General features: G+C 58.4%; 53 protein-coding genes, 1 tRNA gene and 8 pseudogenes (1 of these 62 cut by a window edge). 14 read left to right on the top strand and 48 right to left on the bottom strand.

The window, feature by feature from the left end:
* The 3 genes and pseudogenes from ACZRN6_RS05035 to ACZRN6_RS05045 all read left to right on the top strand — a co-directional run.
* Positions 1 to 190 (top strand): hypothetical protein (locus ACZRN6_RS05035; protein ID WP_464007341.1); only part of this gene is annotated, 190 nt, incomplete at its 5' end.
* A 653-nt stretch (positions 191 to 843) separates the two neighbouring features.
* Positions 844 to 1,122, top strand: coding sequence for a hypothetical protein (locus tag ACZRN6_RS05040; RefSeq protein ID WP_464007342.1), 279 nt, complete (start codon positions 844 to 846; stop codon positions 1,120 to 1,122).
* A gap of 460 nt (positions 1,123 to 1,582) precedes the next feature.
* Positions 1,583 to 2,443 (top strand): annotated as a pseudogene (locus ACZRN6_RS05045) (NAD(P)/FAD-dependent oxidoreductase); the annotation flags it as partial.
* Between the two features lie 109 nt (positions 2,444 to 2,552).
* On the opposite strand, the gene ACZRN6_RS05050 reads toward ACZRN6_RS05045, so the two are convergent.
* From ACZRN6_RS05050 to ACZRN6_RS05080, 7 genes and pseudogenes are all read right to left on the bottom strand, one after another.
* Positions 2,553 to 3,533: an IS5 family transposase gene (locus ACZRN6_RS05050; RefSeq protein WP_464007343.1), complete on the bottom strand. Its 981-nt coding sequence runs from the start codon at positions 3,531 to 3,533 to the stop codon at positions 2,553 to 2,555.
* A 12-nt stretch (positions 3,534 to 3,545) separates the two neighbouring features.
* Positions 3,546 to 3,890 carry an Hsp20/alpha crystallin family protein gene (locus tag ACZRN6_RS05055; RefSeq protein ID WP_464007344.1) on the bottom strand — a complete coding sequence of 115 codons (345 nt, stop codon included), beginning with the start codon at positions 3,888 to 3,890 and terminating at the stop codon, positions 3,546 to 3,548.
* A 27-nt stretch (positions 3,891 to 3,917) separates the two neighbouring features.
* On the bottom strand, positions 3,918 to 4,289 hold the full coding sequence (locus tag ACZRN6_RS05060) for an Hsp20/alpha crystallin family protein (RefSeq protein WP_200657277.1): 372 nt from the start codon (positions 4,287 to 4,289) through the stop codon (positions 3,918 to 3,920).
* A gap of 27 nt (positions 4,290 to 4,316) precedes the next feature.
* A complete protein-coding gene (locus ACZRN6_RS05065) occupies positions 4,317 to 4,604 on the bottom strand; it encodes an Hsp20/alpha crystallin family protein (protein WP_234451294.1) in 288 nt (95 codons plus the stop codon).
* Between the two features lie 17 nt (positions 4,605 to 4,621).
* Entirely contained in the window at positions 4,622 to 4,765 is a 144-nt protein-coding gene (locus tag ACZRN6_RS05070; protein WP_464007345.1) for a hypothetical protein, read from the bottom strand.
* Positions 4,766 to 5,010: 245 nt separating this feature from the next.
* A pseudogene (locus ACZRN6_RS05075) lies at positions 5,011 to 5,555 on the bottom strand (molybdopterin cofactor-binding domain-containing protein); the annotation flags it as partial.
* A 73-nt stretch (positions 5,556 to 5,628) separates the two neighbouring features.
* Positions 5,629 to 6,525 carry a LysR family transcriptional regulator gene (locus tag ACZRN6_RS05080; RefSeq protein WP_179055911.1) on the bottom strand — a complete coding sequence of 299 codons (897 nt, stop codon included), beginning with the start codon at positions 6,523 to 6,525 and terminating at the stop codon, positions 5,629 to 5,631.
* 218 nt (positions 6,526 to 6,743) lie between these two features.
* Between ACZRN6_RS05080 and gloA the strand changes: the two genes are divergently transcribed.
* Positions 6,744 to 7,139 (top strand): lactoylglutathione lyase, encoded by a 396-nt coding sequence (gloA, locus tag ACZRN6_RS05085; protein ID WP_084321250.1) that lies wholly within the window; start codon positions 6,744 to 6,746, stop codon positions 7,137 to 7,139.
* A gap of 602 nt (positions 7,140 to 7,741) precedes the next feature.
* Here gloA and ACZRN6_RS05090 read toward each other — a convergent pair.
* Positions 7,742 to 8,032, bottom strand: a pseudogene (locus ACZRN6_RS05090) (integrase core domain-containing protein); the annotation flags it as partial.
* A gap of 4 nt (positions 8,033 to 8,036) precedes the next feature.
* Positions 8,037 to 9,413, bottom strand: coding sequence for an IS30 family transposase (locus ACZRN6_RS05095; protein ID WP_464007525.1), 1,377 nt, complete (start codon positions 9,411 to 9,413; stop codon positions 8,037 to 8,039).
* Positions 9,414 to 9,478: 65 nt separating this feature from the next.
* Here ACZRN6_RS05095 and ACZRN6_RS05100 point away from each other — a divergent pair.
* A pseudogene (locus ACZRN6_RS05100) lies at positions 9,479 to 9,673 on the top strand (IS110 family transposase); the annotation flags it as partial.
* A 260-nt stretch (positions 9,674 to 9,933) separates the two neighbouring features.
* Here the strand turns inward: ACZRN6_RS05100 and ACZRN6_RS05105 are convergent.
* The 9 genes and pseudogenes from ACZRN6_RS05105 to ACZRN6_RS05145 form a co-directional block, all read right to left on the bottom strand.
* Positions 9,934 to 10,193: pseudogene (locus tag ACZRN6_RS05105) on the bottom strand (transposase); the annotation flags it as partial.
* Positions 10,162 to 10,620: a hypothetical protein gene (locus ACZRN6_RS05110; RefSeq protein ID WP_464007346.1), complete on the bottom strand. Its 459-nt coding sequence runs from the start codon at positions 10,618 to 10,620 to the stop codon at positions 10,162 to 10,164. The pseudogene ACZRN6_RS05105 and the gene ACZRN6_RS05110, both read right to left, overlap by 32 nt.
* Before the next feature lie 114 nt (positions 10,621 to 10,734).
* Positions 10,735 to 11,007 (bottom strand): hypothetical protein, encoded by a 273-nt coding sequence (locus tag ACZRN6_RS05115; protein ID WP_138763869.1) that lies wholly within the window; start codon positions 11,005 to 11,007, stop codon positions 10,735 to 10,737.
* Positions 11,008 to 11,049: 42 nt separating this feature from the next.
* Complete coding sequence (gene acuI, locus ACZRN6_RS05120; protein WP_464007347.1) at positions 11,050 to 12,039, bottom strand: acrylyl-CoA reductase (NADPH); 990 nt, start codon at positions 12,037 to 12,039, stop codon at positions 11,050 to 11,052.
* 44 nt (positions 12,040 to 12,083) lie between these two features.
* Positions 12,084 to 13,052 (bottom strand): LLM class oxidoreductase, encoded by a 969-nt coding sequence (locus tag ACZRN6_RS05125; protein WP_044275553.1) that lies wholly within the window; start codon positions 13,050 to 13,052, stop codon positions 12,084 to 12,086.
* A gap of 64 nt (positions 13,053 to 13,116) precedes the next feature.
* Entirely contained in the window at positions 13,117 to 13,422 is a 306-nt protein-coding gene (locus ACZRN6_RS05130; protein WP_464007348.1) for an ArsR/SmtB family transcription factor, read from the bottom strand.
* A 106-nt stretch (positions 13,423 to 13,528) separates the two neighbouring features.
* Complete coding sequence (locus ACZRN6_RS05135; RefSeq protein WP_464007349.1) at positions 13,529 to 14,653, bottom strand: alkene reductase; 1,125 nt, start codon at positions 14,651 to 14,653, stop codon at positions 13,529 to 13,531.
* A gap of 166 nt (positions 14,654 to 14,819) precedes the next feature.
* A complete protein-coding gene (locus tag ACZRN6_RS05140; protein ID WP_032902063.1) occupies positions 14,820 to 15,122 on the bottom strand; it encodes a putative quinol monooxygenase in 303 nt (100 codons plus the stop codon).
* 181 nt (positions 15,123 to 15,303) lie between these two features.
* Positions 15,304 to 16,299, bottom strand: coding sequence for a zinc-dependent alcohol dehydrogenase family protein (locus tag ACZRN6_RS05145; protein ID WP_464007350.1), 996 nt, complete (start codon positions 16,297 to 16,299; stop codon positions 15,304 to 15,306).
* 289 nt (positions 16,300 to 16,588) lie between these two features.
* Here ACZRN6_RS05145 and ACZRN6_RS05150 point away from each other — a divergent pair.
* Both ACZRN6_RS05150 and ACZRN6_RS05155 read left to right on the top strand, forming a co-directional pair.
* A pseudogene (locus ACZRN6_RS05150) lies at positions 16,589 to 16,717 on the top strand (Na+/H+ antiporter NhaA); the annotation flags it as partial.
* A 97-nt stretch (positions 16,718 to 16,814) separates the two neighbouring features.
* A complete protein-coding gene (locus ACZRN6_RS05155) occupies positions 16,815 to 17,090 on the top strand; it encodes a hypothetical protein (protein ID WP_464007534.1) in 276 nt (91 codons plus the stop codon).
* Positions 17,091 to 17,367: 277 nt separating this feature from the next.
* Here the strand turns inward: ACZRN6_RS05155 and ACZRN6_RS05160 are convergent, their stop codons facing one another.
* From ACZRN6_RS05160 to ACZRN6_RS05170, 3 genes and pseudogenes are all read right to left on the bottom strand, one after another.
* Entirely contained in the window at positions 17,368 to 17,688 is a 321-nt protein-coding gene (locus ACZRN6_RS05160; protein WP_017737775.1) for a hypothetical protein, read from the bottom strand.
* A 76-nt stretch (positions 17,689 to 17,764) separates the two neighbouring features.
* Positions 17,765 to 18,256 (bottom strand): annotated as a pseudogene (locus ACZRN6_RS05165) (LysR family transcriptional regulator); the annotation flags it as partial.
* A 67-nt stretch (positions 18,257 to 18,323) separates the two neighbouring features.
* Positions 18,324 to 19,067 carry an SDR family oxidoreductase gene (locus ACZRN6_RS05170; RefSeq protein ID WP_017737776.1) on the bottom strand — a complete coding sequence of 248 codons (744 nt, stop codon included), beginning with the start codon at positions 19,065 to 19,067 and terminating at the stop codon, positions 18,324 to 18,326.
* Between the two features lie 122 nt (positions 19,068 to 19,189).
* Here ACZRN6_RS05170 and ACZRN6_RS05175 point away from each other — a divergent pair, with 122 nt between their 5' ends.
* Entirely contained in the window at positions 19,190 to 20,098 is a 909-nt protein-coding gene (locus tag ACZRN6_RS05175; RefSeq protein ID WP_103406109.1) for a LysR family transcriptional regulator, read from the top strand.
* Between the two features lie 30 nt (positions 20,099 to 20,128).
* Here ACZRN6_RS05175 and ACZRN6_RS05180 read toward each other — a convergent pair whose 3' ends face one another.
* Positions 20,129 to 20,443: an ArsR/SmtB family transcription factor gene (locus ACZRN6_RS05180; protein WP_017737778.1), complete on the bottom strand. Its 315-nt coding sequence runs from the start codon at positions 20,441 to 20,443 to the stop codon at positions 20,129 to 20,131.
* 84 nt (positions 20,444 to 20,527) lie between these two features.
* Between ACZRN6_RS05180 and ACZRN6_RS05185 the strand changes: the two genes are divergently transcribed.
* The 3 genes from ACZRN6_RS05185 to ACZRN6_RS05195 all read left to right on the top strand — a co-directional run bounded on the left by ACZRN6_RS05185 (position 20,528) and on the right by ACZRN6_RS05195 (position 23,131).
* The gene (locus tag ACZRN6_RS05185) at positions 20,528 to 21,619 is read left to right on the top strand and encodes an NADH:flavin oxidoreductase/NADH oxidase (protein WP_464007351.1); all 1,092 of its coding nucleotides are present in this window, start codon (positions 20,528 to 20,530) and stop codon (positions 21,617 to 21,619) included.
* A 188-nt stretch (positions 21,620 to 21,807) separates the two neighbouring features.
* Positions 21,808 to 22,101: a putative quinol monooxygenase gene (locus ACZRN6_RS05190; RefSeq protein ID WP_103406111.1), complete on the top strand. Its 294-nt coding sequence runs from the start codon at positions 21,808 to 21,810 to the stop codon at positions 22,099 to 22,101.
* A gap of 10 nt (positions 22,102 to 22,111) precedes the next feature.
* Positions 22,112 to 23,131 (top strand): zinc-binding alcohol dehydrogenase family protein, encoded by a 1,020-nt coding sequence (locus ACZRN6_RS05195; protein WP_103406112.1) that lies wholly within the window; start codon positions 22,112 to 22,114, stop codon positions 23,129 to 23,131.
* 152 nt (positions 23,132 to 23,283) lie between these two features.
* Here the strand turns inward: ACZRN6_RS05195 and ACZRN6_RS05200 are convergent, their stop codons facing one another.
* The 5 genes and pseudogenes from ACZRN6_RS05200 to ACZRN6_RS05220 form a co-directional block, all read right to left on the bottom strand.
* Positions 23,284 to 24,591: an OprD family porin gene (locus ACZRN6_RS05200; protein WP_103406113.1), complete on the bottom strand. Its 1,308-nt coding sequence runs from the start codon at positions 24,589 to 24,591 to the stop codon at positions 23,284 to 23,286.
* 234 nt (positions 24,592 to 24,825) lie between these two features.
* The gene (locus tag ACZRN6_RS05205; RefSeq protein WP_008374339.1) at positions 24,826 to 25,803 is read right to left on the bottom strand and encodes an IS5 family transposase; all 978 of its coding nucleotides are present in this window, start codon (positions 25,801 to 25,803) and stop codon (positions 24,826 to 24,828) included.
* Between the two features lie 77 nt (positions 25,804 to 25,880).
* Positions 25,881 to 26,309: pseudogene (locus ACZRN6_RS05210) on the bottom strand (ATP-binding cassette domain-containing protein); the annotation flags it as partial.
* A gap of 347 nt (positions 26,310 to 26,656) precedes the next feature.
* Positions 26,657 to 27,511 carry a helix-turn-helix transcriptional regulator gene (locus ACZRN6_RS05215; protein ID WP_464007352.1) on the bottom strand — a complete coding sequence of 285 codons (855 nt, stop codon included), beginning with the start codon at positions 27,509 to 27,511 and terminating at the stop codon, positions 26,657 to 26,659.
* Positions 27,512 to 27,697: 186 nt separating this feature from the next.
* Positions 27,698 to 28,669, bottom strand: coding sequence for an XdhC family protein (locus ACZRN6_RS05220; RefSeq protein ID WP_128874137.1), 972 nt, complete (start codon positions 28,667 to 28,669; stop codon positions 27,698 to 27,700).
* Positions 28,670 to 28,757: 88 nt separating this feature from the next.
* On the opposite strand from ACZRN6_RS05220, the gene ACZRN6_RS05225 reads away from it, so the two are divergent.
* Positions 28,758 to 29,537 (top strand): alpha/beta fold hydrolase, encoded by a 780-nt coding sequence (locus tag ACZRN6_RS05225; protein ID WP_464007353.1) that lies wholly within the window; start codon positions 28,758 to 28,760, stop codon positions 29,535 to 29,537.
* A 16-nt stretch (positions 29,538 to 29,553) separates the two neighbouring features.
* Here ACZRN6_RS05225 and ACZRN6_RS05230 read toward each other — a convergent pair whose 3' ends face one another.
* The 19 genes from ACZRN6_RS05230 to ACZRN6_RS05320 form a co-directional block, all read right to left on the bottom strand.
* Positions 29,554 to 30,177, bottom strand: a complete 624-nt coding sequence (locus ACZRN6_RS05230) for a UbiX family flavin prenyltransferase (protein WP_103406131.1) — start codon at positions 30,175 to 30,177, stop codon at positions 29,554 to 29,556.
* A complete protein-coding gene (locus tag ACZRN6_RS05235) occupies positions 30,161 to 31,114 on the bottom strand; it encodes a LysR family transcriptional regulator (protein WP_064676954.1) in 954 nt (317 codons plus the stop codon). The genes ACZRN6_RS05230 and ACZRN6_RS05235 overlap by 17 nt, the downstream gene beginning before the upstream one ends.
* A 20-nt stretch (positions 31,115 to 31,134) precedes the next feature.
* Positions 31,135 to 32,577, bottom strand: coding sequence for an aldehyde dehydrogenase family protein (locus tag ACZRN6_RS05240; RefSeq protein ID WP_464007354.1), 1,443 nt, complete (start codon positions 32,575 to 32,577; stop codon positions 31,135 to 31,137).
* 14 nt (positions 32,578 to 32,591) lie between these two features.
* Positions 32,592 to 33,350, bottom strand: a complete 759-nt coding sequence (locus tag ACZRN6_RS05245) for an SDR family NAD(P)-dependent oxidoreductase (protein WP_421527404.1) — start codon at positions 33,348 to 33,350, stop codon at positions 32,592 to 32,594.
* An 11-nt stretch (positions 33,351 to 33,361) separates the two neighbouring features.
* Positions 33,362 to 34,714, bottom strand: a complete 1,353-nt coding sequence (locus tag ACZRN6_RS05250; RefSeq protein WP_464007355.1) for an MFS transporter — start codon at positions 34,712 to 34,714, stop codon at positions 33,362 to 33,364.
* A 78-nt stretch (positions 34,715 to 34,792) separates the two neighbouring features.
* Complete coding sequence (locus tag ACZRN6_RS05255; protein ID WP_248679429.1) at positions 34,793 to 36,226, bottom strand: UbiD family decarboxylase; 1,434 nt, start codon at positions 36,224 to 36,226, stop codon at positions 34,793 to 34,795.
* A gap of 74 nt (positions 36,227 to 36,300) precedes the next feature.
* The gene (locus ACZRN6_RS05260; protein WP_464007356.1) at positions 36,301 to 37,719 is read right to left on the bottom strand and encodes a sodium:solute symporter family protein; all 1,419 of its coding nucleotides are present in this window, start codon (positions 37,717 to 37,719) and stop codon (positions 36,301 to 36,303) included.
* 195 nt (positions 37,720 to 37,914) lie between these two features.
* A complete protein-coding gene (locus ACZRN6_RS05265; protein WP_020800292.1) occupies positions 37,915 to 38,718 on the bottom strand; it encodes an enoyl-CoA hydratase/isomerase family protein in 804 nt (267 codons plus the stop codon).
* A 19-nt stretch (positions 38,719 to 38,737) separates the two neighbouring features.
* The gene (locus ACZRN6_RS05270) at positions 38,738 to 40,276 is read right to left on the bottom strand and encodes an AMP-binding protein (RefSeq protein WP_464007357.1); all 1,539 of its coding nucleotides are present in this window, start codon (positions 40,274 to 40,276) and stop codon (positions 38,738 to 38,740) included.
* Positions 40,277 to 40,281: 5 nt separating this feature from the next.
* A complete protein-coding gene (locus tag ACZRN6_RS05275) occupies positions 40,282 to 40,782 on the bottom strand; it encodes a (2Fe-2S)-binding protein (protein ID WP_464007358.1) in 501 nt (166 codons plus the stop codon).
* Positions 40,783 to 40,784: 2 nt separating this feature from the next.
* Complete coding sequence (locus tag ACZRN6_RS05280; protein ID WP_464007359.1) at positions 40,785 to 41,591, bottom strand: FAD binding domain-containing protein; 807 nt, start codon at positions 41,589 to 41,591, stop codon at positions 40,785 to 40,787.
* Complete coding sequence (locus tag ACZRN6_RS05285) at positions 41,588 to 44,587, bottom strand: xanthine dehydrogenase family protein molybdopterin-binding subunit (RefSeq protein WP_253402589.1); 3,000 nt, start codon at positions 44,585 to 44,587, stop codon at positions 41,588 to 41,590. Before ACZRN6_RS05285 ends, ACZRN6_RS05280 begins: the two co-directional genes overlap by 4 nt.
* A gap of 163 nt (positions 44,588 to 44,750) precedes the next feature.
* Positions 44,751 to 46,961 carry a putative bifunctional diguanylate cyclase/phosphodiesterase gene (locus ACZRN6_RS05290; protein WP_253402587.1) on the bottom strand — a complete coding sequence of 737 codons (2,211 nt, stop codon included), beginning with the start codon at positions 46,959 to 46,961 and terminating at the stop codon, positions 44,751 to 44,753.
* Positions 46,962 to 47,433: 472 nt separating this feature from the next.
* The gene (locus ACZRN6_RS05295; protein WP_200656413.1) at positions 47,434 to 49,254 is read right to left on the bottom strand and encodes a tyrosine-type recombinase/integrase; all 1,821 of its coding nucleotides are present in this window, start codon (positions 49,252 to 49,254) and stop codon (positions 47,434 to 47,436) included.
* 228 nt (positions 49,255 to 49,482) lie between these two features.
* Positions 49,483 to 49,558: transfer RNA gene (locus tag ACZRN6_RS05300), tRNA-Gly, on the bottom strand.
* 63 nt (positions 49,559 to 49,621) lie between these two features.
* Positions 49,622 to 50,182 (bottom strand): CDP-diacylglycerol--glycerol-3-phosphate 3-phosphatidyltransferase, encoded by a 561-nt coding sequence (pgsA, locus tag ACZRN6_RS05305; protein WP_322144570.1) that lies wholly within the window; start codon positions 50,180 to 50,182, stop codon positions 49,622 to 49,624.
* A 32-nt stretch (positions 50,183 to 50,214) separates the two neighbouring features.
* Positions 50,215 to 52,053, bottom strand: a complete 1,839-nt coding sequence (gene uvrC, locus ACZRN6_RS05310) for an excinuclease ABC subunit UvrC (protein WP_464007360.1) — start codon at positions 52,051 to 52,053, stop codon at positions 50,215 to 50,217.
* 1 nt (position 52,054) lies between these two features.
* Positions 52,055 to 52,696, bottom strand: coding sequence for a response regulator transcription factor GacA (gene gacA / locus ACZRN6_RS05315; RefSeq protein ID WP_008436066.1), 642 nt, complete (start codon positions 52,694 to 52,696; stop codon positions 52,055 to 52,057).
* 151 nt (positions 52,697 to 52,847) lie between these two features.
* Positions 52,848 to 53,213 carry a helix-turn-helix domain-containing protein gene (locus tag ACZRN6_RS05320; protein WP_322144569.1) on the bottom strand — a complete coding sequence of 122 codons (366 nt, stop codon included), beginning with the start codon at positions 53,211 to 53,213 and terminating at the stop codon, positions 52,848 to 52,850.
* An 81-nt stretch (positions 53,214 to 53,294) separates the two neighbouring features.
* On the opposite strand from ACZRN6_RS05320, the gene ACZRN6_RS05325 reads away from it, so the two are divergent.
* Positions 53,295 to 53,534, top strand: coding sequence for a DNA-binding protein (locus tag ACZRN6_RS05325; protein ID WP_322144568.1), 240 nt, complete (start codon positions 53,295 to 53,297; stop codon positions 53,532 to 53,534).
* A gap of 62 nt (positions 53,535 to 53,596) precedes the next feature.
* Here ACZRN6_RS05325 and ACZRN6_RS05330 read toward each other — a convergent pair whose 3' ends face one another.
* On the bottom strand, positions 53,597 to 54,031 hold the full coding sequence (locus ACZRN6_RS05330) for a GNAT family N-acetyltransferase (protein ID WP_464007361.1): 435 nt from the start codon (positions 54,029 to 54,031) through the stop codon (positions 53,597 to 53,599).
* 13 nt (positions 54,032 to 54,044) lie between these two features.
* Positions 54,045 to 54,797: a carbon-nitrogen hydrolase family protein gene (locus tag ACZRN6_RS05335; RefSeq protein WP_322144566.1), complete on the bottom strand. Its 753-nt coding sequence runs from the start codon at positions 54,795 to 54,797 to the stop codon at positions 54,045 to 54,047.
* Between the two features lie 618 nt (positions 54,798 to 55,415).
* Between ACZRN6_RS05335 and ACZRN6_RS05340 the strand changes: the two genes are divergently transcribed.
* A protein-coding gene (locus ACZRN6_RS05340) for a 3-deoxy-7-phosphoheptulonate synthase (RefSeq protein ID WP_322144565.1) crosses the window boundary here: on the top strand, positions 55,416 to 55,705 show its beginning. It continues 787 nt past the right edge of the window; 290 of the gene's 1,077 nt are visible here — the first part of the coding sequence; it begins with the start codon at positions 55,416 to 55,418; its stop codon lies beyond the right edge, outside the window.

Raw genomic sequence — 55,705 nt, forward strand, 5'->3', positions numbered from 1 at the left:
GTGTGTAGAGGACTTTCACCTCCAAGTCACCAGCGTGGCCACCACAGCCAAGCTGGTTGCGCTTGCGCGCAACGCGCCATGCCTGGCGCACATAAAAAAGCCCGCTGGGGGGGCGGGCCTAAAGGGATCAAAAGGAGTGCTGACAGACTGCTCAAAACGTAGTGAAAATTTTGTGAAATTTGGTCTATAACTAATTCTCATTTATGGAATCGGATGACCGGTGTGGCAGATAAATGGGGGAAATCTCTGCAACACCACCTGCCCAGCGCCCTGTTGACGGTAATTTTGATGCTAAATGTGGGCCGTTTTACTCGCTTGAAACCCTGATAGCGAGATCATGAAACATTCTGCAACGAACCGCTCCGTACCCCAGATGGCGCGGGTCGAGGTTTACGCTCAATACGTAGCTCATGTAGGAGTGATTAGGGATGAAGGTGTTGAAGATGGCTTTGACAATTCCACGCACACGCCGCGAATGGGAGCAACGATGGTGCTTCGAAGGCAGCTTCATTACCTGTCGGGCGTGTGATGTGCCTCAGCACCAGACTCGTATGGATGATCCTTTTCTGCACTGTATCCACTGTACATCGCACCAAGAAGCCTCTGAATATCCATGGAGAGATTTGGAATGATCGAGCGAGCTGAGCAGCAAGCAATTGGCTCGGGCTAATCGATACCATTCATATCGGAATACTCGCCCAGATGCAGCTAGTGCTCGAGGAATTACCTACCGCCTCCGCTTTGTTTCCGATTACGCCAAACTGACTTTGGTAGTCAGTGTCTTCTGCTGACTTTCTGAGCAGGAGAAATGTGATCACAATTTTGGCTGGAGGGGGCGGATTCATGAGTTTGCAAGCGTTGACCCGTTTGGTGGGGTTACCACTTTTTTTAACGCTCGCTCCAACGGTGATCGTAGCTGTCTTATTTTATTTCTCTGCTTTTGGTGATTACAGAGAGATTGCGATGGGGGATCGGTTGTATTTGTTGCTGCGATGGCCGTTAGGAGCTGTGTATCTGTGGGCAATCGCCTGGGCTGCGTTTAACCTTTGGCGATTTCGACGCTTGAGGAACGGATCGCTGACGCGGGATTTCAAGACTGAAGGGGCAACAACTCGGCATTAAAGTGCTAATGACACGCACCGGAGGTTCTGATTTGTGGGCTCATCGTAAAGGCCGCAATGTGCGTTTTCTGCGGGATGACATCTCTCACAATTCTCTCACAGCCTAGATAGCAATTGCCCAGTCCTGGCGTGGCGCTACTGATCGGTTTCAATCTGATCTGACCGTCTGCATTGGGTCGATTCTGTTGAAAAAGTCGGTTTTCTCAAACTGCCAAAAAAACGACCGGTGAAAGTGCCATTTAGCGCGCTGCTACGTGAAATCTCAGTCCGGATACGTTTGCGAAAATTCTGGATGTCAATCTCAGGCGCTTACTTTTTTGCCGGGAAGGCTAAGGGCGACTTTTTCAACACAATCGGTCGAGTCCAGCCAGTCATGGATATCATGTGCACTGGTCACGTCCGATGCAAACGCCTGGTCAAGTCGAATGCAAATGGGTGGTCAAGTCCATGCAATTACTCAAATGAAACACAACGTCGTAATTGTTGGTGGAGGTGCCGGTGGACTAGAGCTTGCCACCAAACTGGGCAAGCGCTTTGGCAAATCGGGAAAAGCCAGCATCACTCTGGTGGATGCCAATCTTACCCACCTTTGGAAGCCTCTATTGCATGAAGTGGCTGCGGGCTCACTCAACGCTTCGGCTGAAGAGCTCAATTACCATGCGCAGGCCAAATGGAATTATTTCACGTTTGAGCTCGGCAGGATGGAGGGGCTCGACAGGGCCAAAAAGTCCATCTCTCTGCAAGCTGTGATCGACGATGCAGGCATGGAGCTTATGCCTGCGCGGCGGCTCGACTACGACACGCTGATTATCGCGGTGGGGAGTACTTCCAATGATTTTGGAATTCAAGGCGCCAGTGAGCATACGGTGTTCCTCGATACCCGCCAGCAAGCTGACCTATTTCATCGCAAGCTGCTGAACGCCTACCTGCACAGCCGCGCCTACCCTGATCAGAATCGCAGCATTTGCGTCGCGATTGTGGGTGCGGGCGCTACTGGCGTAGAGCTCGCCGCGGAATTACGCCACGCGGCCCAGGAGCTATCCAATTACGGCATGGGACAGATCGCACCGCAGAACCTGAAGATTACATTGATCGAGGCGGGTCCACGAATCCTGCCTGCGCTGCCTGAACGCATCAGCACCCCGGTGTTACACACCCTGAAGAAGCTCGGTGTCGAGGTCATGGTTGACTCGGCGGTCGCCAGTATTGACGAGACCAGTCTGACGACTCGCGACGGCCTGCGGATAGAATCCGGGCTCAAGGTCTGGGCCGCGGGCATCAGAGCACCCTCGTTCCTCAAGGATCTAGGGATGCTCCGATCAACTTGCCGCGCAGCGATGACATGCCGTAATTCGCCCGGCACTCAGCGCTATTCCCTGAAAACGGCCTAACGCAGTGTGCGGCAGAGCGTTTTCCGCCCGGTTCTCCGTGTTAAGCGCGCAACTCACCCAAACCCATCAGTCGTTTTCGAGCCATCCACAGGTTCGACAGGGCGAACAGCGTGGTCAGTTGGGCCGTGTTTTTCATCAGCCCACGAAAGCGTACTTTCACGTAACCAAACTGGCGCTTGATGACCCGAAACGGATGCTCGACCTTGGCGCGTGTCTGCGCTTTGCAGTACTCGATCTTGCGCTTGGCTTTGTACAACAGGCTGCGTTTGTTCAGCTTGGAATACGTGCTGCGCCGAGCCGCGATTTGCCAGATCACGTCACGATTTTCGTGCTCTTCACGCTTCTCGACACCGGTGTAACCTGCGTCCGCATAGACCGCGTTTTCGTCCCCGTGGAGCAGTTCAGCGACTTGGGTGACATCGGCCACATTGGCAGCGGTGCCATGGACGTGATGAACCAGTCCAGACTCAACGTCAGCGCCGATGTGGGCCTTCATACCGAAGAAATACTGGTTACCCTTCTTGGTCTGATGCATCTCGGGATCGCGCTCGCCGTCTTTGTTCTTGGTCGAGCTTGGGGCATGAATAATGGTTGCGTCGACGATCGTGCCCTGGCGCAACGATAGGCCTTTTTCCTGCAAATAACCGTTGATGACCGCGAGGATTGCAGGCGCCAATTGAGGCTTCTCCAGCAAGTGCCGGAAGTTCATGATCGTGGTGTCTTCAGGGATCGGCGCGCTCAGTGTCAGATGCGCGAACTGACGCATGGGCGTGATTTCGTAGAGCGCTTCTTCCATGGCCGGATCGCTGAGGGAAAACCAATTTTGCAGCAGGTGAATGCGCAACATGGTCTCCAGTGGGTAAGGTTTTCGACCGCCACCGGCCTTGGGGTAGAAAGGTTCGATCAGCCCCAACAGCCCTGTCCAGGGCACGATCTGATCCATCTCGGCAAGGAAGCGCTCGCGACGGGTTTGCTTGCGCTTGCCGGCGTACTCGAAGTCGGAAAAGCTCATCTGGCTCATGGGAGGCTCGGATCAGGTGGTCAGGCGATTTTCGCATACCCGGGACTTGTTCGGAGAATCCCTAATGATCAGGGCATCTCCTCGCACTTCCAGATTCAGATCCTCCTTCACCATTCCCGGCACATCAAGGCGAACGACGATCTGGTCGCCATCCTCGTAAAGATCACCGGCCAGCAATCCCCAGTTCGAGGCAAGTGCCGGTGACGAGGAAGGAACCTCCGACGAGCTCCTGCTCCGGTTGACGGGCGTGAAGCGCGTCAGCGCCTCGCTGGTACGATCACGAAGCTGACGCCAGCCCTCGCCCAGCGAATACCAAGTTTCCACCAGGCCATGCTTGAGTTCAGCTAGTTTGTCCATGGGGTCGACCTCCGCACACTCAAGGCCCTACTCGCCTTTCACGACAATCTTGCCAGGCTGGGCATGCGCATGTTTGGGAACGCGCAAGCTCAGCACGCCGTCCCGTAACTCAGCGTCGATCCGGGTCGTATCCAGCTCAAAGCTCAAGGTAAAGGCTCGCCTGAATCGTGACAGCTGGACCTCGGCGTAGACGGCCTCCAGGTGTTGGGACATCTGCGGCATGATCTCCCCTTCCAGCAAAAGCGTGTCACCTTCCACATTGACCACGAGACGTTCCTTGGGCACGCCCGGAAGGTCGGCAAACAATTGGATTCCGTTGTCATCTTCGAAGACATCGACACGCGGCAGCAGTGTTTGGGTTTCAGTCTCACTGCGCACGACTGTTTGCTTGTCGTTCATGGTGATTCCTCCTTCAAACCGATGCTGTTACTGAATGGCTATGCGCCTGGGCTGCGCCACCTCACGCCGAGGTAGCAAGATGCGCAGAACACCGTCGCAACAGTGAGCTTCTACCTTGTCGGTATCGACCTCATCGTTGAGGCTCACAGTACGCTTGAAGCGTCCGGAAAAACGCTCGTTGGCATACACGGAGCAATTGCCCTCATCTGCACTGCGCACCGGCCGGCGCTCGCCAGAAATCGATAGCAACCCTCGGTAAATCTGCAGATCGAGGTCGTTCGGATCGACGCCCGGAACGACGGCGAAGATCTGCATGCTGGACGGCGTGCTTCCTACGTTGACGGCAGGAAAAGCGTCACTGGCCAAGGCGCGAATACTGCCCGGGCGCCCGAGACCAGGACTTGTTGAAGTTCGCGCTGCAGCCTCTCGAACTCGGCAATGGGATCGCTCGACAGATTAAGAAGGGACTCGTACATGACAATCCTCCTTCCATCTGACTGACATGATCTCGAACAGGAGACACGGAACACCCGGCTCCGGCCCCTGACGACGGGAAATATGTAAGCGATTTCGACGTTTTTCAAGTCATGGCTTAAACGAATATGGAATTAGATACTCCTACCCTTTTGCACGTTGAATCTTTTCCCTGGTCCCACTGAATGAAGCCAAGAAAAGGCTCTAGTCCAGGCCTCCCGAGCTCGATCAGGTTCGAAGATGCAGTCAAACTGTATGACTTGCCTGACGACCCTCCGAGCGCCGTGGGGTCGAGTTTTTCACCCTGCTTGCCCGCGATGGCCTCGGCGGCCCCTTCAGTGGCACTGATCGCTTCGATTGCCAGCGGCCAGCCGTCGTTATCCAGCGCACCACGGAAATTCACTGCGGCCACAGGACGGAGCACGTCCTGCAGGAACTCTTCCTCGCGACTCCAAATTAGTTTCACCGTTAGCCCCACGGCCTTGGCCAATTTGATGGCCTGCAGGTACCGGCTGGCGGAATCGTACAGAAAATGCCGCCCGAAGAATCCACCCAGCAGCGGCGAATGCAATGTGATGCGGGAAAGCTCCAGACCAGTGCGTTTGACTATGTCCGCACGAAACATGTCCGGCGCCTGATTCGGCAGCCAGACCTCCAGCGAACCGCCCGGATTAAATTGGCCAGCGCAGAAGGCGGTTCCAACTGCCCGTGGTTCAGGTATTGGTTGCGGTAAGTGGCGTCGACCCCGGGTCTTGGCATTGACAAAAATCGCAGTCCCCCTTCATTTTCGTCAGGAAGGTATTCGCTGGTTTCTGCTTAACAACGTATCTTTTACGTGCGGGGTACCCTTTACCGTCCACCATGATCAGCACCAGCGCGGCTTTTTTGGACTCGGTAACGACCAATTGCTCTGAATATCAATTATCTCGATGAAGTTTTTTATTAAGGGCGACTGCTGACTTTTTCGCCAGACGAAATAGATATCGCTCGAGTCCAGGCCAGGCACATGATCGGCCTGAAATGTATCCGCTTGGCTAGCGTAAAGGTCGACATAACTTTCCGGAACACAGGCGAAGCCTAACCCTTCTGCTATACATGCAAAAATACTCGGATACGACTCGATTTCCAAAATCGCCCGAGGCTGGATGCCGTTGCTTTCAAGCCAGTTGTCAACCTGGTATCTGTAGTGACAGGTGCGACCAAATACATACAGTTCAAGTCCAGCCAAGCTTCCGGGGGTGGGCGAGGAGAAAGCCTTCGGTACCACTCTCAGTAAGCGCTCACGAAAGGCTAAGCGGCTTTCAAGCAACGGATGCTCGATTGGGCCATCAGTGAGGATCAGATCAAGCTCGCCATCGATCAATAGTCGCTCCAAGTGTAGCGAGTGCTCCGGACGGATGTGGAGATCTACCCCCGGCGCCTCCAGACGGTACCGTACGAGACGCTGGGGCAGATGATTAGCCAGCGCCACATCCAGCGCCCCGACTCGAAGCACACCATTAATGGAATCGGTCGAAAAAAGCGAGCGTGTTTCAGCCGCCAGATCGACGAGCAACTTTGCGTTGCGGTAGACCAGCCTACCTTCGGGTGTAACCAGCAACCGGTTTTTTTCTCGGTTGAACAGGACGACACCCAGCTGGTCTTCAAGCTCTCGTAGCCTTGCTGTGATGTTCGAAGGTACGCAATGCAGCTGTACGGCGGCGGCGGCTATTGTGCCGTGCTCTACGACGGCGCAAAAAAAACCGAGCTGTGAAAGCTTCAAGACATTTTCCTTTTGTGATGGCACTGCTCACTTTTTGTCACTTTTTGTGAATCCAGTGTAAGCTTAACATCGGCCTCGCAAAGGCATCCAATCACCTTAATCTTCTGGCCTCAAAGGCTCGCGATAGATAGGGCGTGGACGCACGGCTTTCGTCTCTGTTAGAGAAAGCCTTCTAAGAGATGTCGGCCTTGCGGGCCGACGCTGCAGCGGAGAAACTAATGCGCATTTTACATACCATGCTACGCGTAGTAGATCTGGATAAAACCATTCACTTCTACACCAAAGTGCTCGGCATGAGCCTTTTGAGACGGAAAGACTATCCGGAGGGCAAATTCACCCTTGCTTTCCTCGGGTATGGCCCGGAGACAGAATCTGCCGTCTTGGAACTGACGCGAAATTGGGGACAGGATAGCTATGAACTTGGCGATGCTTACGGGCATGTCGCTATCGAGGTTGAGGATGCAGAAGCGGTGTGCAATCGCGCAGCAATTCTGGGTTATCGCGTTCCTCGGCCAGCAGGTGTCATGAAACATGGACGCACGATAATCGCTTTCATTGAAGATCCCAACGGGTACAAAGTCGAGCTGATTCAAAAAGGCACACAATTCGACTAACCGGGTTTTGGCATGCCGGTTCGGTTCTAAATCGCTCCTTTTGGATCAAGATTTCACAACGCATCGAAGACGAGGGTGCAGCGTAACCGTCCGGCGAAGTCACCTACCCGACTTCAGCGCTAAGGGCGATGTTCTCCACTTATAAAGTACGTGGACACCATCGCCCTTATCTCCGGATTTCCATGCGCCAAAGAACCTCTTATCCCAAACCGTTTAAAGTCGAAGTCGTCCAGGAATGCCTGACACCAGGAGTATCGATGGCCAGCGCTACTTAGCGCCACGGGATCAACGCCAACCTGGTTCGAAAATGGATTCCTGTTTATAGCGATGGTCAGCCGCCGGCGCCGCCCGCTTTTGTTCCGATGAAACTTGAGTCGTTAAATCAGCCGGTTCAGCAAGGGCCTGTCAGCATCAAGATCCCTTTCGGTCAGCAAAAACTCACGGTGAAATGGCCATCTTGAGGGTTGGCCGGGATTCGCGCCAAACTCGCCAAAATGCAATTAAGCTTATGATTTAAAAGCTAAAACTGAATTTTGTAGTCAATCGGTTTGATCTTCCGATCGAGGTCCAGGGTGTAGTCGCCAAAACGATTGATGTAGTGGTCAACTAATCCCGGACACGACGTTAAGTTTTTCTTCGGCGCGAGCTGGCGCCAGCCCGCCGTTGAATTGATGGGGTCGAACCCAGTTGTACCGATGCATCAAGAAGTGGCTGATATCGGGCTGGGCTTCTTGAGCCGTTCTGTAGCCCGTGGTCGGTATCCATTCCGTTTTCAAGCTGCGGAACACGCGCTCCATTGGCGCGTTGTCCCAGCAATTCCCCCGGCGACTCATGCTCTGGCGCATGCGATAACGCCACAATCGCTGACGAAATAAACGACTTGCATACTGGGCGAATTCAACCGGTCGTCGCAACACTGCATTGTTGGACAGATTTTAGATACTCATTCAGTGCTTCGGCAGGTGTTTTCCAGCCGAGTGTTTTTCGGGGTCTCGTGTTCAGAGCGTGGGCTACTGCTTGGATCTCTTGGGCACTCCAACGAGACAGGTCGGTACCTTTCGGAAAGTATTGCCGTAGAAGACCGTTTGTATTTTCATTCGTGCCGCGCTGCCATGGACTATGGGGGTCAGCAAAGAAAACCTTCACTCCGGATTCGATGGTAAATCGAGCGTGATCAGATAGCTCCTTCCCACGATCCCAAGTCAAAGATCGCCACAGTTCGACGGGAAGATCAGTCACCGTCTTCTTCAATGCGTTGGCCATGCTAACAGCCCCATAGCCGGCAAGCGCCGGCCCGTTCTTCGTTCGGGGAATTAGCCCATAACCTTCCTCGCGAGGTAGATGGACGAGCATGGTGAATCGAGTTGAGCGCTCGACCAGCGTCCCAATCGCAGAACGGTTCAGACCGATGATCAGGTCGCCCTCCCAATGCCCCGGTACACCCCGGTCTTCCACCTCAGCAGGGCGACTGGAGATCATGACATCCTCGCTGACGTGTGCCCACGCCTTGGCCTGCGCCCGGGCTCTCGGCACGCGCAATGCTCTCCCAGTGCGCAGGCAGCTCACCAGTTCGCGCTTAAGAGCCCCTCGCCCCTGAATGTAGAGCGCCTGATATATGGCTTCGTGAGAGATGCGCATGGACTCATCATCCGGAAAATCGATCTGGAGCCGGTTGGTAATCTGTTCGGGCGACCAGCCATTTACCCATTTACGGTCACTGCGATGTGGTTTATTTCGGCCTTTGAAGGGAGCTTGTCGAGGCCCAACAATCTCACGGCCATCAGCGTCCTGAACCTTACCCTCCAGACGGTCTTGGACGTAGTGATGCAGTAGCGGGTTAGTCACCAGTTTCGCTGGCTTCGGCCTCTTGGCAACCAGTTCTGCCTTCCATTGCGCGACTGAAGCTCGATACTCAAGCCGACCGCAACGAGTTGCAGCATTACGTGTAAGCTCCCGTGAAATTGTCGATGGGCTTCGCCCAAGACGACGGGCAATCTCACGTACGCCAACACCTTTCGCCCGAAGCAACCCAATCTCTTCTCGCTCTGCGAACGATAAGTACCTTCCGGATATTTGATTAGACATGAACAATGGCATCCCGCCCCGATGACGGAACCAGCGTGTGCCCACCGCTGATGATACGCCAGTAGCCTCCGCTGCCTTTTCGCTTGTGATCCCGGTCGCGATCTGTTTCCAGAACAACCGCTCAATTTCATTGCGAAGTGATGGCGCACCTGGCGAACGCATCGCTCCTCGCCCCGTCAACTTCTGCATCCAGCCTGCGGGTCGTCCCATAAACACCTCGATCAACGGTGTTGCGACGACCGGTTGAATTCGCCCAATGCGCAAGGGTCTACATGCAACATCTGGAGCGGCAGAAAGGGGCGCTGGCGGACTGGGTAAGATCTCTGCTAACACGGAGGCATTCCAACGTAGTTGCCTGCGCGCTGGCCAACAAGCTAGCCCGTATAGCCTGGGCAATTTCTGCACACCACACCGAATACGAAGCAGGGCCAGACGCGCTGAACGCATGACCCTGCGGTTGTTGCTTTACCACGATTTACCTTTCAGGTTTTGCGATAGCTGAATAATGGATGACGTAAACGGCCTACCGGCCTGACGAAGAACCTGTTTTAAAAATTGGCTCAGCGAGAAGCCGTTAGCCTTTTCAGGATCGTCAGGCGCGACTCTCATCATGGCGCGGGTGAATCATCCAATAGACGCCGGATAGATTTAAGCAAGCCAACTACTTCGCCCATGAATCAGCATTGCAAAAAAGGGGGTGACCATAGATTTTTAATATGGATTTTTCCCGTTCAATGCGGGCAATCCGGGCTTCCAGCTCCTGAATTTTCTGCTGTTCCGGGGTCAATGCTTTGCTCTGCGGCGTAACACCTTGGCGTTCCTGCTGACCTGATCAACCCAGCGGCGCAGGGCTGACTCGTCGACGCCGAGTGAACGGCTGGCTTCGATGTAGCTGTAGTTTTGCTTGAGCACGAGGTCGGCAGCCTCGCGTTTGAATTCAGCAGAAAAGGAACGGCGTTGTTTGGTCATCTGACACCTCGATCTGGCGAGCATTCTCGCCTAAATGGGTGTCCGGTTTCATTAGACCACTACATGCGGGATAAAGATGCGAACCATCGCGAGAGACGCCTTCGTGCATCGCACGCATGAATGCCGCCTCGGACCAGCGGCCGATTCCGCTATCCGGGTCGGGTGTGATGTTGGTCGAATAGATGACACCGAAGGGGGTAGGCATTCCATAGCCGCCGGCATAGGGCTGTCCGCCCTTCACCGTGTGGCAGGTCGCGCAGTAGCCTGCGCCGGCCAAGGCTTCACCCTTGGCAACCAGCTCGGCGGGGAAGCCCGCAACCGAGCCCGGAGCGATGGGGGCGATGGTCGGCCGCCAGACCAGGGCGAAAAACAACGCCGCACCCAGGACGACCAGAATTGCCAAGCCGATGTAGATCCGCTTAATCAAGACCGACCTCCTTAGCCCGGAGAGCTGATCTGGCTGAGTATAGCCGTGCTCGGCTCCTGTCCATTCAGGCTGACGTGTGGCAGCTAAATCTGAGGTTGGCGCAGCGCGGTTAAATCATGAAACGAGCGCCGAATAGAGGCATATGCCGACTAGAAAAGCCGGAAAAGAGCTTGAGCCTGTCTCCGAAAACTCCTCCTGAATGACCATCAACACCATGCTGCCGGCCACAAAGGAGAGCAGAAATGTCACGATCGGTGGTGATATCACCGTCATCAGCCCAATGGCCCAGCCAAGAGGAATCGCTGCTGAGAGGACCCAGCGACCGGTACTGAGAAAAGAGCTCTTGTGCAGCTCCAACAAGCGGTGGTCGACGACGAGAAAGTGCATGGCGATCGAGTGGGTGAAGAGCTGTGTACAGAAGTAGCCAGACTATCCATTTACGTCGACCACTAAGCGGCCACGAAGCTTGCCATCGATGATCTTCTGCGCCGCCCCCACAACTTGGTCCAAGGGAATGGTTGCGGCGAGAGACGAAAGAGTCTCTCGGCTGAGATCGCGGTCCAGGCGTTTCCAGGCCGCGTCACGGAACTCGTGGGAGGCCATGACGCTATCAATTCCCGCAAGGGTGACGCCTCGTAGAATGAAGGGGGCGACACTGGCGGGAAACTCCATTCCTTGAACGAGTCCGCACGCGGTGACTATCCCCCGGTAGCGGGTCTGGGCGCAGGCGTTGGCCAGGGTATGCGAGCCGACCGCATCGATCACGGCTGTCCAGCGCTCCTTCTGGAGTGGCTTGCCGGGAGCAGCCAGTTCCTCGCGCTCGATAATGTCCGTGGCGCCCAACTGCTCGAGGTAGTAGCGCTCCTGAGGTTTCCCAGTGGCTGCAACCACACGGTAGCCTTGGGCCGCCAACAGCGCTATGGCGATCGAGCCGACACCGCCTGTTGCACCGGTAACCAATACTTCACCGTCCTCGGGTTGTACGCCATGCTTCTGCACGGCATCGACCGATAGCGCGGCTGTATATCCTGCCGTACCGATAGCCATGGCTGCCCAAGTGCTTAAACTGTCGGGGAGACGAATCAGCCAGTCGGCTGGTACTCGTGCACGCTGGGCCAGACAGCCCCAGTGGCGCTCGCCGGCGCCCCAGCCATTGAGTACGACGCGCTGACCGGATAGAAAGCGCGGGTCGTCGCTTTCCAGCACCAGGCCGGCGCCATCGATTCCGGGCACCATGGGCCATTGACGTACCACAGGCGAGTGATCTGTCAGGGCTAGCGCATCCTTGTAGTTGAGGGTCGAGTACTCAACGCTGATGAGCACTTCACTACCGGCCGGTAAGTCCTCATCCTCCAGCTCAGTCACACGAGCAGAGAACCCCTGCTGGTCCTTGTTAAGCAATACTGCCTTGAAACTCATGAGCAATCCCCACGGATAATGATTTGATGCCTCACCACGCCGGCTTATGCTGACATGACGAAGTCAGGTAGAACGAACTGACCGAGTTCCTCAATGACCTCACCTGCGGGGCGTTGGCCGTATTTCAAATTGATGATCACATGGTTAACGCCGATCTCCTGCAAGCTGTGCAGCAGCGGGATCAGGTGATGTCGCCCCAGTTGATAGCCCAGGTGGATCGGCCGAGGTGGTGTCTGCGGGTTATCTGTCAGGTCGATGTATAGCGACTGGGTGAAGGGTTTGAACAGTTCACCACATTCGGCACGAACCGCCTTGCGCCAGTCCTCGACAATCAGCTGCTGAGTCTTCGGTGCACGCGGATAGCTGATCCAGCCATGACTGCAGCGGGCGATCCACTCCAGCGTCTGGCGGCTATGGCCGGTGACGAAGAAAGGAATTTCCGCCGTCGTCGGCTTGGGAATCAGATCGGCCCCCTCAAGCGTGCCGCCGGACCAGGTCAAAGGCACGAAACTGCTGCGCTGAACCTCGCGAAATACCTTGAGGTATTCGCGGAACAGGCTGTCGCGTTGCTCCGGGTCGACACCGAATGCCGGAAACTCTACTGGACGGTCACCGGAAGCCACGCCGAGTAACAGGCGGCCACCGCTGAGCTGATCGACACTAGTTGCGGCCTTGGCGGTGTGTAGGGGATTGCGGATTGGCAGGATGACCGACGCGGTGCCCAGCGCAATCGAGCGAGTGTGTGCCGCCATAAAACCCAGGTAGACCCAGGGATCGAAGACCTGGCCCGAATCACCGAAGCTGGGGTCGCGTAACGGCACGTCGCGAAACCAGAGGGCAGAGAAACCCAGCTTCTCGGCGCGTTGGGCCAGGTTCACTTGATCGAGCATACTCGGCGTATCGCCGGTAAAGGCTTCGAGGGGGAAGAAAAGACCTAGGCTCAGGCGGCCTTGGCGGTAGGTGTGCTGAAAGCCAGGTTGTTGCTGATAGGGAATGGAATTCGGAGTTAACATCTTCTCTCCTACATATTTCAAAATATAGATTTTGAAGGGCTGAAAAAACGCCTGCGAGCAGGCATCAAATCAGCGCTTTCAAGGCCACCTGGAACGCCGCGATGTTCTGCTCATGGCGTTTGTAATAAGTCCAGGGACCGATGCGTTGTGAGGTCACCAGTTGCGCCCGCTGCAAGGCAGCGAGATACAGCGAGACGGTCGACTGCGACAGGCCTACCCGATCCTGGATGATGCTCACGCAGACACCGACCTGCTCAGGATCCACCTCCTGCTCGGGGAAATGATGACGCGGATCCTTCAGCCAACTGAGGATGTTCAGGCGTGTTGGGTTGTCTAGCGCCTTCAGCGCTTCGCTTACGTCGATATTCATAGGTCACGCACGATAACTATTTTTTGCGATATTACGATATGCCCGCTCAACCGACAATGCGCCGGCCCCCGAACCGTATCGCTCGGGGGCCGGCACCTCGAGCGGACTATCCGCCATAGGCCGGATAGTCGGTGTAGCCGACAGCGGTTCCGCCGTACATGCTGGCCGGATCGACCGGGTTCAGCGGCCAGCCATTGGCAATCCGCTTGGGCAGGTCCGGGTTGGCGATGAACGGACGGCCGAAGGCGACCAGATCGCCCCAGCCCGCCTCGAGCACACGCTTGCCTCGCTCGGCGGTGTATTTGCCGGCATAGAGGATGCGCCCGCTGAAGACCTCGCGCACCGCGCTGCGGAAGCTTTCCGGCAGCTCCGGTGCGTTTTCCCAATCCGCCTCGGCCAGCGACAGGTAAGCGATGCCGACTTCTTCCAGCACCTTGACCGCTTCGACATAGGTCTCGTGTGGGTTTTCTTCGACCAGGCCGAGATATACGCGGGCCTCGTCGGTGCTGGCGAACAACGGGGCGAAACGCACGCCGAGCCGGTCTTTACCGACCACCGCGGCCACCGCCTGGGTCACCTCACGGAGGAAGCGCAGGCGATTTTGCAACGAGCTGCCGTACTCGTCGTCGCGCTGATTGCTGTGCGCGGAAATGAACTGGTTGATCAGATAACCGTTGGCGGAGTGGATTTCCACGCCGTCGAAACCGGCGTCGAGGGCGTTGCGAGCGGCCTGTGCATAGAGCTGTACCAGCTCCTTGACCTCGGCGGTGGTCAGTGCACGTGGCATCGAAGGCGGCGCCAGGGCGCCGGTGCCGGGACCTGTCTCGATGAATACGCTGACGCCCTCGGCCGGGATCGCCGATGGCGCCACCGGGGCTTCGCCATTGGGTTGCAACGAGGTGTGCGAGACCCGGCCGACATGCCAGAGCTGAGCGAAGATGGTGCCGCCCTCGGCGTGTACCGCATCGGTCACTTTGCGCCAGCCGAGGATCTGTTCGGCACTGTGGATGCCCGGGGTCCAGGCGTAGCCCTGGCCGCGCGGCTCGATCTGGGTGCCCTCGGTGACCATGAAGCCGGCACCGGTACGCTGGCGGTAGTAGGTCGCCATCAGGTCATTGGGAATGTTGCCTGGCTGCGAGCTACGGGAACGGGTCAGCGGCGGCAGGACGATGCGGTTTTTCAGGCTGTAGGGGCCCAGCGTGGTGCTTTCGAAAAGAATGGAATCTTTCATGTGTAACTACCTATATATTTGCGTTTGTAGATAAATAGATGCTAGTGCCTGGACAGGCACCTCTCGAGCGCTCCGTTTAGAACAGGCCGGTGGACGTCCAAGCTCAGTCGCGTCCCTGCCGCCGCAAAGCGGCAGGGACGCGACTGGAGCGCCTTGTTGGGTTTGCTTAGCCGGGTAGCTTGGCCGCCAGGACGTCAACCTTCTCGATTGACGGCGGTTTGGCAAACAGCTCAGCAGCCTTTGCCATAAGCGCCGCTGCGACCTTGCCCGAAAGATGAGCCTGCCGACCTGCTTCATCCGGGAAGGCGTCAAAGATGCCAAAGGTGGACGGCCCCAAGCGGATTCCGAACCACGCCGTAGTGGCCGGCTCTTCCTCCACTATTGGAAGGCCATCCAAGAGAAAGTTCTCTACCTCTTTCTCTTTCCCAGGCTTTGCTTCCAGACGAACGAACAACGCTACTTTGACCATGACGTACCTCCTGTTGTTGCGACGACATCACCATGCGTGACGTATTCCAGTAAGCCCAACGCGATATTCGCCGATTTGCCGCCCAGCTCCAGCGTGGCGGGGATGAAGGGGCAGCGTCGAGTCATTTCCGCAGTCGCGGGAAAGACGACTCTGCCCTCTCCTGGTCTTTCACGAACTGCCTCTACCGAGATACCGTGACGACGATCTTGCCGAACTGCTGGTTCGATTCCATGTAACGGTGCGCTTCGACGATCTGCTCGAAGGGGAAGGTCTTGGCAATGATCGGCTTCAGCTGTCCGGCCTCGAGGCCGCGCGTGATAAAGGCTTGCGCAGGCGCCAAGCGTTGCGGATCACCGGTCAGTTCGAACAGCGTGTAGCCGCGCACGCTCAGGGCCTTTTTCATCGCTACCAAGGCCGGGAACGGCGTCTCCTGACCGCTGAGATTGCCATAGATGAAAAGCAGGCCCTGCTGACTCATCGCTTGCGCCAGTGTTTCGACTTGCGGCCCCGCGACCGGGTCGAAGGCGATGCGCGCGCCGCGGCCGTCGGTGATCCGCATTACCTCCGCGACCAGGTCCTGCTCCTCGGTGGCGATCACATGCGCCGCCCCCGCCTCGCGTAGCGCCGCCTCCTTCGCGCGCGTCCGGGTCGTCGCGATCGGAATGGCGCCGACGCTGTTGGCGATCTGGATCGCGGCCAAGCCGACGCTGCTCGAAGCCGCCGTGATGATCACCGCATCACCGCGCTTGAGTTGGGCAATCTCGATCAGTGCGCCATAGGCGGTCAGATACTGCATCCAGATCGCCGCCCCCTTCACCGCGCCGACGCCCGCCGGCCGCTTCAGAACCCCCGTGGCCGGCACGATCGCCTGCTCGGCATAGACGCCAAACTTGTTCATGGAAAAAGCCGGAATCACGCTGACCGCTTCGCCAACCTCGAAGCCGTGAACGCCGCTGCCCAGCGCCTCGACGATGCCGGAAGCTTCGTAGCCGAGCCGGGCCGGCAGATGCGTCGGCTCCAGGTACACACCCGAGCGGAACATGGCTTCCGCGCGATTCAGGCCGATCGCCTCGACGCGGATGCGCAGCTCGCCGGAGCCCGGAGCGCCAACTTCGAGCTCTTCGATCTGCAAGACTTCGGGGCCGCCGATCTGATGAAAACGGACAACACGGGTCATTTTGGGTCTCCTTCTATTGAGGGATGGGAGCAGCGAGCCAGCCCTTGGCTGGCGCAGGTTAGCCGCCCCGCGCGTTACAACGTCGCTTCGGCCTGTGTGTCCGGTGCGTGGCTACTTCACGGACATGCAAATGCTATTCGCCATATATAGATTTGTAAATATGTAATTTTAATAATTTTATGCCCGTCCCTGCTCCCCCTATCTACGCTGCCTATGAACTCTCCCTGTCGAAAAAAATGCTGCCATCCGCTAAGTGCGCCACGGCGTGGTTCGCTCTTCGCCGGTCATCTGGGTCGCCTATGTAATCACGCCGTTATTTGCGCTCGCCAATGCCGGCGTAAGCCTTGATGGCGTCAATCTGGCCAATGAAGGCTCTTTGACGGTCATGCTCGGTGTGTCGTTGGCACTGCTCCTGGGCGCAAGAGCGCCAGCTATTCAGCCCAGCAGGTTTGCCTCACTCGGACGGCCGGGTACCTGGCAAACCTTCGGCTACTTTCATGCACGAAGGCAAACGCATGACAAACACCCACACTGACCACCACAGCCCGTGGTCTGTCTTTCTCATCTTTCTGCGCCTTGGACTGAGCTCCTTCGGCGGCCCCATCGTGCACTTAGGCTATTTCCTAAATGTTCTCGCCCGACTCACCGCCACTGCACCGCCGCTCTCCGTAGAAACCAGCCTACAACTTAAGGTGGCACCCGTTGCCAACACGGCCCGATATTACCAACTCCGTACAACAGATGAGGAGAGCCGCCTGCCGGACTTGGAAATCAGGAATGACATCCTTTGACAGCCTCATCAACGCTGGGACAGGTTTATTCTTGCCTGCTGGATGTCGACAGTTCGCATGCTGAAGATTCCAGACTGAATGGGATTAGACCAGTCAATGGTAAGCTTTTCACAGGCTCACCCCCCCCTATCAACAGTGACTTCCGGATGAATGGTATTCTCTCGGCCGGCTATGTCACTGTTACGACGATACGCCAGGACGGTTCGCGGCAAGTGTTTAACTATGCAGACAGCCGGCTTTCTGGAAACCACCAGCGAAATTCCGGAGCCGCATGGGTTCAAAAGTAGCCGTTGCTCTGCCATCTAGTGAACGGACCGTCGAATTCACGGAGCATGCTCACAACAACCTTGAAGTGGATAGCCGTGACCACAACATGCGAGCTGCTTATATTCACATTATTGGGAACACGGCCGTGTCGGTGAGGACCATCATCGGCTGGCTGTTGGCATAGGCGCTTGGCTGGCTGTGGATGGCCCAGCGGTTCGAACATCTGCGCCACGTCGCCATAATCCGGATCGTAGAAAAGAATGTCACGCATCCAGAGCGCACCAAAGTCCAGCGCTTCGACGCGTTGCGCCATCTCGAAATGACCGCGCATGGTCGGGGCCGCTCGGCCGGGATGGGTTTCCAGCGGCAAAATCGGACCGATAGTGAGTGCTTCTGGTTGAAACAGGCGTTGAAAAACGGGATGACGCTCCTGGGAAGGATGAGGAGTCGGCTACATCTGTGGTAAAAAGGGCGTCGACAAAGCGATCGGTAAACCACAACTCCACGTGCAGCTCAGGCCACTGCTTCAGATAGGCATCAAGGATCGGCAGGACATGGCGCTGACCAAAGGACAGCGGGACCGTGAGTTTAAAGGTACCGGTCGGCCGCCCACGGCCCGGACCATGGTCACCTCGACCTCATCAAGATCCTCGATAATCTGCCGCCAGCGCTCATACGCAATCTGCCCCTCGTTTGTCAGGCTCAGTTTGCGCGTCGTGCGATTGAGCAACCGTGCGCCCATCCGGTCCTCCAAGCGAACAATGCGGGTCCATGCCCAGTGTAATCGCCGCGGCGGTAAAGCTTCCCGCCTTCACGGTAAAAACAAACGGGTTGATATCACCGATATTGGTTGGCTTGCGTGGAAGTTTGGCTCCAGGCCAGACATTCGAAGTATTCAATAGTGCTAAAGCTTAGTCGCTCGCGCCCGTGCTTTTGCGCAAGGGCACAAACGGCACAGGTTAACTATCAGAAGTCTTGCGCCGTCGGACGCAGAACAATCTCGTTGATATCGACATCGGCAGGTTGCTCGATCGCGTAAGCGATGGCCCGTGCAACCGAATCAGCCGGGATGGCCTTCTTGTAAAACTCGCCAACGACCTCGGCGCTCGGCTGGTGCCCGCTGCCGAACTTGAGCTCGGAATCCACCGCGCCCGGCTCGATGGTCGTCGTGCGAATATTCCCGCCGACTTCATGACGCAGGCCATCGGAAATAGCGCGCACCGCAAATTTGGTACCGCTGTACACCGATCCACCGGGGCTGAACACCTTGATGCCGGCAACCGAAGAGATGTTGATGAAGTGACCGCTGGCCTGTTGTTCGAAAAGCGGCAACGCGGCCGCGATGCCATACAACACGCCCTTGATGTTGATGTCGATCATGCGATCCCACTCTTCGACGCGCAGCTGCGAAATCGGAGAGATCGCCATCAGCCCTGCATTGTTGATCATCACATCGATGCGACCGAATGCCTCGACAGCCTTGGCGACCAGCGCAGACAAGTCCTCTTTGTTTGTGACATCGATCGGATGGGCAATCGCCTTGCCGCCTGCTGCGGCGATCTCCCGGACAATCGCGTCCAGACGATCCTGGCGACGGGCGCCAAGCACTACATGGGCGCCGAGCGCTGCCAGATGACGCGCCGTTGCTTCGCCCAGACCGCTACTCGCACCGGTGATAACGACCACTTTACCCTGGATGTTTTTACTCATGTTCAGCGCTCCTGTTGAGACCTGTTTGGGTTGATGAGTGCAGTCTGCGCTGGTTTTATTCGTCAGAAAATGGAAGAGTTCGGATTTGAGAATTCCATTTTCTGGAACGGGAGTTGACGCCAATGCTCAATCGCATGGAGCTGATTCGGATCTTTTCGGTGGCGGCGCAATCGACCACGTTTCGCGATGCAGCCACCCGCCTCGGCACCTCTCCGCAGACCGTGACACGCGCCATCAAAGAACTGGAGCGCACGCTTGGGGAGCTGTTGTTCCACCGCAGCACGCGGCAGGTTCACGTCACCGCTTTTGGTGCCAAACTCGCCTTGCAAGCCCGGGAAACCCTGGAACGGGTGGATCAGTTGTTTATCGCCAACAGTAAACAGGAGGCAAAAGGCGTCGTCGGCATCACGGCCCCCCACGCCATTGGCAAGCTGTATCTGATTGAGTTTCTGAAACCGCTGATGCGGGAGAATCCCGGCCTGAGCATCGACCTGAGCCTGGATGACCAGCTCACCGACGCGGTGGCCAACAAGATTGACATCGGTATTCGTGTCGGAGCTGTGCGGGATCGGCGCTATATCGCCAGAACGGTGGCCCATGTCGCCCTGAAAATCGTTGCAGCGCCGTCACTCCTCAACACCGTGCAACGTCCTGGCAACATCGAGGATCTGAAACGCTTGCCCTTGTCGATGCTGATCGATCGCAACAACGGTCGCCCCTGGCCGTGGGTGCTTGCCGAGGGGCAAGCGTTCCTGCCTGCCTCCCCGGCATTTACCTGCGACGATCCAGAAACCGAGCGAGAGATTGTTCTGGCGGGAATCGCCTTTGGGCAAATGCCCGGTTATCTGGCAGAACCCTATCTGTCTGAAGGGCGACTGGTCGAGGTCATGCAACACGATGCCCCGCCGCCTTCCGAATTGATCATGTATCGCCCGCAATCAGGGCCCGTGGCACCGAGAGTGAGGCTGGTGTACGACCACCTGGTCAACTGCTTCTCAGATCCGCGTGTTTTTGCGCAGAGCGCGCGCTGAAAGAGTTGGGTGGAAAAACACCCGTGAGCCTCATCTTCCTTTTTCGTCGTACTGGGACAGGATCGTTTCCAGCAGGCCCGGAAAACGGTGACTCAAGTCTTCCCTACGCAACGAGTTCATGTGGGTCGTGCCGATGGTCTGGGTTTGAACCAGTCCGGCATCTCGCAGCACCCGGAAATGGTGGGACATGGTGGACTTCGCACGGCCACCGTCCAGCTCGCCACAGCTGGCCTCTCCCAGCTCGGCGAGACGCCGGACAATCTCCAGGCGCACAGGGTCGCTCAAGGCGTAAAACAGACGCTCAAGAACGAATTCGCTGAGAGGAAGGTGTTTGAAGGGGCGCATGAGCGAATCATACACGGGTTTGCTCTATGCCAATAGTTCGAATATTATCGAACAACGGAAATATAAACTTCGGAGAAAAACCTGATGTCTGCGCTGTTCCAACCTTTCACGCTCAAGGATATTTCCCTTCGCAACCGGATCGCGATTCCCCCCATGTGCATGTACTCGGCTGATGATGGCCTGATCAACGACTGGCACACTGTGCACTATGCCACCCTCGCGCGGGGCGGGGCGGGACTGGTGGTCGTCGAGGCGACCGCCGTGTCCCCCGAAGGACGGATCACGCCTGGCTGCGCTGGTATCTGGAATGATGAGCTCGCCCGCGCCTTCGTGCCGGTGGTGCAATCGATCAAGGCTGCCGGCGCAGTGCCAGGTATCCAGATTGCCCACGCGGGGCGCAAGGCCAGTGCGAACCGCCCTTGGGAAGGTGACGATCATATCAGCGAGGATGATGCGCGTGGCTGGCAGACCATCGCCCCGTCGGCTGTTGCCTTTGGCGCTCATCTCGCCAAGCTGCCCAAAGCCATGACGCTGGAGGATATCGCCCGGGTGCGCGAGGATTTTGTCTCAGCCGCTCGCCGTGCACGTGAGGCCGGCTTCGAGTGGCTGGAGCTGCATTTCGCCCATGGCTATCTGGCCCAGTCATTCCTCTCTGAACACTCCAACCTTCGTGACGACGCCTACGGCGGAAACTTCGATAACCGTAGCCGCTTTCTGCTGGAAACACTGGCGGCGGTTCGCGAAGTATGGCCAGAGCACTTGCCGCTCACCGCTCGCCTGGGTGTCATCGAATACGACGGCCGGGACGAGCAGACCTTGTCAGAGGCTATCGAACTGACACGTCGTTTCAAGGACGGTGGATTGGACTTGCTCAGCGTCAGTATCGGGTTCACCATCCCTGAATCCAACATTCCTTGGGCCCCCGGATTCATGGGCGAAGTTACCCAGCGGGTACGGCGCGAGACGGGGATTGCGGTGGCCTCGGCATGGGGCTTCGGCACGCCGAGCGTCGCCGAAGAAGCGGTGAGAAGTGGTCAACTGGACCTGGCGATGATTGGCCGGGCGCACCTGGGCAATCCTAACTGGTCCTATTCAGCCGCCCAGGCGCTGGGTGTAGAGCGTGCTGCCTGGACCTTGCCCGCTCCCTATGCCCATTGGCTTGAACGCTACAGGTGATCCCGCCGGAGCGAGAGCGCTCGCGTGGCCTTAGGGCTATCAACTTGGTCGAATGCCCAAGTTGGCAAGATTGTTGTCGCGCTCTCACCCGGATTCAGGTTTTTGGCCGCATGGCCGGCATGGACATCTTCGATACACCCGTGCCAGCCAATGCTCCCTCTTCATATCGCACACAGACAGGAGGTTTGATGACCACCCCTCTGACACTGATTGCCACCTTGGTCGCCAAGGCCGGCTTCGAAGTCGAGCTCGAGCAGACGCTGCAGGGCCTGCAAGGCCCAAGCCGAAGCGAAGCGGACTGCATCCAGTACGATTTCCACCGTGATGCCGAGCAGGCTCGCACTTTCCACATGATCGAGCAGTGGCGGGACGAAGCGGCGCTGACTGCTCACGAAGCGACACCGCATTTTCAGACAGCGCTCCCTTTCATCGAACGTGCTGCTGAAAAGCTCACCATCACGAAAATGTATCGCATCTCCTGAGGAGCTTCGAATGAAAGCCATTGCACACTTCAAATGCCTGCCTATTGAACATCCCGACGCCTTGGTGGAGATCGATATACCCGAGCCAGTGCCGGGGCCGCGCGACTTGCTCGTAGAGGTAAAGGCCGTATCGGTCAATCCTGTCGATACCAAGGTGCGGCAGGGATACGTACCGCACGAGGACGAAAGCCAGCCGCGTATCCTCGGTTGGGACGCTGCCGGCGTGGTCAAGTCGGTCGGCAGCGACGTGACGCTATTCAAGCCCGGCGACAGGGTCTGGTACGCCGGATCGCTGATCCGCCCGGGCAGCAACAGTGAGCTGCAACTGGTGGACGAGCGTATCGTCGGTTCAATGCCCCAGTCGCTGGATTTCAGCCAGGCTGCGGCATTGCCACTGACTTCCTTGACCGCTTGGGAATTACTTTTTGATCGCCTGGGTGTTGCACGCGATACCACCGACCGGGGCGAAACGCTGCTGATCATCGGCGCTGCAGGCGGTGTGGGTTCAATCCTGACTCAGCTGGCGCGTCAGCTAACCGGGTTGACGATCATTGGTACGGCTTCGCGCCCTGAAACCCAGGCCTGGGTCACCGAGCTGGGTGCGCATCATGTCATTGACCATACCAAGCCACTCAGCGAGGAGCTCAAACGCTTCGGTATCGCACAAGTCAGCTATGTCGCCAGCCTGACCCAGACCGATCGGCACTTCGAGCAAATTATCGAGTCACTGAAACCTCAGGGCAGGCTGGGCCTGATCGATGACCCGGCCACGCTTGACGTCGTACCGATGAAGCGCAAGAGCCTGTCGTTGCACTGGGAGCTGATGTACACCCGCTCGCTTTACGAGACAGAGGACATGCAGGAGCAGCACAACATCCTCAACGAAATTGCGCGGCGCGTTGATAGGGGCGACTTGCGCACCACCGTTGGCGACAACTACGGGCGCATCAGCGTAGAAAATCTTCGTCGAGCCCATGCTCTGCTGGAAAGCGGCAAGGCGAAGGGCAAGATCGTGCTGGAAGGCTTCTAAGAGGGCGTAGACAAAATAAATCAAACCGGCTGCACCACCTACCTAATGTCCTGAGCGTCGGGCGGATAATCCTGCACAGAAGCACCCGTGTTATCGGGTGCCTTCCTCAGCGTGGCCGGACTGAAAGCGGCTATTCGTCCTCATGACACTCGTTAGAGAAGCGGAATGCTATAGCTTACAAAAACTCGGTTCTGATCTACGTTACGAGCCGCTTCGCTGTTGGACTTGCCGTTACGCCAGCCGAACCCGACACCTTTAAGCGCTCCGGACTGAAGGACGTAGTCCAGGCTAATGTCTCTTTCCCATTCCTTTTGGTTGTCGCCGGACGTAGTTTTAATATTATCGCCGGAGAGGTACATGACCGAGCCTTTCAGGCCAGGAACTCCCAGAGCGGCAAAGTCGTAAGCATACTGACCGAAAGCTGTGCGCTCGCCTGCGCGGGTGAACGTTTGGATCAGACGGTCGGTATACAGATACAGGCTTGCTCCACCGGCGCCCTTGTCTATCAGGCTGCCCTGATTGAGTTGAGTGAAGTTGCTGCCATCCGACACACTTTGGTACCCCGCAGTAATCGCGTGGCCACCCAGCGTGTAAATCAACGCGGCACTCCAGGTACGGTTGTCGATCTCTCCATCACCGTTTTTGGTGTAGCCATTAATTCTGTAGCCTGACGTACCGGAGCTATTTGCACCTGACGAGTCAGTTTTGAAGTAGCGCAGGTCGGTTTTAAGGGACTGATTGTCCGAGAGCGCAAGGGTGTGAATCAATCCAAAAAAATGCTGCGTATAGTAGTTATCGAGGTTTGCGTAGTAGTACTGAGCTGTCAGATCCTTGGTGACGTTCCAATCGCCCCCGGCGAAGTCAAACTGATTGCTCTCACGCGTACCACCAGCAACGGCCAACCCCGTCTGATCGCTTGAACCACGCCCTGTCGCATGTTCGATCCGACCTCCAGTCAAGGTCAGCCCCTTGAACTCGCTCGAGGTGATTTGACCGCCCTCGAAGGTTTGTGGAAGTACGCGCCCATCGTTGGCAACCAGAATTGGGAGTTTCGGAATCAAGGTGCCGTAGCGAAGTTCAGTTTTCGACATTTTGACTTTTCCGGTCAGCCCCACCCGGCTCCACTCGTCGACGGCACGGTTGTCACTGTCAGAAGGCATCATGGTGCTGCCGACATGCCGTCCTTTGCCGCTGTCCAGGGTAACCCCCAGCAATCCCAGGCCATCGACACCAAAGCCAACCATGCCATCGGTATAACCCGATTTGAAGTCCAACATGAAACCCTGCGCCCATTCTTCGGTTTTGGAAGGGGCGGCAGTGCCATCGCGGTTGTCGTTATTGAAGTAGAAGTTCCTCATCCCCAAGGTGGCCTTGCTATCACTTAGAAAGTCAGCATGCGCCTGTGCACTCAGGGTGATACCAAGAAACACCGAACTTGCAGCAATTTTTTTTCTACTCAATTGTATAGCGCTCCCTTTGTTATTTTAAAGTAATAGAAGCAACGCAAAATCTTAGAGGTCAACGCAACGCACACGAAGACCAGTACTTAGGGAAGGTCTGAAGTACCCACCGATTTTTGAGGCCCTCGCTGCTTGAGGTTCAAAAAATCCAAGTCGGCCGAAAAACAGACCCTTCTTGTCTTTAATTCACGGCTCTTTCCTCTGATCGTGCTGTTTCAGGGCGATCAGCCCGCATTACAGACGCACCTCTCCCGCATTCAACAACCGTTTTCGCACCATCCACAGGTTCGACAATGCGAACAAGGTTGTCTGTTGGGCGATGTTTTTCGACAAGCCACGAAAGCGTACTTTCGTGTAGCCAAACTGGCGCTTGATCACGCGAAAGGGATGTTCAACCTTGGCCCGCACCTGCGCTTTGGCGTATTCGATCTTGCGTCGCATACGCCCGATCAAACTCTTTTTTCCGTGCTTTCTATAGCTGCTGGGACGCGCGGCAATCGACCAAATCATCGTGCGGTTCTGATGCTCAGCACGCTTCTCCACACCGGTATAACCCGCATCGCCGCACACGTAAGTTTCCTCACCATGCAACAACTGATCGACCTGAGTCACGTCCGCCACATTCGCCGCCGTGCCCACCAGGCTGTGCACCAAGCCGGATTCGGCATCGACGCCGATGTGCGCTTTCATACCAAAAAAGTACTGATTTCCTTTTTTCGTCTGATGCATTTCCGGGTCGCGCTTGCCGTCCTTGTTCTTGGTCGAACTCGGGGCATGAATGATCGTCGCATCGACCACCGTGCCTTGGCGCAGCATCAAGCCACGGTCACCCAGATAGCCGTTGATGACCTGCAAGATCCCGCCCGCCAACTCATGTTTTTCCAGCAGGCGCCGGAAGTTGAGGATCGTGGTTTCATCGGGAATTCGATCCAGATGCAGCCCCGCGAACTGGCGCAGAATCGTCGTTTCATAGAGTGATTCTTCCATCGCCGGATCGCTGTAGCCGAACCAGTTCTGCATCAGATGAACCCGCAACATGGCCAGCAACGGATACGCCGGACGACCGCCTTCACCTTTCGGATAATGCGGCTCGATCAAGGCAATCAAGCCCTTCCAGGGCACGACCTGATCCATCTCGATCAGGAAGCGCTCACGGCGGGTCTGCTTACGTTTGCCGGCGTACTCAGCATCGGCGAAGGACATCTGTTTCATCGGGACTCAACCGTTCGATTCCTGTGAGGCGGGTATTTCACCAAATCTGGAAGCCTTTTTCAGAGTTTCCCTAGATCGGCGAATGACTCCAATCCCACTTGGGCGAGCAACTCCATCGCTCTATCGTCAAGAGCGGCAAGTGCAGCGCGCGACTTCCAGAAATGGAAGGAAGTCCCCAGGCTTCGCTGTAGCGGAATATAGATGTTTTCTCGCACGGTAAGGCGAGGAAAGACTGCCGATATCTGGAAAGATCGAATCATCCCTCTGCGCGCTACTGCAGCTGGGTGCTCACGAGTGATGTCCTGGCCGTTGAAGCTAATAGTCCCTTGGGTAGGATCGAGAAACTTGGTGAGCAAGTTAAAACATGTCGTCTTTCCGGCACCGTTGGGACCGATCAGGGCATGAATTGAGCCACGCTTCACACGCAAGTTGACATTTTCAACAGCGGTAAATCCTTTGAACTCTTTGGTCAAACCAACAGTTTCCAGAATCGCATCATTAGCCATATTATTTTCAACTCACGTTCTTGCTTTTCTTGTAATGTGAATCTAAGTCGTCGACTAATACTGGTCCAATATTATTTTAAGGAACCATTTATACGTAAAAAGTCTTTATTTTCTCGAGTCCAGCCATTTTTCAGTATTGTGACCGGGGATGGTTAAGCGGCTATAGACATAGCCAACGCTTTTGCCAACCACACCCGGCCCCTGGCATTAGAGCCGAATGTGGGAGAAAGGCACAGGGAATGCCTTGCCTTGAGCGATGGAGTTTTGCGCTGGCGTCCGCAAGTTTGCCTTAGTGTCTGAATTTCAGGAAAGAACCTGAGCAGACCAGGATTCAGCTGAGGCGATATTCAACCCCCCGCATAACTATCCACTACCCTCCGGTACTGGCTGGGAGAGGCGCCGATGTGTTGCTGAAAAAACCGCGTGAAATGACCTTGCTCGGAGAACCCGAGGTTCTCCGACAACAGGCCCAACGTCCCACTGCGCTCGCGCTCCAGCCAGGCGAAAGCCCGGCGCATGCGCGCGTCGTTGAGCAACAGGGTCGGCGTCATACCGGTATCTTTCTTGAATAGCGCAAAGAAGTGCGCCCGGGACAGACCACAAGCCCGCGCGGCGTTGTCGATCGGGTGCGGATCATCGAGGTGCTCAAGCAACCAGGCGGTGCCACGGCGCACACGTGCGTCCCGGAACTCACCTGAGCTCGGCGCCCCTAATAGCGACAAATGCCGCCAGCTGGAAAAGTCCTCGATCAGTTCGATCAGGAAGTCGAACAGCATGAATTCCATGCGCTCTTTCGGCACGATCCCGCAGCCATGCGCTTCGGCGACCAGGATATCGGCCAAGGTGCGATTACGACTCGACAGCTCGATGCATGACCGGGCAAAAAAGTCCGGCCGACCGCTGAGCGCCAGCGACTGCTGGGCAGTGGCCAGCCAGGCGGGCTCGATGTAGAGCGCCAGGATGACAGTGGCACCGGCACCCGGCTGCGGATCGTAGAAATGCGGCTCCCAGGCGTTGACCAGCACCGCCGTGCGATCGCTGAGCGGCACCCGCCGCCCGTGGACGTTGAAGTAAGTGTCTTCACCGGACACTTTGACCAGCACATGGCATTCGGAATGGGTGTGGGTAACCAGCGAACGATCCATGTTCAGCAAGGCGACCCGGCCAAACCTGCCGTGGAAAACCCGTTGGGCAATCGACATCAGATTCCTCCGCTCGCTTGAAGCGATATTGTTATCGGCCACCATGAAGGATTATCGCGGCGTCCATGTGTTTCCGGACCCCGGCGTTCACTCAATGATTCAGCACTTTTCTGGCCACTATCGCGCGCGAATGACCGAGCGTCTACCTCGACTTTCGCAGCCCCCACGCTCATCGGAAAAACCGCCTTACAGGGCATGGCGTTCTTTCCCGTGATAGACGCGCAGGATATCGGCCACCACCGCCAGAGCGATTTCCGCCGGGGCCTTGCTGCCCAGATCGAGGCCGATGGGCATGTGCAAACGGGCAATCTGTTCATCCGTCAGACCACCGATGCGTTTGAGCCGCTCGGCGCGCTTGGCCGAGGTTGCCTGAGAGCCCATGGCGCCGACGTAAAACGCCGGGGTGTGAACCGCTTCCATCAGCGCCAGATCATCGATTCGCGGATCATGAGTCAGCGCCACCACCGCGGTCGCTGCGTGGCAACCTCCGGCGGCGATAAACATCGAGGGCAGTACACGCTGCATCTCCACGCCTTCGAGATGTACATGCAGCATCTCTTCCCGGGGGTCGCAGGCGATAACTTCGCAGCCGATGGCTCGGGCGAAACTGGCGCAAACTTCAGCGACCGGCGAGAGTCCTGCCAGAATCAGTCGTAGCGCCGGGCCAACACTGATGCGCACCCTTTCGTCGACGACTTGCACCCGTTCGCTGCCGTGCCCGGTGTCCGGGTCCAGGCGCAGGGCACCGCTACTCAGCTCGACGTGACGCAGCAGACGGCGCTGACCCAATAACGCCGCTTGCAGACCCTCCAGGTGCGCGATCCATTCGAGACTGGCAGCGCGGTGCTCGACCAGCACGATCAGCACGCCACCACAGGGCAATCGCAGACGGTGGCGTTGCTCGACGCTGTCGCCATAGCTGACGATCTGCGCCGGTTCGCGTAATTCACCCCGCGCCAGGCTTTCGAGAAATTCCTCTTCGACGCAGCCACCCGACAGCGAGCCGACGTGTTCGCCCGTGCCATTGGTCACCAGCATCGCACCCGGCGCACGCGGCGCAGAGCCATAGGTGGAGAGCACCGTGCACAGCCACTGGGCCTGCCCGGCGCGAGCCCATTGCAGTGCCTGGTCGATCACCTGAACATCGAGATGACGCATGTTTTATACCTCAAGCAAAGCGTGGTGCTGCCTGCAGGGTTACGTTTACGGTAACCTGCGAGCAACCTTGTTTAAACGTTGGTTCAACATGTCGCCACAACCGTTTTTGCACCTTGGGTCGCTGCGCCTGGAATATCGCCACATTCGTGCGGCTGACCCATCGCGACCGACACTTGTACTGCTGCATGAAGGCCTTGGCAGCGCTGACCAATGGAAAGACTTCCCCCGGCGTCTGGCCCAGGTCAGCGGTTGCGGTGTGGTCACTTATAGCCGTCAGGGTTATGGGCAATCGAGCCCGGTGACCCTGCCGCGTCCGCTGAACTACCTGACCAGCGACGGCCCTCGTGAACTGCGGCAATTGCTCGATGCCTTGCAACTGCCGCAAGTGGTCTTGCTCGGTCACAGCGACGGTGCATCCATCGTCCTCGCCTATGCCGCCGCCAACGACCCACGGGTACTGGGCAGCATTGCACTGGCACCCCACGTGATTGTCGAGGCCGAAAGCCTCGATGGCATTCGCCATACCACTGAAGCCTGGCATCGGGGCCCATTGCGCGAACGCCTGGTACGTCACCATGGGACAAATGTCGATGGCGCCTTTCACGGTTGGAGCGACAGCTGGTTGCACCCGGACTTTTCCCTGGATGATCTCCACGCGCAGTTGGCGCATATCGAAAAACCGCTGCTGGTCATTCAGGGTCGCGAAGACCACTACGCCACGCCCGAGCAACTGGTGGTCATCCAGCGACAGGTGCCTGGAGCGTGCCGCTGCGTGTTGCTGGATAACTGCCGGCACTTTCCCCAAACCGAAGCAACCGAGCAGACCTTGCAGCTGATCCGCGAATTCCTCGAATGCTTGCGCACCTGAATGCACCGAACGTGACTCAACCATCGACCACCTCATCCAGCGTTGCTACGCGCTCCGGCCGTTCACGCCAGCGACGGACGACACCCAGTTCGATATCGAACATATCCAGCACCCTGCCAACGGTGTGATCGATCATGTCTTCCAGGCTGGTCGGCTTGGCATAGAACGCTGGCACTGGCGGCGCGATCACTGCACCGAGTTCGGCCAACTCGGTCATGCTGCGCAGGTGATTGCGGTGCAGTGGCGTCTCGCGAACCATCAGCACCAGGCGCCGGCGTTCCTTGAGCACCACGTCGGCGGCGCGAGTCAGCAGTGTTGAAGTCACGCCGCTGGCAATCTCCGACAAGCTGCGTATCGAACACGGCGCGATGATCATGCCCATGGTTTTGAACGAGCCACTGGCGATTGCCGCGCCAATGTCCTGATTGACGTAGCTGACGTCCGCAAGGGTCTTGATCCGGGACCAGGACATATCGGTTTCATGGGCCAAAGTAATCAGCGCCGATTTGCTGACCACCAGATGGGTTTCAATCGGCGTGTCGCGCAACAGCTCCAACAGACGCACGCCATAGACGGCGCCTGAGGCACCGGAAATTCCTACGATCAGCCGCTGCGGCCGGCTATTACCGGGAGTGCCCATGGTTGCCTTCCTCTATCGGACCTTCTTTGTAGAAATGGATGGTGTCGAGTGCGGTGGTCATGGTTTTGCCGATCATCTCGATGAACAGCATTGCCGCCGGGGTCAATGGTCGACGGGCGTCGTGCACACAGACCATGCGCCGGCTGATTCCTGGCGCGGCCAGCGGATAGGCGCGCAACGCGCCTTCGTGCAATCCGCGATGCAGGATGGTTGCCGGCAGCACGCTGACCCAGTCGCTGCGACGCAAGAAGTCCTCGATGACCGCCAGATCGTCCACCTCCAACTGCGGGGTGACTTCAATGCCCTGGGCAGCAAGGTGCTGGTCAATCACCCTGCGCAACCCGTGACGACGCGAGGGCAGCACCAGTTTGAATCCCGCCAGACTGGCCAGCGGCAAGGGCAACGCTCCGTTGAGGCGATTGGCTGCACCGGTGGCGACCAGTAGCTCCTCATCGAAGATGTCGTGGCCGATCAGGTGCTCATGCTGAAAGCTTTGGTTGATGACCGCGAAATCCAGCACGCCGGTCAGGACCTTCGCGATCAATTCCTGGCTGTAGCCCGAGGTGACGCTCAATTCAACCTGTGGCTGATGCTCGACGAAATGCGCCAGCGTGCTCGCCAACGCGTTGTTGGCGGCAGACGCGATCAGCCCGGCGCTGATGCGTCCGCCAATCTGGCCGCTACGGTCGATCAGGGCCTGCCGCGCCGCCAGCAGCTGGCCAAGAATCGGCATGAACAAGCGATAAGCCTGATCTGCGGCCTCGGTCGGCGCCATGCCCTTGGAGCTGCGCTCGAACAACGTCTGCCCGAGTTCTTCCTCAAGCCTGGCGATCTGCATCGACAACGCCGGTTGCACGATATTCAAGCGCTGTGCGGCCCGGGTGACGGAGCCCTCTTCATAGAGGCAGGTGAAATACTTCAGATGGCGCAGCTCCATAGTCACCCTCGCGTGCGCGCTCAACCGAGCGTGCCGACGTTCTGATAAATGTGTTTGAGCTCGCTGAAATCCAGCAGCGCATCGACGCCATGCAAGCGCCCCAGGCCGCTCTTGCGGTAGCCACCGGTTTCCGCCTCGGCGAACAATTTGTTGTGCTCATTGAGCCACACCGTGCCGTTGCGCAGTGCCCGAGCGACACGCCAGGCGCGCGCACCCTGTTCGGTCCAGACACTCGCAGACAGACCGAACTCGGTATGGTTGGCCCGCGCCACAGCCTCGGCTTCGTCTTCGAAAGACTCCAGCACCAGCAACGGACCAAAAATTTCTTCCTGACAGAAGAACGCGTTGCTGTCGCGGTGGGCGATCAGCGATGGTGCGAGGAATGCGCCTTTGCTCAGTTCACCCTGCCCACGACCACCGGCAAGCAGCACTTCGTCACAGCTGTCCAGTGCCTCGCCAATGCGTCGCTCGACGTTATCCCTGGATTGCCAGTCGATCAACGGCCCCATAGTTGTCGCTGGATCGAAGCCATTGCCCAGACGCACCTGCTGCAGAGCGGTGGTCAGCGCGGTTTTCATTTCGGCGAAACGGCTGGCATGCACCAACACGCGCCGGGCGGCAGTGCATTGCTGGCCGGAGATAATGGTGGCAGCCGCTGCAAGTTTCGGTGCGATGGTCGCAATATCGGCATCTTCAAAGACCAGGCAGCAAGATTTCCCGCCCAGTTCCAGAGAGAGCTTCTTCATAGTCGCCGCGCAGTCGCGCATGATGCGCTGGCCCGTAGCAGTCGAGCCGGTGAAGCTGAGCACGTCCACCCGTGGCGAAGCCACCAAATGCGCAGCCCCGGCATGCCCGCTCTCGGCGAATAGATTGACCGCCCCAGCCGGCAGGCCTGGCAATGCGAACAGCGGTTCGAGCATCGCAGCATTGAACAGCGCGGTTTGCGGCGCGGGTTTGATCACCACTGTGCAACCCGCCGCGATCGCTGGCGCCAGAGCACGAACCAGCAGCACCGCCGGGGCATTCCATGGAATGATCAGCCCCGCCACCCCGGCGGGTTCGCGCAGCATGCTGGAGAACTCACCGGGCGCCACTTCTAGCATGTGCCCCGGGTTATGCCGGGCCAGGCCGGCGTAGTAAAGAATCTCGGAAATAGCCCCGCCGATCTCTCCTCGGGACTGCGCCAATGCCTTGCCGTTCTCGCGCGTCAGCAATTGCGCGAGTTGTTCCTGACGCGCCTTCAGGCCGGCAGCCCACTCCAGCAATAGCTGCTGACGCAGGCGTGGATTCTGCGCCCATTGCGGGTCGTTGAAGGCTCGGGCGGCCGCTGCCACCGCCGCTTCAGCTTCGGCCTCGCCGCCGTCGGCAAAGCATCCGATCAGTTCGCCGCTTGCCGGGTCGAGACTGTCGGTCCAACGATCCGTTGAGGTCCATTGTCCATCGATGAAGTGTTGGCTTTGCATGAATCCTCCTTAAATCAATGGGTCACCGAACCGCCGTCGACCACAAGGGTCTGGCCACTCATGAAATCACTGTCGGGGCTGGACAGAAACAGCAGCGCGCCGATCAGATCCTGCGGCACCGCTTCGCGTTTGATGCAGCGGCTGGCAATGTTGTTGCGCACGATATCCCCGGCCCAGGCGGCATTGGCCTGAACGTTGGCGCTCATGGTCAGGCCGGGTGCCAGGCAGTTGCAGCGGATGCCGGCGTCGCCGACTTCGCGCGCTATCGAACGTGTCAGGGCAATCACCGCGCCCTTCGACGCGACATAAGCCGCCATCATCGGCGCCCCTTTGAAAGCCGTCGCCGAGGCAATGTTGACGATCTTGCCGTAGCCCTGACGGCGCATCACCGGCATTACCGCCTTCGCACACTCGAAGGAACCGCGCACATTGACCGCCATGATCCGATCCCATTCCGCCGAGCTGGTCTGCTCGAACGGTTTGAGCTCCAGGGTGGCGAACAACGCGGCGTTGTTGATCAGCACGTGCACACCGCTGAACTGCGTCACGGCTTCCTCGACCATGGCTTGCACCGCGGCACCGTCGGTCACGTCACAAGCGATTGCCAGGGCCGTACCGCCCTTGTTGCGGATCGCGGCAGCGGTTTCGTCAGGCGCCTTCAAATCGCAAAGCACCACCTTCGCGCCCTCGGCCGCCAGGGCCTGGGCATAAGTGGCACCGATGCCTTGCGCGGCACCGGTAATGATCGCGACTTTTCCATTCAATCTGCTCATTGCGTTTTCCTTTACTTGAAGTTGCCTTGGGTTTCCGGAATCACCACGCTGCCGATCAGGTAGATCACCGACAGGCCGGCGGCGAAAATCGCCAGCACCATCGGGATCTGCGCGGGACTGCTGCTGAACAGGGACACAAAGGTCGGCATGGTTCCACCGAGGGCGAAACCGATGTTCCAGGACAATCCAGTGCCGCTGGCGCGCAGCTCGGTGCTGAAGCGTTCGTTGAGGAAGATCAGGATCGGCGCGATGATCGCCCCGCCCATGAAGGCGATGCCCACGCAATACAGCGCAGTACGGGTCAGCGAACCCGGCTCGGCGACACCGAGGAACATCATCGGCAAGCTCACCAGGTTAATCACACCCAGTAGCATGAAGGTCTTCTTGCGACCGATCAGGTCACTCATGTAACCGAAGGCCAGTGCTCCGACAATGGTTGCCACCGACCCGTACATGAGCATCTGCGAAGTTTGCGTATGGGGCACTTTGGCGACCACGTTGAGCAAGGTCGGCAGATAACCGCAGGCCAGGTAATACGTTGCTCCGCCGCCGAAGGTAATCAGCAGATTGACCAGCATCACGCTGCGGTACTCGCGACCAAACAGACGCTTGAGCGGCGACACGACCACTACCGTCGGCCCCTTGGTCTTGCGCGCTTGTTGCAGTTGCTGCCAGACCGGGGTTTCTTCCAGATAGCGGAACATCACCAGCCCGAAAAACGTGCTGAGCAGGCCGCAGAAAAACATGAAGCGCCAGCCCCAGACGTCAAACTCCTCCCCGGGAAAGATTTCCGACAGCACCAGATAGGTGAATGACGCCAACAGCGCGCCCATGCCGGCACCGGCGCCGCCGATCAACCCGGACATCAAGCCGCGATAGCGCGGCGAGATGGATTCGGTGCCGATGGTGTGAGTGGAGGCAACGATGCCGCCAACGAAAATGCCCTGAATTACTCGTAATAGCAGGAACAGTATCGGGGCCAATATGCCGACCTGATGAATGGTCGGCAACGCGCCGAATAGTGCCGTGGAAATACCGACGCCGACCATCGATACCATCAGCGCACGCTTGCGACCGTGTTTGTCGGCATACGCGCCGAAGATCGCCGAGCCCAGCGGACGCACCAGCAAGGCCACGGCGAACGAGGCATACACCGCGGCGAGCGACAGTGTTGGGGTGTCCGAGGGGAAGAACAGGCGACCGATGATCGGCGCCACGTAGAGCAGAATGAACAAGTCAAACAAATCCAGCGCCCAGCCGAATGTCGAGGCAAATGCCGCGAGCAAAGCCTTGCCCGGTGGAATTTGCGGTGTATCGGTAGCGGCGCTGGTTGGCGGTGCAGTTGTTGTTGTTGTCGTGGTCATGGTTGCCTCACGCAAGACGTGTCTTGAGTTGGTTGGAACTATCGGGAACAGACCGCCGAACTCCAGCGGCCACCGGGTTCAATCGTGCATCTGGAGCACGCGCTGCCAGTCCTGCGGCGCCGCGTGCGCCACCGTGTCGAGTTCGACTTCCTGTTGGCCTGGCACCTGGATTCGTTTGAAGCGCATGGTCGGTGCCGACAGCGGCACCGTGGCGTCGTAGCCCATCTTCGAGCCGACACCGTCACGGGTGGAGGGGTCGAGTTTCGAGCCCTGGGACTCGTGGATCAGCACCAGGTCGCGGTCGGCCTGGAAGCGGGTGGCGATCGCCCACTCGACTTCGGTGGGGTCATGAATGTCCACATCCAGATCCACCACCGTGACATGCTTGATGTCGTAGTGACCGCCCAGCGCGCCGAGGATGACGTTCTTGCCCTCGCCCTCGGAGCGTTTGTCGATCTGCACATAAAGGTGATAACGACACACCCCGCCCTTGCTCAGGTGCACGTCACGCACGCATGGAAAGCTGCGGCGCAAGTACGCGAGCATGGTCGCTTCGCGCGGGATGCCACCGAGCAGCAAGTGCTCCAGGCCGCCGCCGACGATGGTGTGAAAAATCGGGTTGTGTCGATGGGTCACGGCGTCGACTTCGATCACATGGCGCTCGGCGCGCTCGCCGTAGTACTGCGGAAACTCGCCAAACGGCCCTTCCATTTCCCGCGCCTTGGCCAGCAACCGGCCTTCGATGACGATCTCGGCATCGGCAGGCACGCGAATCTGGTTGGTGACACAGCGCGTCACCGCCAGCGGCCGGCCATGCAACGCACCGGCAATTTCCAGTTCGTCGTGATCGATCGGCACGATGGCCTGGGACGCCAGCAGGGTCAGCGGATCAGCGCCAATGACCACCGCCACTTCCAGATCCTCCCCCAGCGCCTCGACTTCCTGAAAGAAGGCCAGCGCATGGCGTGGCAGCAGCAGTGCACCCAGGCGATTGGGGCTGCTCACTTGCAAGCGGTGAATCGAAACGTTCTGTACCCCGGTGCGCGGGTTTCGGGTAATCAGCAGGCCAGCGGTGATGTAAGGGCCGCTGTCGTGCTCGTTGTGGGTGGGAATTGGCAGCAGTTTGTTCAGGTCGATCTCACGATGCACCACTTGCTGACAAGCTGCATCGCCGACTTCGCGCCACGGCAGCGGATTGAGGCTGGCGGCTTCGAAACGCGCCAACACTTCAGCGGACTCCACGCCCATGGCCTCGGCCATCCACTGCCGGTCGGACAGCAGGCCGGACACCACCGCAATCGAGTGGCCGCCAGGTTGGGGAAACAGTGAAGCGCTCTTGCCGTCCAGGCGATTGGCAATCGCTGCAACGCCGAAACGCAGGTCCACGCCGGGGCGTATCATTGCCAAGCGCTGCTGGCGCTGCAAATGGTCGAGCCAGCCACGCAGGCTGGCGCCTGCTGGCAGGTCCCCGGCCATGTCGGCTTCGGGGGTGGAAAGAGTCACAGGCTGCATGGCCTTACCTCGTCATTACGGTTTTGGTGGCATGCCCGGTCACCCGACGGCACGCCCGTTGAAATCGCTGGGATTCAGCGCCCGGTTGCGCTCGCACCGATGGGTTTGGCGCTGCCGGCTCGCTCGGGCTTGCCGCCCCGCAGCAAGTGGCTCAGGGTCATGATCGCGAGTGGCGTGGCCAGTGCGATGTAGGCGTTGTCGATGCCATAAGGGTTGCCCATCAGGAACCAGCCGATGGTGATGATCAGTGACGCGATGATGCTGATGAACGCACCCTGCCGCGTGCCGAATGTCGGCGCGTAAAACACCATCAGCACCAGTACCGCGAGTGAGGCACGCAAGGCCTTGGCGAGGAAGGTCACCACCAGAACGTCGGAGGCGTACAGCGCCAGCGTGATGGGCAGCAGGCCGGCGATGATGGTCGCGGTCCGGGCAAAATTGAGGTTCTTGCGATCATCACGTTGTGGGTTGAAGAACGGCTGATAGAAGTCCTTGAGCAACAACGTAGCGATGCCCATGGTGAGCGCGGCCATGGTGCCGAACAGCGCCCCGGCCAGTCCCGCAACGACGATCCCGGCCATCCATTCGTGCATGTGCCCGAGGATTTGCGGAAAGGCCTGCAATGACGGAATCTGCGGAAACAGCACCGCACTGCACATCCCCACCATCGCGGCGATCAGGCCGTAGGGAATCAACATCAATGCACAGTAGAAACTCGCGTGCTGGGCCTTGCGCCCGTCGCTGACGGTATTCACCGCCTGCACCACGTACTGGGTGGCGAACGTCGCGCCGATGCCGGCCACCAGCCAGGCGAAAATCTTCGGCCAACCGACGTTACCGACTTCGAACATCGGCGCTGGCAGTCGCGCCACCAACTCGCCCATGCCGCCCACCTTGCTCAAGGCAAAACCCAAGGCGAGGATGATCCCGGCGTACATCATCAATGCGTGCAAGACGTTGGTATAGATCACTGAGCGCATGCCACCGATGCCGACGTACAGCACCGAAACAATACCGACGATGATGATCGCCGACGTCCGCTCGATGCCCAGCAAGGTCGCCAGCACTGCCCCGCCGCTGGCATAAATCGAGACCGCTACGATCGATAGCGCGCAGATCATGATCACTGAGGTGGCAAAGCGTACCGGCTCGCCGTAAGTGCGGGCCAGCGCCCCGGAAATGGTGTTCTCGCCGAGGTCCTTGTACTTCTTCGCCAACAGCATGGAGAAGATCACGAACCCGACGCCCAGGGCCGCGATGTTCCAGGCGGCGGAAATGCCATAGGTGTAGCCCGCTTGGGCTGTACCAATGCTCGCGGTGGTGCCGATGAACTCGGACATCATCAGAAAACCGATCAGCACCGCCGGGAAGTCCTTGCCTCCTGTTGTAAAGTTTTTTGCGCTTTGTGTAGAGCGTCGAACCCACAAACTGATCAACGCCAAGACCACCATGTAGGCGGCCACGATGGTTAATACGAGCCAGCTAGAAGCCATAAGTGGAACTCCGATTTTTATATTTATTGGACGGATTTCGGTGCAGCCGATCTCACCCTAAGAGCCCCGCAACAGGTTTTCCATTAACGAATATTGATGCGCCCTATCAGTTTCACTGAAGGGGCGGCAGGCCCTGCTCCATAGGGGGGGCACACCGTTGCCGACGCACTCCCGGGCCTGCTCGCCGGCACACATTTATTCGCCGGTGAACACGGCCGCACGCTTGCTGTGAAACGCCTCGACGCCTTCCTTGAAGTCCTTGGAGCTACGCAAGCGGCTGTAGCAGTGACCTTCCATTTCGATCGCGACGGTCAGCGGTGCATCTTCGTTGTCGTTGATCAGTTTTTTTGCCGTGCGCTGAGCCAGCGGCGAGAAGCGACGCAGCTCATCGACCAAGGCATCGACGGTGCTTTCCAGTTCGGTGTCCGGCACGACCTCGGTAGCGATACCCCAGGCATAGGCCTGGTCGCCCGTGATGCGTTTGGCGCGCATCACCATGTGCTTGGTACGGGTGATGCCAATGATTTTCTGCAGGCGTGCGGAGCCACCCGAGCCCGGGATCTGCCCCAGGTTCTGCTCAGGCAAGGCATAGCGCGTGGTTTGCGACGCAATGCGGAAATCGCAGGCCAGGGACAGTTCGAAACCGACACCGAAGGTGTAACCGCGGTTGGCAACGATCACCGGTTTTTCGCAACGTGCCGGTGCCGCGACGTTCCAGGCCAGCTTGGAAACGTGCTCTGGCGACGCTTCAAGAAAACCCTTGATGTCGCCGCCGCTGGAGAAGTGTTCACCCACCGAGCGCAGCACGATGACGCGCACGTCCTTGTGTGCATCGAGGGCTTCGAAGACCAGGCGCAGCTGATCGCGCTGCCCCATGGAAATGACGTTCAACGGCGCCCGGTTGAGGATGATGTCGGCGCGCTCGCGGGACACATCGACTTCTACCTGGAAGCCATCGAATTGAGTCTCGAGAAATTGCTGGATCGATTGTTGTTGCATGGGAGTGTCCTCTGGATGATTAGCTGATGGCCTTCAAGGCCTGTTCCTGGAATTGGGCCAGCAGCACGCGCCGCAGCACCTTGCCAACGGGAGATTTTGGAATCTCGTGGATGAACTGGTAACGCCGTGGCCGTTTGAATTTGGCCAGGCCCGAAGCGATGCAATGGGCATCGAGGTCGCATTCCGAGACCTCGGCGCGCAGCTTGATAAACGCAGCAATGATCTTGCCCCACTGCTCGTCCGGCAGACCGACCACCACCACTTCTTCCACTGCCGGGTGCAAAGAGAGCATGTTTTCGATTTCTGCCGGGCTGACGTTTTCGCCACCGGTGATGATCAAGTCATCGACGCGACCGGTGACGAACAGATCGCCCTCCAGATCGAAGTAGCCGATGTCACCGGTGAAATACCAGCCGTCACGCAACGCCTTGGCGTTCGCTTCGGGGCGGTTCAGGTAGCCTTCGAACGCCTCGTCGCTCGCCAGGTCGGCGATGATCTGGCCCTCCTCCAATGGGTTGGCCTGCACGTCCACCGTTTCAGCATCGATCGGCACCACGCGCACTCGCTGGTTCATTGCACTGCGCCCTGACGAGCCGGGTTTGCGGTGAGCCTGCTGGTCGATGGTGAAGGTGTAGATTTCCGAGCTGCCGTAATGATTGACGAACAATTGCGGCTGGAACGCCTGCTCGACGCGACGCATCAAGCCGTCGCTCATCGGCGCGCCGGCAAAGCCGATTTTCTCCACACTGGCGACTCGCTCGCGGGCAAAGGCCGGGTGTTCGATGAGCATGTGGTAGAGCGTCGGCACCAGGTACAGGTTGCTGACCTTTTCCCGCTCGATGGCGTGCAGCGTGGCTTCCACGTCGAACTTCGGCACACAGACGAAATGCCCGTCGATCAGCGCCATGGACAGCAACGAACGCACGCCCATGGTGTGGTAAAGCGGCATGACACCCAGTGTGCACTCACCCTGGCGGTAAAGGTTTTGCGCTACGTGGGCCACCGCCGCGGCGCGTTCGCTACGGTGCCGACGGGGCACGCCCTTGGGCTTGCTGGTGGTTCCGGAGGTGTACAGCAGCAGTGAAAAGTCTTCGGCGTCGGCCTGCAAAATGATTTCGGAGGGAGTCTGCGAACACAGTTCCTCGAAACTCAGGTCGGTGTCGGCGGCACGCAGACCGGCGGCGATCCGTGGCAGCCTGGTGGCGGCGCTGCAACCGGCCACGGCGGCCACGGTCGCGTCGTCGTAAGCCACTGCACGGATTTGCGCATCTTCGATGCAGTAGCCCAGCTCATCGGCAGTCGAACGCCAGTTCAACGGGGTCATGACGACGCCCGCAAACTGACAGGCCCAATGCAGGGTCGCCATCTGCCAGCGGTTCTGCATCGCTACCAGCAATCGGTCACCGCGTTGCAGCCCTAGGCGTTGCAAGCCCCGAGCGGCGCTCTGGATATCGACGAACCAGTCTTCATAGGTTTTCTTCAACGCACCGTCACTGACTGCCACAGCGAGCGGTCGGCGTTCTACGGCAGCGAGGAAACTGCGTCCGAGATCGAACATTATTGTTATACCCCTTTGTTCGTTTGGCGCTGGGCAGCGACTTCGAGCACGGCCTGGACGATGCCGGTGTAGCCGGTGCAGCGGCATAGATGCCCCGAAAGCATGTCGCGTACCTGGGTCTCGTCCGGATTGGGTACCCGTTCCAGAAAATCCACGCAGGACATGAGAATGCCCGCAGTGCAAAAGCCGCACTGCAAGGCGTGATGACGGCGAAAGGCTTGTTGCAGGTCGCTCAGTGTGTCGTCGTCGGCCAGGGACTCGACGGTCTCGATACGCCGCTCGTGCCCCTGTACCGCGAGCATCAGGCAGGAACGCATGGCGACCCCGTCCACCAGCACCGTGCAGGCGCCGCAGACACCGTGCTCGCAACCGACATGGACACCGGTGGCACCGAGGTCGTGGCGCAGGAAGTCGCAGAGCTGGGTCCGCGGTTCGGCCAGCGCTTCGCGGGAACGGCCATTGAGCTCCAGGCGAATCGCAAAGGTTTGTTCGGCGGTTACATGCATGTTCAGGCTCCTTCGATCAGCTGATGACCCAGCTCGCGAATCAGTTGGCGGCGATAGGCGGCGCTGGCGTGCACGTCGTCTTGTGCATCGAGCGACCAGGCGGTTTGATTGAGCGCGTCCGGCAGCGCCGCACCCCGTGGCAGGCTGCGACGTTGCGGACGGTCGGCGACCCCGCCGATGCCGAGTTCGACCTGGTCCGCGCCGATGGCCGCGGCCAGGGAGACAATTGCAAAGTCGCCGTGGCGCATGGCGATTTCGCGGAAGCGATAGGTGATGCCTTCACGCTTGAGCGGAAAACGCACTTCGACGACCAGTTCATTTGCACGCTTGTCGGTGGTGAGAATGCCTTGGAAGAAGTCGGCAGCCTTGACGATGCGCTTGCCTTTTTTCGACTCGAGAACGATCTCGCCGCCCAGCGTCACCAGGCACAGCGGCAGCTCGGCGCTCGGGTCGGCATGAGCCACCGAACCGCAGACCGTGCCGCGATTACGCGTCTGGAAGTGGCCGATCCAGGGCATCGCCAGTGCCAATAAAGGCACCTCGTCCATCAGGGTCGAACGCGCCAGCAACTGCGCCTGGCGTACCCCGGCACCTACCGCCAGGCAATCCTTGCGCAGTTCGATATAGGCCAGGTCAGCCACATGATTGATATCGATCAGCAACCTGGGTTGAGCCAGGCGCATGTTCAGCACCGCCATCAGCGATTGGCCACCGGCGATGATGCGAGCTTCCTGACCGTACTCGGCGAGCAACTCAACCACCTGACGACGGGTGTCAGCTCGAACGTAATCGAAAGCAGCCGGTTTCATTGCGCACCTCCTTTGCCAAACAGCGCGCCGAGCGAGGCACGCAGGCGCGCCCACCAGCCGGTGGAGATGGCCTGGCCGCTGACCCGTTGCGACAGGCGAGTAAATATTTGTCCGATGATCACTTTCGAGGCCCCTTGCAACATACGGCCGCCGACCGCGGCGACTTTGCCGCTGACCGCCACCTGGTATTGGTATTCCAGACGTGTGTGGCCATTTTCCAGTTCGACGAAACGCACTTTGGCCTGGCCCTGGGCCGAACCCATCGAGCTGCTGCCGGAACCGGACAGACGCAATGAATGCGGAGGGTCCAGATCACTCAGGGCAACCTTGGCCTCGAAGCGCGCACGGATCATGCCGACGCCGACGGTGACGTCTGCGCGGTAACGGTTCTCGCCTTCAAGCACGAGGTCGTGACAACCGGGAATGATCGCCGCCAGCGTCTGCGGGTCGAGCAAGGTGTCGAAGACCTGTTGCGGCGAAGCAGGAATCACCACCGAGTCGTTGGCCCGCAGTGCCGGTCCACCGGCAGGTGCTGCGTCGAGGTTGTCATCGGCTTCCATACCGGCGGGCCGTGGCGGCTCGTCTATGCCGATAAGCGTGCGTACTTTCGATGGCGTCAGTGGCAGACGGATGTCCGAGCGACCTAGGGCATCGGCCACCGCGTTGGCAACGCACACCGGCGTGCTCATATTGTTGCCCTCGCCCACCCCCTTGGCGCCCAAAGGGGTGAAGGGCGATGGCGTTTCCATGTGCAGGATCATCGGTTCGATCACTTCCGGTGCGGTCGGCACCAGATAATCAGCGAAGGTCCCGCTGAGGAAACTACCGTCCTCGCCGTAGGCGAACTCTTCCATCAGCGCCGCGCCGAGCCCTTGGGTGAAGCCGCCACGAATCTGGCCATCGACCAGCGCCGGGTTGAGCAGGCGGCCGGCGTCATGACAGGTGACGTAGCGATCGATGTGGATCTCGCCGGTCATGCGGTCGATTTCCAGACCGCAGATGTCGAAGACAAAGCCGTAGCACAGCGAGCTGTTGACCTGATCCTTGTCGTCCGGTGCCTCCAATTGCGGCGGGCTCCAGAAGGCGGTTTCACGCAGACCGCCGTTTTCCCCTTCCGGCAGCAGGCCCGGCGACCAGTGGGTCGCACCGGCGATCCGATGAAATGGCGCAACCGCCCCGCCATTGACTACAAAAATCTTGCCGCCCGCGAAACGAATATCTTCGGGACTGGCCTGCAATTGCTCGGCAGCAATCGCGGCGAGACGATCGCGAATCTTCAGCGCGGCCTTATAGACGGCACCGGCTACAGCACCGGCGAAGCGGCTGGAATAGTTGCCCGAGGCAATCGACCAAGCGTCCTTCTGGGTATCGAGCTCGACGTTGACCACAATGGATTCCAGCGCAACCCCAAGCACTTCGGCGACGACTTGAGCGACAGTGGTTTGATGGCCCTGCCCTTGCGGTGCCGAGGACACATGCACACTGACGTCACCCAACGGGCCGACGTTGATGGTTGCGGTGGCGACAGCGCCGTTTTTCGGACCGGCCTTGCGCCGCTCTTCGGGTGTCATCGCGGTGGTGATGTAACCCATGTTGGAAATCGAGGGTTCAATGACGGCGGCATAGCCAATGCCATAGATTCGGCCTTCGGCCCGCGCCTGATCACGACGTTTGAGCAACTCGTCGAGTCCACCGTCAGCCGCCGCCAAGGCAATGCCTGCCTGGTAATTGCCGGAATCGAGCAACGCACCGGCGGCCGCGCGATATGGGAAGGCATCGGCCGGCACCAGGTTGCGGCGAATCACGTCCAACGGATCAAGCTTCAACTGCACGGCGATATGTTGCAGCAGCCGCTCCAGGGCGAAATACACCTGCGGGCCACCGAAACCACGGTTCAGGCCGGAAGGGGTTTTGTTGGTCAGCACCACTCGGTTGCGCACTTGCAGATTGCGGATCGCATAGGCACCCGTAAGGTTGCCGTGCATGCGGTAGAAAGTCGCCGGTTCAGGCGCTCTCAGGTAGGCACCACAATCGTCGATCTGGTCATAACGCAAAGCTGTGATGCGCCCGTCTGCTTCTACCGCCGCTTCAATTTCGGTCACCCGATTGGTCGCCGAAGAAGCCCCCTGAAGATGTTCCAGACGGTCCTCGACCCACTTCACCGGTGCACCGACCTTGCGTGACGCCAGCCCCATCATTACCACGTAAGGGAAAACCCCTTGCTTGATCCCAAAGCTGCCACCGGAATCTTTCGGTGTGCGCAAACGCAAGCGGTTGCCAGGCACATTCAGTGCCCGGGCCATGACCGTGTGTAATGCATAGGGGCCCTGGAAATTGGCAAGCACGTCATAAATGCCGGTGGCGCGCTCGTACTGAGCCAACACCACATAGCATTCAATGGGTGTGCAGGAACTGCGCGGAAACTTCACTTTGAGCGAGACCTTGTGCGGCGCCTGCTCGAAGGCCTGCTCCGGCTCGCCATAACGAAAGCGCCGTTCGTTGACCACGTTGCTGCCGACTGCTTCGTGCAGGATCGGCGCCTGTTCGGCGGTGGCCAGTTCGGGATCGATGATCGGGGGCAGCGGCTCGTATTCAACGCGCACCCCTTCGATAGCGTCCTCGGCCAGATAGCGGCTCTCGGCGATCACCACGGCCACCGGCTCTCCGACGTAACGGACCTTGTCGACGGCGACGCACCAGTGCTCCATCGGCTGACGCACACCCACCGGAAACGGCAGCGCCCAGCGTTTGACGTCTTCGCCGACCAGCACGCCGTGCACGCCTTTCATCAGCAGAGCACTGGAAAAGTCCACCGCGGTGATCCGTGCATGAGCGTGGGGGGAACGGATGATCGCCGCGTGTAGCGTTCCAGGAGGAATCGCAGCGTCATCGGCATAGCAGCCGAGGCCGCGCAACAATGCGGCGTCCTCGACACGGGTCTGGCGGGCGCCGATGTGGCCGGTCTGGCTTTCGGTAGCAGGTTGGAAACTGGTCATTTTTTTCGCGGCTCTTGTTGTTGTGCAGCGCGATAGCGTTAGAGCCGAGTGTGTGAGAAAGGCGCAGGGAGCGCCTTGCCTGGGGAGAGGGAGTTCTGCGTTGGAGTCTGGAAATTTGCCTTAGCGTCTGATTTTCAGGACTGGGACCCGACAGAATTGCCGGTCAGGGATGGGACGCGGGATGGCTCAGGAACGCTTCGATTTCTGCATCGGGCATCGGTTTGGCAAAGTAATACCCCTGGAATATATCGCAGCGACTGCCCTTCAGGAAATCCACCTGGGACGCCGTTTCCACGCCTTCGGCAACCACCGTCAGGCTGAGGTGATGGGCCATGGAAATAATGCCTTGGGTGATCGCTGCATCGTGATGGTCCGTGGCGATTTCCTGGATGAACGAGCGGTCAATCTTGATCTTGTCGATGGGCAAACGCTTGAGGTAGCTGAGGCTGGAAAAACCGGTACCGAAATCATCGAGCGCGATGCGCACCCCCAACGCCTTGAGCCGGCGCAACGTGTCGATCGCCTGTTCAGCGTTATGCAACAGCAGCGACTCGGTGATCTCCAGCTCCAACTGCTCACCACGCAGACCATGTTTCTCCAGGGTGGCCTGGACACACTGGACGAACTGGCCACGCTGAAAATGCAGCGGTGAAATATTCACCGCCATTGAGATGCCGGTGATGCCCTGCTCGCCTAGCTCGCGCAGCTGCGCGCAGGCCGTATCGAGTACCCAAAGGCTTAGCGGGATGATCTGACCACTGTCCTCTGCCACCGGCACAAACACCGCTGGTGAGATAAATCCTTTTTCCGGATGCTCCCAGCGCAGCAACGCTTCGATCCCGACCACCCGACCCGTGCGCGAGTCTATCTGTGGTTGGTAATGCAGCTGCAACGACTGAGTTTCGATAGCCTTTTGCAGGTCATTACGCAGGCTCGCGTGCTCGCAAACACGCTGATTAAGATCGCTGGTGTACCACTGAAAGTTGTTGCGCCCTTGCTGCTTGGCTTTGTACATGGCCATGTCAGCCTGCTGGATCAGTTGCATCGGTTGCTCGATGTGACCATCGCTCAGAGTGATACCGACACTTGCACTCACGTGCAGGTCCATGCCCTGGATGCAGTAAGGTCTGGCAATGCCGGCCATCAATCGCTCGACCACCGGAACAACGTCCTCATCACGAAGCAGGTCCGGCAGCAGAACGATAAATTCGTCACCGCCCATGCGCACGATGGTATCTCCGGGACGAACCTGCTGGGTCATACGCTGCGCCACCTCAATCAGCACCTGATCGCCGAAGTAGTGCCCGATCGAATCGTTGATGGATTTGAATCCATCCAGATCAATGCACATCACCGCCAGACGGCGCTTACGCCGACGACTGATGTGACAATCCAGAATAAGCCGGTCTTCAAGCGAAACACGGTTAAGCAAACCAGTCAGCCGGTCATGGCTGGCGTTGAAGCTCAATTGGCGCTCGAAATGCTTCTGCTCGCTGATGTCCCGGGCAATGCCAAATACCCCGACGATCTCTCCGTTGACCATGATCGGCAGGTTAGAGATGTCCATGGTCAACAGTTTTTCACTTTCGTCGCGAACCCGTGCCTCGAAGCGCTGAGGCGCTCCGGCGCGGGCCGCGGAAAAATGCTGACTGACCCGCTCCAGGTCTTCTTCGAGCACCAGATGGGAAAAGTGATGACCAATGAAATGGTTTGCAGTGTGCGGTTTCAGCTTCAGGCCTGCCGGATTCACACTCTGGATGTTGCCGGCCAGATCGAGGGCGAACACCGGGTTGGGGTTGTAGGTGAACAATGAACGAAAGCGTTGTTCGCTTTCCTCCAGACGTTGGCCGTCACGCTCATGGCGGATCGCAATGACTGCCAGTTGGGCTGCAATGACTAGTCGTTGAATCTGCGCCTCGTCCGGTGCATGGGCGCGGTTCTGGTACAGGGCAAATGTACCCAATACGTTTCCTTGATGGGAGAGCAACGGCACCGACCAGCAGGACCGCAGGTTATGCCCCAGCGCCAGGCTGCGGAAACGTTCCCAATTTGGATCCCGGGCGATGTCTTCGGTGACCACAAGCTCGCGCCGGAACGCTGCGGTGCCACAGGTTCCTTCGTGCGGACCAATGGCCATTCCATGAATCGCGTCACTGTATTCGACCGGCAGGCCGGGAGCCGCGCCGCTCAGCAAGCGTTTGCCCTCGGCATCAGTGAGCAGTATCGAGCAGAAAGTTTCGGGGGCTTGATCATCAAGCATCTGGCAGATGGCGCAGAGTATGTCGCCTAGATGATGATCGGTCGCGATCATACCGAGAATGTCACGTTGCGACTCGGGGAAGGTCTTGCTGTGAAAGCTCGGACGAGTATTCATGGTGATTCCTGAAGACTCTCGAGGTCGTCCGGTCTTCAGAGAGCCCGAAATAGTGGGCGGCCGATCACTGTCCACTAGTGCGTCGGACGCGCACTCTATAGAGCACCGGTTAACTTATAAAAGGCTCAGATCCAACATAAAAAACAGTATCAGATTGCCGCCGTTTAACTGACTTCGCTTTCCTCGAGTCGCGGCAAAATTTCTCGGCCAACGTCGTCCGACGCGAGCTCAAGTGAATCGGGCTCCGGTGAATGGTCATGGTGTTCGGCCATTTCGATGTGATTTCAGCTCACTCGGAAAGCAGTGAGAATTCCACTCAGAGCCGGTCGTTTCGTGGGGGTAAAAACGCCAGGAAATAAAAAGGGGTCGCGAGATAAAATCTCGCAACCCCTTGAATTATATGGTCGGGACGGAGCGATTCGAACACTCGACCCCTAGCATCCCATACATGGGGTCGAGCGACCTGGTTCCTCTAATGCAGACCTGGCGATTCTCCTAGGCTTTGAGAGAGGACTGCAAACACTGAGCTGATAGTCGCTGCGGTCACCACACTGACAGCTGACTGCCCGTCGAGAGCAACCTCCGAGCGCGTTAGAGCCTTGTACAACTCCCACGCATCAGCCTCCGGAAATTCGCTCAAGACCTTTTGCACGAGCATATGCTTGGTGGGATCCAAGTGCCAGTCGGGAATCCGGTGGCCAAGATTACCAAAAGCCAGTGCCAACACCCTTTTCGCTTTGATCTCGTAGCTGATCCAGCGGCGCGACCTGCCCGATAGCTTAGCGAAAACTTCGGCCGGCAAATTGTGTGGTGAGTTGTAGATCTTAAGCTTCTCTCGTTGATCCGAAATCGTACTGAGATTGCTCGCCATTGGCCCTGTGATAGCCGAGATACGTTGTTTCTCCGCAACCGGTTTCGGCATGGGAGCGGCCCCGAATTTGGCCGGCACGAGCATATCTCCAGCTTCTGCTGCCGAGGCGAGATTGCCCTCTCCTCCAGCAGTCCGCGGTACCGCCTCGATTCGAACCGTCAGATGCCTGCTCGCGACCTCAAACTGATTCTGCTCGAACAGATCGAGCCGATCAGCCCAATCCTGCATCATGCGCCGCCGTTGGCCCACATACTCGGCGTGATTGTAGGCAGCGCTAACCTTGTTTGGGTCCGCGTGTGACAACTGCGCATCCACCCAAATCTTCGGATACCCAATTTCGTTCAGCGCCGTCGATAGGGTTCCACGAATGCCATGCCCCGTTAGCTGATCCGCATAGCCAATCCGCTTCAGCGCGGCGTTCAGGGTGTTCTCACTGATGCGCTTGGTGAGATTGCTGTTGTGCGCCAATAGATACCGCTGTGCCGGCCTCAGATGATCCAGGAGGTAACGCACCACCTCCAAGGCCTGTTCAGACAGCGGAACGATGTAGGGAGGAATATCACTAGCGCGCTTGCCAGCCTTACGCATCCCAAGCTGCAGCTGCTTCACTACCTCCGGCGGGATGATCCACAGAGCCGCCGCCAGATCAAACTGATCCGGCGTGGCGAGTCGGAGCTCCCCCGTACGCACGCCGGTCAACAGCAGAAGCCGAAGTCCCAACTGCGTCTGCAGCCGACCCGGGTAGTTGCGCAACTGCTGCAGCATGCCCGGCAATTCTTCCATCCGAAGAAACGGATTGTGGCGAACGGGCGGCTGAGGCAGCGCTACCACATCCAGATCAAACGCAGGATTCTGCTGCAGGCCTGGCACAACGACGAGCGCATAGCGGAACAGCTGGCGAAACCAGGTGCGGACCTTCTCCGCCGCCGTCAGTGCGCCTCGACGCTCAATCTGTGCGACAACATCAAGAAGGTCGGGGCGCTGCAGCTCGTAGATGGACCTGCGGCCGATCATCGGCAGAACATCCTTGGTAAAGACGCGACGAATCTGCGACAGGGTGCTCTGACGCCCTTCCTTGAGCACCAGGCATCGATGATCGAGCCATTTTTCATACACGATTTTGAAGGTGTTCTGATCGGCAAGCTGGACGGCTTGACGTTTCTGCTTGCGATCAAGCCGCGGGTTCACGCCCTTGCTGAGAAGCACACGTGCACCATCGCGTAGTGCACGAGCCTCCCGCAAGCTCACCTCTGGATAGGTTCCAAGAGACATCCGCTTTTGCTTGTCGGCCCAGTAGTAGCGAAAGTGCCAGGACTTACCGCCCACACCGGAAACCGCGAGGGACAGGCCATCGATATCGTTGATGGTGTAGTGGCTACCAGTGGCTTTGGCTTGCCGGATAGTGAGGTCTGAAAGCGCCATGATCGAGCTCCTGAACGTAAGGTCAGGACCTGATGTTTCGCTCGCCGCGTGCGCTCCTCCAGCAAAAAACCGATGTCAACCCCGCCGTTTTTACTCTGGACTCAAAAATGGACTTAAAAAGACTTGCTGGCGGTGGTTTTCAGCAGATTTCACTGGAACGAAAAAAGGACCCAAAGGTCCTGATTTCAATGACTTACAGACTTCAATGGAACTCTGTAGATCATAATTTGGAGCGGGAAACGAGACTCGAACTCGCGACCCCGACCTTGGCAAGGTCGTGCTCTACCAACTGAGCTATTCCCGCGTCTTGGTGATGCGCATTCTATAGAATCCTCATCACCCGTCAACCCCTTGATTCAAAATAGTTTTATTTCTTTTCAACGGTGGTGCGCAGATGCGGCCAGGCGGCGCGCAGATATTGCAGCATCGACCACAAGGTCAGCCCCGCCGCGATCAGCAGCAGCGCGTAGCCGATCAATACCCAGAAGGAGAAGTCCGACGGATTGGCCAGCAGGATTACCAGGGCAAGCATCTGCGCGGCGGTTTTCCATTTGCCCATGTTGGACACGGCAACGTGGGCACGGGCGCCGATTTCAGCCATCCACTCCCGCAGGGCCGAGACGACGATCTCGCGACCGATGATCACTGCCGCCGGCAAGGTCAGCCAGAGGTTGCCGTGTTCCTGTACCAGCAGCACCAGGGCCACCGCTACCATCAGCTTGTCGGCCACCGGGTCCAGGAACGCGCCAAACGGCGTGCTCTGCTCCAGGCGGCGGGCCAGGTAGCCGTCCAGCCAGTCGGTGGCGGCCGCAAAAGCGAAGACCGAACTGGATGCCATATAGCTCCATTCGTACGGCAGGTAAAACAGCAAAATGAAAATCGGAATGAGCAGGACGCGTAGAACGGTGATCAGATTAGGGATATTCATCGGCACAACTGGCTACGAGGTGAGAAGGCATTCTACTCGCTGTGCAGATTTGCATAAATCAACTCTGCGAGCTTTTTACTGATACCGGGGGCCTTGGCTATTTCTTCAATGCTGGCACGGGACAGCTCCTGCAAGCCACCAAAATGTTTTAACAAGTCTCGCCGCCGCGTCGGCCCGACCCCCGCCACCCCTTCCAGGGTTGAAGTGCGCCGGGTTTTGCCACGTCGGGCGCGGTGGCCGGTGATGGCAAAACGGTGGGCTTCGTCGCGGATCTGCTGGATAAGGTGCAGCGCCGGGGAGTCGCCCTTCAAGGTGAACTCATGGGCTGCATCATTCAAGTACAAGGTTTCAAAACCGGCCTTGCGGGTGGCACCCTTGGCCACGCCAAGCAGGATCAGGTCGGGCACGGCCAGTTCGTTGAGCACGTCGCGCGCCATGGACAGCTGGCCCTTGCCGCCGTCCACCAGCAGGATATCCGGCAGCTTGCCCTCGCCGTCCTTCAGTTTGCTGAAGCGCCGGGTCAGGGCCTGGTGCATGGCGGCGTAGTCATCGCCCGGGGTGACCCCTTCGATGTTGTAGCGCCGGTAATCGGACTTGATCGGCCCTTCCGGCCCGAACACCACGCAGGAAGCCACCGTAGCCTCGCCGCTGGAGTGGCTGATGTCGTAGCACTCCAGGCGCTGGGGCGGTTCGTCGAGGTTGAGCACTTCGGCCAAGGCGTCAAACCGCGCAGCGACGTGCTGGCGGTTGGCCAAGCGTGCGCCCAGGGCTTGTTCGGCGTTGGTCACGGCCAGTTGCTGCCAGCGGGCACGGGTGCCACGCACGCGATGGCTGATGTCCAGTTCGCGGCCGCGCAGTGTGTGAATCGCTTCGATCAATGCCGGGAAGTCTTCGTGCACCACGTTGACGATCAGTTCGCTCGGCAGGTCGCGCTCGGGGCTGCTGACGTAATACTGGCCAAGGAACGCCGCCATGACTTCGGCGACCTCCTCTTCTATGCCGGTCTGGGGGAAGAAGTTCTTGCTGCCCAGCACCCGGCCGCCGCGCACGCTGATCAGGTGCACACAGGCGCCGCCCGGGTTGACGAAGGCGGCGATGACGTCGACGTCGCCGGTGCCGCCTTCCATGCTTTGCTGGTCCTGGACACGGCGCAGCAGGGAGATCTGGTCGCGCAGCTCGGCAGCACGCTCAAAGTCCAGGGTGCTGGCCGCGTGTTCCATGGCGCCGGACAACTCATCGGCCAGGGCATTGCTGCGGCCTTCGAGGAACATCACCGAGTGGCGCACGTCTTCGGCGTATTCCGCAGGCTCAACCAGGCCCACGCACGGCGCCTTGCAGCGCTTGATCTGGTATTGCAGGCACGGGCGGTTGCGGTTCTTGTAGAAGCTGTCTTCGCATTGGCGAACGAAAAACGCCTTTTGCAGCAGGCTCAGGCTCTCGCGGATCGCACCAGCGCTGGGGTAAGGCCCGAAATACTTGCCCTTTTGCTTCTTGGCACCCCGATGGATGCTCAGGCGCGGGAAGTCGCCGTCCGAGAGAAACACGTACGGGTAGGACTTATCGTCACGCAGCAGGATGTTGTAGGGCGGCCGCCATTCCTTGATCAGCGTCTGCTCAAGCAGCAGCGCCTCGGTTTCATTGGCGGTGATGGTGGTTTCCACCTGGGCGATACGCGCCACCAGAGCGGCGGTTTTCGGCGCCAGGCCAGACTTGCGAAAGTAACTCGCCAAGCGGCTTTTCAGGTTCTTGGCTTTACCAACGTAGAGCAGGCGCGCTTCGCTGTCGAACATGCGATACACGCCGGGACGGCCGCTGCAGGTTGCAAGAAACGCACTCGGATCGAACGGGACTGTTATTTCAGAGGCTGTCATTTCAGGCGCTGGCGTCTACCATGCCGTGGCGTACCGCCAGCAGGGTCAGTTCAACATCACTGCTGATGGACAGCTTTTCGAAAATCCGATAACGGTAGGTGTTCACGGTTTTCGGCGACAGGCACAGTTTATCGGAGATCGACTGGACCTTCTGGCAGCCGACAATCATCAAGGCGATCTGGATTTCCCGCTCCGACAGCGCATCGAACGGCGAGTCGCTGGTGGGCTGGAACGACTTGATCGCCAATTGCTGCGCAATCTGCGGGCTGATGTAGCGTTGGCCGGCAAACACCAGCCGAATGGCCTGGACCATTTCCGCCAGGCCCGCGCCTTTTGTCAGATAGCCTGCAGCGCCCGCTTGTAGCAGCCGTGTAGGAAACGGATCTTCCTCACATACGGTCACTACCACGACTTTGATATCCGGATGGCTGCGCAACAACTTGGTAGTGGCGCCAAGACCGCCGATCCCGGGCATCTTGACGTCCATCAAAACCACATCGGGCTTCAACTCCCGGGCCTTGATCAGGGATTCCTCCCCTGATTCGGCCTGGCCGACTACTTGCAGGCCATCGATGTCAGCCAGCATTCGTGTAATGCCTGTACGAACGAGATCATGGTCATCGACTACTAGCACCCTAATCAAGCAGACACCTCGCGATATGGTCTTATAGGTTGCTGAACACCTTAGCAAAAAACCACGGCGCAGACCTAGCTGCAAGCGTCATATATATAGAGTTTCAATGCACAACGAGCCCTTGCCGAGTGGCAACAGGCTCAGTTTCCTGGGTAAAAGGTCAGGAATCCTGGGTTGGAGACCTGTTTCTTCCATTACTCAAGGCCGAATGCTCTGCCAGGGTGGAGGTGAGGCGATGAATCGCATCCTGGTCTTCTTTAAACATTGCACGGTAATTTCCCAGAACCTTCTCTTCGATCTGGCTGAGGTTTTCCAGCTGCGTCGGCGTCGCAATACCGGTCAACACGTACAAGATATCGACACCTCTTTCTGCCACCCGTGACAAGTAATCGGCCTTTGGCGCGCGACCACCACTTTCATATTTACCCTGCGCGTTCGCCTCTACTCCTCCTATTTCACCGAAATTTTTCTGCGACAGGCCAAGTCGCTCTCGTTCTTGCCTTAACCGGGAACCGATTCCACTCATTTGGATGTATGATCCTATTTGGCACACCCCTAGAGGTGACACACTCATCTCGTTTTACACAAACTTGAACGGTTTTGAACTATGCCTGGTATTCGCACTGCTGCACAAGCCAAGGCCTGGCTGGAACATCAAGGCAAGTCTGTTCAAGCGTTCGCCCGGGAACACGGCGTGGACCCGGCAACCACTTATCAAGTGCTCGCTGGGCGCAAAAAGGGACGACGTGGAGAAGCCCACAAGGTGGCGGTCCTGTTGGGCATGAAGGAAGGCATCATTACTGATGATGATGGAACCGTTAGGCAAGGTCCTGAGCTCACCTCTTGAAGTCAGTATGCACTTATTAAAACCGAGTGCCTGTTTTCCTCAAATTACCTGGCTGCATCCGATCACTGGCAACATTCAAGCTCCATCCGCCAGAAGCAATCTTCCTCGCCCACGATACTCAAGCCCTTGCGCTGATAGAGTCGTCTTGCCGGGTTGGTCTTGAACACGGTCAACCGCAGAAGACCCAACCCTTCCGCGCGCGCCTTCAGCGCCATTTGCTCCAGGATCCAGCTGCCGGCCCCTTGATGGCGAAACCCTTCAAGGATGTGCAACTCGCGGATATACAGTGCCTTGGGGTCTCGACTGAGGCTGATAAAACCCAGCACCTGATCATCGCGACAGATCAGCCAATTCTCCCGACCGGCCCAGGCGGAATCAAACCCGGCATCGGACCAGCACAGATCGTATTGGCGATAATAGTTACCCATGGCTTGATGGGTCAGGGTTCGGGCGAAAGCCAAGTGACGGCTGGTCGCGGCCTGCAGTTGAAAAGCCATGTGCCTGCGCTCCCTAAATCGCCACCTGTTCCCCGTGCCACTGGCCAGCCGTATCGCGACGTGCAATCACCAGCGCCTCGCCCACACCCGACGCCGCGGCAATCAAGCCGCCATCAGCACCCCAGATAGCGCTGCGCCCGGCGCAGGTCCAGCCACCGGTCGGGCCGCCGTGGTTGGCCATCAGCACCACCATTTGATGCTCGGCGGCGTAGCTCTGGAGCAAGGCAGTGTCCGGCGCATAGCCGCCTTCGCTGATCAGTACACCGGCGGCGTAGATATTCGCCCCCGCCTCGGCAGCCTGCCGTGGATGGCTGGCGTGGGAGAAATCTGCACATACCGCCAGGGCGATCCGGTCATCACCCCACTCAAGGGCCGCACCGCCCTGCCCCGCAGCAAACGCGGCCTCTTCACCGGGATGAAGGTGCTGCTTGGTGTACACCGCCATCGAGCCCTGCGGCTGCAACACCAGCGCGCCGATCAACACCTCACTCGCCAACGCCAGGCGAATCGGCATGCCTACCACGACGGTGATACGCAGCTCACGGACCATCTCCCGCAGCGGCACCAGCACCTCATCGCCCGGCACAATCGCCAGCCCGGCGGCCAGTGACGGTTCATAGCCGGTCAGGGAAAGCTCCGGAAACACCAGCAACTGCACACCGTGCTCCGCCGCAATCCCCATGAATGCCAGGTGACGGGTGATATTGCCGGGCACGTCACCCGCGATAGAGATGGATTGGGCAGCAGCAATCGTCAAGGCAGTCATGGTCGCATCCAGGCAATCATTGTGAAGTCCGTTCAGCATATCGACACTTGGGTCATAGCCGTAAGTACCCAACCGCAATAGAAATTACTGATTGAATCCTCCCGCTTGCCTCAGTTAAGCTCCTCCCATCATTTGGAGACATGCCATGTTGCAACTCACCCACACTCAGGTTTGCCCTGCTGCCAGCGCCCAGCGCTCGGTCGTGGCTGCCCGTGTGAGCGGTTTGAGCGCACTGGCAAGCTTTTATTTTGGGTATTGGTTTAGCCACTGGCGCGCCTGATACCTGAAATCGGCGCCCACTACTCAAGGGGTCGCCTACCAGAGAAATCTAACCCCCGGTCGGCTCCCCGACCGGGGGTTTTGTTTTTTCAGCCCTTATTATTTTTGCCACACACCGAACACTTAAAGGACTCACGACATGAACTACGCCACCTATTACCGCTACGACACCTCCACCGCCTGGCGATTTAGCAAGCTCCGTTCGGGACAGCCTGCCGCCTCCGATCGGTCACCTATTGGTGGCAAGCCAACACACGTAGCCAATACGGCCAATTGTCGAACACCCCAGTAGGGCAGAGCGTGCGGGAACCGCCCGCCGCTTGCCCAGGAAGCCCGAATATGAACTCCTCCATCGCCGCTCTGCCCGTTTCCAGCCTGTCCTGCGCCAATGAAGCGCTGACCCAGCGCTTGCCCAGTTCCCTTGAGCTCAAGCACCAACTGCCCCTGAGCCCGTTCCTCAACGAACAGATCCACGCCCATCGCCAAGCCGTACGCGCCATTCTCAAGGGTGAAGACTCACGCCTGCTGGTGATCGTTGGCCCGTGCTCGATCCACGATCCGGAATCGGCCATGGAATACGCGCGCAATCTGAAAAAACTGGCCCATGACGTCAGTGACCAGATGCTGCT

This window comes from Pseudomonas sp. A125 (assembly GCF_055409485.1).

What these genes read in the sequence shown, in the direction of transcription:
- ACZRN6_RS05040 (WP_464007342.1), top strand. Translation starts at nt 844, where the DNA reads ATGAGTTTGCAAGCGTTGACCCGTTTGGTGGGGTTACCACTTTTTTTA.
- ACZRN6_RS05050 (WP_464007343.1), bottom strand. Translation starts at nt 3,533, where the DNA reads ATGAGCCAGATGAGCTTTTCCGACTTCGAGTACGCCGGCAAGCGCAAG.
- ACZRN6_RS05055 (WP_464007344.1), bottom strand. Translation starts at nt 3,890, where the DNA reads ATGGACAAACTAGCTGAACTCAAGCATGGCCTGGTGGAAACTTGGTAT.
- ACZRN6_RS05060 (WP_200657277.1), bottom strand. Translation starts at nt 4,289, where the DNA reads ATGAACGACAAGCAAACAGTCGTGCGCAGTGAGACTGAAACCCAAACA.
- ACZRN6_RS05065 (WP_234451294.1), bottom strand. Translation starts at nt 4,604, where the DNA reads ATGCAGATCTTCGCCGTCGTTCCGGGCGTCGATCCGAACGACCTCGAT.
- ACZRN6_RS05070 (WP_464007345.1), bottom strand. Translation starts at nt 4,765, where the DNA reads ATGTACGAGTCCCTTCTTAATCTGTCGAGCGATCCCATTGCCGAGTTC.
- gloA (WP_084321250.1), top strand. Translation starts at nt 6,744, where the DNA reads ATGCGCATTTTACATACCATGCTACGCGTAGTAGATCTGGATAAAACC.
- ACZRN6_RS05095 (WP_464007525.1), bottom strand. Translation starts at nt 9,413, where the DNA reads ATGCAGAAGTTGACGGGGCGAGGAGCGATGCGTTCGCCAGGTGCGCCA.
- ACZRN6_RS05115 (WP_138763869.1), bottom strand. Translation starts at nt 11,007, where the DNA reads ATGCACTTTCTCGTCGTCGACCACCGCTTGTTGGAGCTGCACAAGAGC.
- acuI (WP_464007347.1), bottom strand. Translation starts at nt 12,039, where the DNA reads ATGAGTTTCAAGGCAGTATTGCTTAACAAGGACCAGCAGGGGTTCTCT.
- ACZRN6_RS05125 (WP_044275553.1), bottom strand. Translation starts at nt 13,052, where the DNA reads ATGTTAACTCCGAATTCCATTCCCTATCAGCAACAACCTGGCTTTCAG.
- ACZRN6_RS05130 (WP_464007348.1), bottom strand. Translation starts at nt 13,422, where the DNA reads ATGAATATCGACGTAAGCGAAGCGCTGAAGGCGCTAGACAACCCAACA.
- ACZRN6_RS05135 (WP_464007349.1), bottom strand. Translation starts at nt 14,653, where the DNA reads ATGAAAGATTCCATTCTTTTCGAAAGCACCACGCTGGGCCCCTACAGC.
- ACZRN6_RS05140 (WP_032902063.1), bottom strand. Translation starts at nt 15,122, where the DNA reads ATGGTCAAAGTAGCGTTGTTCGTTCGTCTGGAAGCAAAGCCTGGGAAA.
- ACZRN6_RS05145 (WP_464007350.1), bottom strand. Translation starts at nt 16,299, where the DNA reads ATGACCCGTGTTGTCCGTTTTCATCAGATCGGCGGCCCCGAAGTCTTG.
- ACZRN6_RS05155 (WP_464007534.1), top strand. Translation starts at nt 16,815, where the DNA reads ATGACAAACACCCACACTGACCACCACAGCCCGTGGTCTGTCTTTCTC.
- ACZRN6_RS05160 (WP_017737775.1), bottom strand. Translation starts at nt 17,688, where the DNA reads ATGCGCGGTCATTTCGAGATGGCGCAACGCGTCGAAGCGCTGGACTTT.
- ACZRN6_RS05170 (WP_017737776.1), bottom strand. Translation starts at nt 19,067, where the DNA reads ATGAGTAAAAACATCCAGGGTAAAGTGGTCGTTATCACCGGTGCGAGT.
- ACZRN6_RS05175 (WP_103406109.1), top strand. Translation starts at nt 19,190, where the DNA reads ATGCTCAATCGCATGGAGCTGATTCGGATCTTTTCGGTGGCGGCGCAA.
- ACZRN6_RS05180 (WP_017737778.1), bottom strand. Translation starts at nt 20,443, where the DNA reads ATGCGCCCCTTCAAACACCTTCCTCTCAGCGAATTCGTTCTTGAGCGT.
- ACZRN6_RS05185 (WP_464007351.1), top strand. Translation starts at nt 20,528, where the DNA reads ATGTCTGCGCTGTTCCAACCTTTCACGCTCAAGGATATTTCCCTTCGC.
- ACZRN6_RS05190 (WP_103406111.1), top strand. Translation starts at nt 21,808, where the DNA reads ATGACCACCCCTCTGACACTGATTGCCACCTTGGTCGCCAAGGCCGGC.
- ACZRN6_RS05195 (WP_103406112.1), top strand. Translation starts at nt 22,112, where the DNA reads ATGAAAGCCATTGCACACTTCAAATGCCTGCCTATTGAACATCCCGAC.
- ACZRN6_RS05205 (WP_008374339.1), bottom strand. Translation starts at nt 25,803, where the DNA reads ATGAAACAGATGTCCTTCGCCGATGCTGAGTACGCCGGCAAACGTAAG.
- ACZRN6_RS05215 (WP_464007352.1), bottom strand. Translation starts at nt 27,511, where the DNA reads ATGTCGATTGCCCAACGGGTTTTCCACGGCAGGTTTGGCCGGGTCGCC.
- ACZRN6_RS05220 (WP_128874137.1), bottom strand. Translation starts at nt 28,669, where the DNA reads ATGCGTCATCTCGATGTTCAGGTGATCGACCAGGCACTGCAATGGGCT.
- ACZRN6_RS05225 (WP_464007353.1), top strand. Translation starts at nt 28,758, where the DNA reads ATGTCGCCACAACCGTTTTTGCACCTTGGGTCGCTGCGCCTGGAATAT.
- ACZRN6_RS05230 (WP_103406131.1), bottom strand. Translation starts at nt 30,177, where the DNA reads ATGGGCACTCCCGGTAATAGCCGGCCGCAGCGGCTGATCGTAGGAATT.
- ACZRN6_RS05235 (WP_064676954.1), bottom strand. Translation starts at nt 31,114, where the DNA reads ATGGAGCTGCGCCATCTGAAGTATTTCACCTGCCTCTATGAAGAGGGC.
- ACZRN6_RS05240 (WP_464007354.1), bottom strand. Translation starts at nt 32,577, where the DNA reads ATGCAAAGCCAACACTTCATCGATGGACAATGGACCTCAACGGATCGT.
- ACZRN6_RS05245 (WP_421527404.1), bottom strand. Translation starts at nt 33,350, where the DNA reads ATGAGCAGATTGAATGGAAAAGTCGCGATCATTACCGGTGCCGCGCAA.
- ACZRN6_RS05250 (WP_464007355.1), bottom strand. Translation starts at nt 34,714, where the DNA reads ATGACCACGACAACAACAACAACTGCACCGCCAACCAGCGCCGCTACC.
- ACZRN6_RS05255 (WP_248679429.1), bottom strand. Translation starts at nt 36,226, where the DNA reads ATGCAGCCTGTGACTCTTTCCACCCCCGAAGCCGACATGGCCGGGGAC.
- ACZRN6_RS05260 (WP_464007356.1), bottom strand. Translation starts at nt 37,719, where the DNA reads ATGGCTTCTAGCTGGCTCGTATTAACCATCGTGGCCGCCTACATGGTG.
- ACZRN6_RS05265 (WP_020800292.1), bottom strand. Translation starts at nt 38,718, where the DNA reads ATGCAACAACAATCGATCCAGCAATTTCTCGAGACTCAATTCGATGGC.
- ACZRN6_RS05270 (WP_464007357.1), bottom strand. Translation starts at nt 40,276, where the DNA reads ATGTTCGATCTCGGACGCAGTTTCCTCGCTGCCGTAGAACGCCGACCG.
- ACZRN6_RS05275 (WP_464007358.1), bottom strand. Translation starts at nt 40,782, where the DNA reads ATGCATGTAACCGCCGAACAAACCTTTGCGATTCGCCTGGAGCTCAAT.
- ACZRN6_RS05280 (WP_464007359.1), bottom strand. Translation starts at nt 41,591, where the DNA reads ATGAAACCGGCTGCTTTCGATTACGTTCGAGCTGACACCCGTCGTCAG.
- ACZRN6_RS05285 (WP_253402589.1), bottom strand. Translation starts at nt 44,587, where the DNA reads ATGACCAGTTTCCAACCTGCTACCGAAAGCCAGACCGGCCACATCGGC.
- ACZRN6_RS05290 (WP_253402587.1), bottom strand. Translation starts at nt 46,961, where the DNA reads ATGAATACTCGTCCGAGCTTTCACAGCAAGACCTTCCCCGAGTCGCAA.
- ACZRN6_RS05295 (WP_200656413.1), bottom strand. Translation starts at nt 49,254, where the DNA reads ATGGCGCTTTCAGACCTCACTATCCGGCAAGCCAAAGCCACTGGTAGC.
- pgsA (WP_322144570.1), bottom strand. Translation starts at nt 50,182, where the DNA reads ATGAATATCCCTAATCTGATCACCGTTCTACGCGTCCTGCTCATTCCG.
- uvrC (WP_464007360.1), bottom strand. Translation starts at nt 52,053, where the DNA reads ATGACAGCCTCTGAAATAACAGTCCCGTTCGATCCGAGTGCGTTTCTT.
- ACZRN6_RS05320 (WP_322144569.1), bottom strand. Translation starts at nt 53,213, where the DNA reads ATGAGTGGAATCGGTTCCCGGTTAAGGCAAGAACGAGAGCGACTTGGC.
- ACZRN6_RS05325 (WP_322144568.1), top strand. Translation starts at nt 53,295, where the DNA reads ATGCCTGGTATTCGCACTGCTGCACAAGCCAAGGCCTGGCTGGAACAT.
- ACZRN6_RS05330 (WP_464007361.1), bottom strand. Translation starts at nt 54,031, where the DNA reads ATGGCTTTTCAACTGCAGGCCGCGACCAGCCGTCACTTGGCTTTCGCC.
- ACZRN6_RS05335 (WP_322144566.1), bottom strand. Translation starts at nt 54,797, where the DNA reads ATGACTGCCTTGACGATTGCTGCTGCCCAATCCATCTCTATCGCGGGT.